The organism is Devosia sp. P2_G7, from assembly GCF_056403495.1.
In genome coordinates this window covers 333036-387384 of record NZ_JBFUFI010000001.1, presented here as the reverse complement: position 1 = coordinate 387384, position 54349 = coordinate 333036, and the positions used below count along the sequence as shown (strand labels likewise).

Annotated in this window: 58 protein-coding genes, 1 tRNA gene and 1 riboswitch (2 of these 60 only partly in view); of the genes, 34 read left to right on the top strand and 25 right to left on the bottom strand. The window is 65.6% G+C overall.

The features are described 5' to 3' along the window. Together iolD and AC1DWU_RS01970 are read right to left on the bottom strand one after the other, a co-directional pair. Positions 1–578: the beginning of a 3D-(3,5/4)-trihydroxycyclohexane-1,2-dione acylhydrolase (decyclizing) gene (gene iolD, locus AC1DWU_RS01975; protein ID WP_477148275.1), read on the bottom strand. It extends 1267 nt beyond the left edge of the window; the window shows 578 of its 1845 coding nt (coding positions 1–578); its start codon is at positions 576–578; its stop codon lies off the left edge, out of view. Beyond that, positions 578–2461, bottom strand: coding sequence for a bifunctional 5-dehydro-2-deoxygluconokinase/5-dehydro-2-deoxyphosphogluconate aldolase (locus tag AC1DWU_RS01970; RefSeq protein WP_477148274.1), 1884 nt, complete (start codon positions 2459–2461; stop codon positions 578–580). The genes iolD and AC1DWU_RS01970 overlap by 1 nt, the downstream gene beginning before the upstream one ends. Before the next feature lie 258 nt (positions 2462–2719). Between AC1DWU_RS01970 and iolG the strand changes: the two genes are divergently transcribed. Further along, positions 2720–3706, top strand: a complete 987-nt coding sequence (gene iolG / locus AC1DWU_RS01965; protein ID WP_477148273.1) for an inositol 2-dehydrogenase — start codon at positions 2720–2722, stop codon at positions 3704–3706. 255 nt (positions 3707–3961) lie between these two features. Then, positions 3962–4789 carry an SDR family oxidoreductase gene (locus AC1DWU_RS01960; RefSeq protein ID WP_477148272.1) on the top strand — a complete coding sequence of 276 codons (828 nt, stop codon included), beginning with the start codon at positions 3962–3964 and terminating at the stop codon, positions 4787–4789. A 58-nt stretch (positions 4790–4847) separates the two neighbouring features. Here AC1DWU_RS01960 and AC1DWU_RS01955 read toward each other — a convergent pair whose 3' ends face one another. Further along, on the bottom strand, positions 4848–5693 hold the full coding sequence (locus AC1DWU_RS01955) for a MurR/RpiR family transcriptional regulator (protein ID WP_477148271.1): 846 nt from the start codon (positions 5691–5693) through the stop codon (positions 4848–4850). A gap of 231 nt (positions 5694–5924) precedes the next feature. On the opposite strand from AC1DWU_RS01955, the gene AC1DWU_RS01950 reads away from it, so the two are divergent. From AC1DWU_RS01950 to AC1DWU_RS01935, 4 genes are all read left to right on the top strand, one after another. After that, a complete protein-coding gene (locus tag AC1DWU_RS01950) occupies positions 5925–6701 on the top strand; it encodes an ATP-binding cassette domain-containing protein (protein WP_477148270.1) in 777 nt (258 codons plus the stop codon). Positions 6702–6710: 9 nt separating this feature from the next. Beyond that, a complete protein-coding gene (locus tag AC1DWU_RS01945; RefSeq protein ID WP_477148269.1) occupies positions 6711–7724 on the top strand; it encodes an ABC transporter permease in 1014 nt (337 codons plus the stop codon). Between the two features lie 81 nt (positions 7725–7805). Beyond that, positions 7806–8714, top strand: a complete 909-nt coding sequence (locus AC1DWU_RS01940) for a sugar ABC transporter substrate-binding protein (RefSeq protein WP_477148268.1) — start codon at positions 7806–7808, stop codon at positions 8712–8714. Between the two features lie 215 nt (positions 8715–8929). Continuing rightward, the gene (locus AC1DWU_RS01935) at positions 8930–10045 is read left to right on the top strand and encodes a Gfo/Idh/MocA family protein (RefSeq protein WP_477148267.1); all 1116 of its coding nucleotides are present in this window, start codon (positions 8930–8932) and stop codon (positions 10043–10045) included. Between the two features lie 82 nt (positions 10046–10127). On the opposite strand, the gene AC1DWU_RS01930 is transcribed toward AC1DWU_RS01935, so the two are convergent. Next, on the bottom strand, positions 10128–11105 hold the full coding sequence (locus AC1DWU_RS01930; RefSeq protein WP_477148266.1) for a DMT family transporter: 978 nt from the start codon (positions 11103–11105) through the stop codon (positions 10128–10130). Positions 11106–11225: 120 nt separating this feature from the next. Continuing rightward, positions 11226–11374: riboswitch (FMN riboswitch) on the bottom strand. A gap of 204 nt (positions 11375–11578) precedes the next feature. Here AC1DWU_RS01930 and AC1DWU_RS01925 point away from each other — a divergent pair. Then, the gene (locus AC1DWU_RS01925; RefSeq protein ID WP_477148265.1) at positions 11579–12061 is read left to right on the top strand and encodes a VOC family protein; all 483 of its coding nucleotides are present in this window, start codon (positions 11579–11581) and stop codon (positions 12059–12061) included. 37 nt (positions 12062–12098) lie between these two features. Here the strand turns inward: AC1DWU_RS01925 and AC1DWU_RS01920 are convergent, their stop codons facing one another. The 4 genes from AC1DWU_RS01920 to AC1DWU_RS01905 are packed head-to-tail and all read right to left on the bottom strand — an operon-like array spanning position 12099 to position 16153. Beyond that, the gene (locus tag AC1DWU_RS01920; RefSeq protein ID WP_477148264.1) at positions 12099–12908 is read right to left on the bottom strand and encodes an ABC transporter permease subunit; all 810 of its coding nucleotides are present in this window, start codon (positions 12906–12908) and stop codon (positions 12099–12101) included. Continuing rightward, positions 12909–13865 carry an ABC transporter permease subunit gene (locus AC1DWU_RS01915; RefSeq protein WP_477148263.1) on the bottom strand — a complete coding sequence of 319 codons (957 nt, stop codon included), beginning with the start codon at positions 13863–13865 and terminating at the stop codon, positions 12909–12911. Next, positions 13862–15010: an ABC transporter ATP-binding protein gene (locus tag AC1DWU_RS01910; RefSeq protein ID WP_477148262.1), complete on the bottom strand. Its 1149-nt coding sequence runs from the start codon at positions 15008–15010 to the stop codon at positions 13862–13864. The genes AC1DWU_RS01915 and AC1DWU_RS01910 overlap by 4 nt, the downstream gene beginning before the upstream one ends. Positions 15011–15061: 51 nt before the next feature. After that, positions 15062–16153, bottom strand: a complete 1092-nt coding sequence (locus AC1DWU_RS01905; protein ID WP_477148261.1) for a polyamine ABC transporter substrate-binding protein — start codon at positions 16151–16153, stop codon at positions 15062–15064. A gap of 518 nt (positions 16154–16671) precedes the next feature. Here AC1DWU_RS01905 and AC1DWU_RS01900 point away from each other — a divergent pair. Further along, on the top strand, positions 16672–17595 hold the full coding sequence (locus AC1DWU_RS01900; protein WP_477148260.1) for a pseudouridine-5'-phosphate glycosidase: 924 nt from the start codon (positions 16672–16674) through the stop codon (positions 17593–17595). Beyond that, on the top strand, positions 17592–18485 hold the full coding sequence (locus AC1DWU_RS01895) for a carbohydrate kinase family protein (protein ID WP_477148259.1): 894 nt from the start codon (positions 17592–17594) through the stop codon (positions 18483–18485). The genes AC1DWU_RS01900 and AC1DWU_RS01895 overlap by 4 nt, the downstream gene beginning before the upstream one ends. Before the next feature lie 549 nt (positions 18486–19034). Here AC1DWU_RS01895 and AC1DWU_RS01890 read toward each other — a convergent pair. From AC1DWU_RS01890 to AC1DWU_RS01880, 3 genes are read right to left on the bottom strand one after another with little or no spacing between them, the layout of a single operon-like run. Continuing rightward, positions 19035–19643 (bottom strand): hypothetical protein, encoded by a 609-nt coding sequence (locus tag AC1DWU_RS01890; RefSeq protein WP_477148258.1) that lies wholly within the window; start codon positions 19641–19643, stop codon positions 19035–19037. Between the two features lie 31 nt (positions 19644–19674). After that, the gene (locus tag AC1DWU_RS01885) at positions 19675–22230 is read right to left on the bottom strand and encodes an ABC transporter permease (RefSeq protein ID WP_477148257.1); all 2556 of its coding nucleotides are present in this window, start codon (positions 22228–22230) and stop codon (positions 19675–19677) included. Further along, positions 22227–22922 (bottom strand): ABC transporter ATP-binding protein, encoded by a 696-nt coding sequence (locus AC1DWU_RS01880; RefSeq protein ID WP_477148256.1) that lies wholly within the window; start codon positions 22920–22922, stop codon positions 22227–22229. Before AC1DWU_RS01880 ends, AC1DWU_RS01885 begins: the two co-directional genes overlap by 4 nt. A gap of 219 nt (positions 22923–23141) precedes the next feature. Between AC1DWU_RS01880 and AC1DWU_RS01875 the strand changes: the two genes are divergently transcribed. Continuing rightward, entirely contained in the window at positions 23142–24197 is a 1056-nt protein-coding gene (locus tag AC1DWU_RS01875; protein WP_477148255.1) for an acyltransferase family protein, read from the top strand. 24 nt (positions 24198–24221) lie between these two features. Here the strand turns inward: AC1DWU_RS01875 and AC1DWU_RS01870 are convergent, their stop codons facing one another. From AC1DWU_RS01870 to AC1DWU_RS01840, 7 genes are all read right to left on the bottom strand, one after another. Continuing rightward, positions 24222–25949 (bottom strand): glycoside hydrolase family 9 protein, encoded by a 1728-nt coding sequence (locus AC1DWU_RS01870; protein ID WP_477148254.1) that lies wholly within the window; start codon positions 25947–25949, stop codon positions 24222–24224. A 14-nt stretch (positions 25950–25963) separates the two neighbouring features. Continuing rightward, positions 25964–26950 (bottom strand): ABC transporter ATP-binding protein, encoded by a 987-nt coding sequence (locus AC1DWU_RS01865; RefSeq protein WP_477148253.1) that lies wholly within the window; start codon positions 26948–26950, stop codon positions 25964–25966. Continuing rightward, positions 26932–27900 (bottom strand): ABC transporter ATP-binding protein, encoded by a 969-nt coding sequence (locus tag AC1DWU_RS01860; protein ID WP_477148252.1) that lies wholly within the window; start codon positions 27898–27900, stop codon positions 26932–26934. Before AC1DWU_RS01860 ends, AC1DWU_RS01865 begins: the two co-directional genes overlap by 19 nt. Further along, entirely contained in the window at positions 27893–28912 is a 1020-nt protein-coding gene (locus AC1DWU_RS01855; protein WP_477148251.1) for an ABC transporter permease, read from the bottom strand. Before AC1DWU_RS01855 ends, AC1DWU_RS01860 begins: the two co-directional genes overlap by 8 nt. Beyond that, positions 28912–29895, bottom strand: coding sequence for an ABC transporter permease (locus tag AC1DWU_RS01850; protein ID WP_477148250.1), 984 nt, complete (start codon positions 29893–29895; stop codon positions 28912–28914). The genes AC1DWU_RS01855 and AC1DWU_RS01850 overlap by 1 nt, the downstream gene beginning before the upstream one ends. A gap of 51 nt (positions 29896–29946) precedes the next feature. Next, entirely contained in the window at positions 29947–31623 is a 1677-nt protein-coding gene (locus tag AC1DWU_RS01845) for an ABC transporter substrate-binding protein (protein WP_477148249.1), read from the bottom strand. 138 nt (positions 31624–31761) lie between these two features. After that, on the bottom strand, positions 31762–32814 hold the full coding sequence (locus tag AC1DWU_RS01840; RefSeq protein WP_477148248.1) for a LacI family DNA-binding transcriptional regulator: 1053 nt from the start codon (positions 32812–32814) through the stop codon (positions 31762–31764). A gap of 568 nt (positions 32815–33382) precedes the next feature. Here AC1DWU_RS01840 and AC1DWU_RS01835 point away from each other — a divergent pair. Next, on the top strand, positions 33383–33958 hold the full coding sequence (locus AC1DWU_RS01835; protein WP_477148247.1) for a GNAT family N-acetyltransferase: 576 nt from the start codon (positions 33383–33385) through the stop codon (positions 33956–33958). A 136-nt stretch (positions 33959–34094) separates the two neighbouring features. Next, complete coding sequence (locus AC1DWU_RS01830; protein WP_477148246.1) at positions 34095–34484, top strand: c-type cytochrome; 390 nt, start codon at positions 34095–34097, stop codon at positions 34482–34484. 178 nt (positions 34485–34662) lie between these two features. On the opposite strand, the gene AC1DWU_RS01825 is transcribed toward AC1DWU_RS01830, so the two are convergent. Then, positions 34663–34738: transfer RNA gene (locus AC1DWU_RS01825), tRNA-Ala, on the bottom strand. A 53-nt stretch (positions 34739–34791) separates the two neighbouring features. Then, positions 34792–35814 carry an NAD-dependent epimerase/dehydratase family protein gene (locus AC1DWU_RS01820; RefSeq protein WP_477148245.1) on the bottom strand — a complete coding sequence of 341 codons (1023 nt, stop codon included), beginning with the start codon at positions 35812–35814 and terminating at the stop codon, positions 34792–34794. 77 nt (positions 35815–35891) lie between these two features. Between AC1DWU_RS01820 and AC1DWU_RS01815 the strand changes: the two genes are divergently transcribed. Continuing rightward, positions 35892–36440, top strand: a complete 549-nt coding sequence (locus AC1DWU_RS01815; RefSeq protein ID WP_477148244.1) for a TetR/AcrR family transcriptional regulator — start codon at positions 35892–35894, stop codon at positions 36438–36440. 249 nt (positions 36441–36689) lie between these two features. Here the strand turns inward: AC1DWU_RS01815 and AC1DWU_RS01810 are convergent, their stop codons facing one another. Then, on the bottom strand, positions 36690–37703 hold the full coding sequence (locus tag AC1DWU_RS01810) for a Gfo/Idh/MocA family protein (protein ID WP_477148243.1): 1014 nt from the start codon (positions 37701–37703) through the stop codon (positions 36690–36692). 238 nt (positions 37704–37941) lie between these two features. Between AC1DWU_RS01810 and AC1DWU_RS01805 the strand changes: the two genes are divergently transcribed. The 4 genes from AC1DWU_RS01805 to AC1DWU_RS01790 all read left to right on the top strand — a co-directional run bounded on the left by AC1DWU_RS01805 (position 37942) and on the right by AC1DWU_RS01790 (position 39975). After that, on the top strand, positions 37942–38334 hold the full coding sequence (locus tag AC1DWU_RS01805; RefSeq protein WP_477148242.1) for a DUF6152 family protein: 393 nt from the start codon (positions 37942–37944) through the stop codon (positions 38332–38334). A gap of 4 nt (positions 38335–38338) precedes the next feature. After that, entirely contained in the window at positions 38339–38809 is a 471-nt protein-coding gene (locus tag AC1DWU_RS01800; protein ID WP_477148241.1) for a DUF6644 family protein, read from the top strand. A gap of 39 nt (positions 38810–38848) precedes the next feature. After that, positions 38849–39229 (top strand): glyoxalase superfamily protein, encoded by a 381-nt coding sequence (locus tag AC1DWU_RS01795; protein WP_477148240.1) that lies wholly within the window; start codon positions 38849–38851, stop codon positions 39227–39229. A gap of 179 nt (positions 39230–39408) precedes the next feature. Further along, a complete protein-coding gene (locus AC1DWU_RS01790; protein WP_477148239.1) occupies positions 39409–39975 on the top strand; it encodes an acyloxyacyl hydrolase in 567 nt (188 codons plus the stop codon). Between the two features lie 102 nt (positions 39976–40077). Here AC1DWU_RS01790 and AC1DWU_RS01785 read toward each other — a convergent pair whose 3' ends face one another. Further along, a complete protein-coding gene (locus AC1DWU_RS01785) occupies positions 40078–41025 on the bottom strand; it encodes an AraC family transcriptional regulator (protein WP_477148238.1) in 948 nt (315 codons plus the stop codon). 78 nt (positions 41026–41103) lie between these two features. On the opposite strand from AC1DWU_RS01785, the gene AC1DWU_RS01780 reads away from it, so the two are divergent. Then, a complete protein-coding gene (locus AC1DWU_RS01780) occupies positions 41104–41955 on the top strand; it encodes an NAD(P)H-binding protein (protein WP_477148237.1) in 852 nt (283 codons plus the stop codon). A gap of 16 nt (positions 41956–41971) precedes the next feature. Here the strand turns inward: AC1DWU_RS01780 and AC1DWU_RS01775 are convergent, their stop codons facing one another. Next, positions 41972–43165, bottom strand: coding sequence for a BaiN/RdsA family NAD(P)/FAD-dependent oxidoreductase (locus AC1DWU_RS01775; protein ID WP_477148236.1), 1194 nt, complete (start codon positions 43163–43165; stop codon positions 41972–41974). Between the two features lie 421 nt (positions 43166–43586). Between AC1DWU_RS01775 and AC1DWU_RS01770 the strand changes: the two genes are divergently transcribed. From AC1DWU_RS01770 to AC1DWU_RS01760, 3 genes are all read left to right on the top strand, one after another. Further along, positions 43587–44627, top strand: coding sequence for an aspartate-semialdehyde dehydrogenase (locus AC1DWU_RS01770; protein WP_477148235.1), 1041 nt, complete (start codon positions 43587–43589; stop codon positions 44625–44627). A 227-nt stretch (positions 44628–44854) separates the two neighbouring features. Continuing rightward, positions 44855–45730: an EamA family transporter gene (locus AC1DWU_RS01765; protein ID WP_477148234.1), complete on the top strand. Its 876-nt coding sequence runs from the start codon at positions 44855–44857 to the stop codon at positions 45728–45730. Continuing rightward, positions 45727–46179 (top strand): N-acetyltransferase family protein, encoded by a 453-nt coding sequence (locus AC1DWU_RS01760; RefSeq protein WP_477148233.1) that lies wholly within the window; start codon positions 45727–45729, stop codon positions 46177–46179. The genes AC1DWU_RS01765 and AC1DWU_RS01760 overlap by 4 nt, the downstream gene beginning before the upstream one ends. Before the next feature lie 96 nt (positions 46180–46275). On the opposite strand, the gene AC1DWU_RS01755 is transcribed toward AC1DWU_RS01760, so the two are convergent. Further along, positions 46276–46911: a carbonic anhydrase gene (locus AC1DWU_RS01755; protein ID WP_477148503.1), complete on the bottom strand. Its 636-nt coding sequence runs from the start codon at positions 46909–46911 to the stop codon at positions 46276–46278. Positions 46912–46984: 73 nt separating this feature from the next. Between AC1DWU_RS01755 and AC1DWU_RS01750 the strand changes: the two genes are divergently transcribed. Together AC1DWU_RS01750 and AC1DWU_RS01745 are read left to right on the top strand one after the other, a co-directional pair. Next, a complete protein-coding gene (locus AC1DWU_RS01750) occupies positions 46985–47194 on the top strand; it encodes a DUF1737 domain-containing protein (RefSeq protein ID WP_477148232.1) in 210 nt (69 codons plus the stop codon). Positions 47195–47385: 191 nt separating this feature from the next. Continuing rightward, positions 47386–47628: a hypothetical protein gene (locus AC1DWU_RS01745; protein WP_477148231.1), complete on the top strand. Its 243-nt coding sequence runs from the start codon at positions 47386–47388 to the stop codon at positions 47626–47628. Positions 47629–47832: 204 nt separating this feature from the next. Here the strand turns inward: AC1DWU_RS01745 and AC1DWU_RS01740 are convergent, their stop codons facing one another. Continuing rightward, on the bottom strand, positions 47833–48408 hold the full coding sequence (locus tag AC1DWU_RS01740; RefSeq protein ID WP_477148230.1) for an NUDIX domain-containing protein: 576 nt from the start codon (positions 48406–48408) through the stop codon (positions 47833–47835). A 156-nt stretch (positions 48409–48564) separates the two neighbouring features. Between AC1DWU_RS01740 and AC1DWU_RS01735 the strand changes: the two genes are divergently transcribed. The 11 genes from AC1DWU_RS01735 to AC1DWU_RS01685 all read left to right on the top strand — a co-directional run. After that, positions 48565–48789, top strand: a complete 225-nt coding sequence (locus tag AC1DWU_RS01735; RefSeq protein ID WP_477148229.1) for a hypothetical protein — start codon at positions 48565–48567, stop codon at positions 48787–48789. 144 nt (positions 48790–48933) lie between these two features. Beyond that, complete coding sequence (sdhC, locus tag AC1DWU_RS01730) at positions 48934–49320, top strand: succinate dehydrogenase, cytochrome b556 subunit (protein ID WP_477148228.1); 387 nt, start codon at positions 48934–48936, stop codon at positions 49318–49320. Next, positions 49317–49709, top strand: a complete 393-nt coding sequence (gene sdhD / locus AC1DWU_RS01725) for a succinate dehydrogenase, hydrophobic membrane anchor protein (protein WP_477148227.1) — start codon at positions 49317–49319, stop codon at positions 49707–49709. The genes sdhC and sdhD overlap by 4 nt, the downstream gene beginning before the upstream one ends. Positions 49710–49713: 4 nt before the next feature. Then, the gene (sdhA, locus tag AC1DWU_RS01720; protein ID WP_477148226.1) at positions 49714–51522 is read left to right on the top strand and encodes a succinate dehydrogenase flavoprotein subunit; all 1809 of its coding nucleotides are present in this window, start codon (positions 49714–49716) and stop codon (positions 51520–51522) included. A 64-nt stretch (positions 51523–51586) separates the two neighbouring features. Next, positions 51587–51976, top strand: coding sequence for a hypothetical protein (locus AC1DWU_RS01715; protein WP_477148225.1), 390 nt, complete (start codon positions 51587–51589; stop codon positions 51974–51976). Beyond that, positions 51973–52401 (top strand): DUF3052 domain-containing protein, encoded by a 429-nt coding sequence (locus AC1DWU_RS01710; protein ID WP_477148224.1) that lies wholly within the window; start codon positions 51973–51975, stop codon positions 52399–52401. The genes AC1DWU_RS01715 and AC1DWU_RS01710 overlap by 4 nt, the downstream gene beginning before the upstream one ends. Positions 52402–52418: 17 nt before the next feature. After that, positions 52419–52706, top strand: coding sequence for a hypothetical protein (locus AC1DWU_RS01705; RefSeq protein ID WP_477148223.1), 288 nt, complete (start codon positions 52419–52421; stop codon positions 52704–52706). Positions 52707–52716: 10 nt separating this feature from the next. After that, positions 52717–53049 carry a hypothetical protein gene (locus AC1DWU_RS01700; RefSeq protein WP_477148222.1) on the top strand — a complete coding sequence of 111 codons (333 nt, stop codon included), beginning with the start codon at positions 52717–52719 and terminating at the stop codon, positions 53047–53049. A gap of 4 nt (positions 53050–53053) precedes the next feature. Next, on the top strand, positions 53054–53836 hold the full coding sequence (locus AC1DWU_RS01695) for a succinate dehydrogenase iron-sulfur subunit (protein WP_477148221.1): 783 nt from the start codon (positions 53054–53056) through the stop codon (positions 53834–53836). Between the two features lie 46 nt (positions 53837–53882). Beyond that, entirely contained in the window at positions 53883–54062 is a 180-nt protein-coding gene (locus AC1DWU_RS01690; RefSeq protein ID WP_477148220.1) for a hypothetical protein, read from the top strand. 209 nt (positions 54063–54271) lie between these two features. After that, positions 54272–54349: the start of an AprI/Inh family metalloprotease inhibitor gene (locus tag AC1DWU_RS01685; RefSeq protein WP_477148219.1), read on the top strand. It continues 528 nt past the right edge of the window; only the first 78 of its 606 coding nucleotides appear in the window; it begins with the start codon at positions 54272–54274; its stop codon lies beyond the right edge, outside the window.

Sequence of the window (54349 nt, the reverse complement as noted above, 5' to 3'; positions counted from 1 at the left end):
TGCACGTCCTGGCAGAGGCTCAGCGTCACCGGGCCGCATTCGGCCGGGTCGGTCAGCACCTGCATGGCGCGGTTCAGCGCCGGGATGATCTGCTCGGGCCGGGTGATGCGGTCGAAATAGCGGCTGACCGGGCGGAACACGTCATTGGCGCTCACCGTGCCGTCGCCCCAGTCCTCCACCTGCTGCAGCACCGGATCGGGCGCGCGGTTGGCGAACACGTCGCCAGGCAGCAGCAGCACCGGCAGCCGGTTCACATGCGCCAGCGCGGCGGCTGTCACCATGTTGGTGGCGCCCGGCCCGATCGACGAGGTCGCCGCCATGAAGCGCCGGCGGAAGCTGGCCTTGGCGAAGGCGATGGCGGCGTGCGCCATGCCCTGCTCGTTGTGAGCCCGGTAGGTCGGCAGCTCGTCGCGGACCTGGTACAGCGCCTCGCCGAAACCCGCGACATTGCCGTGGCCGAAAATGGCGAACACGCCGCCGAAGATCGGCACTTTCTTGCCGTCGATCACGGTCATCTGCCGCGTCATGAAACGCGCCACAGCCTGCGCCATGGTGAGGCGTACTGTCTTATCGGCCATCATTGAGCCTCCCAAATCCCCACCAGCGCCTTGAAGCGCGCAGTCATGTCCGCGACCGCTTCGGCGTCGGTCATCGTGCCAGCAAACCACGCCTTGGCCGCCTCGGCAAAGAGAGTACGACCGACGGCAAAGCCGCGCACCGTGCGCGAGCCGCGCGCGATGGCGAACCCCTGCGCCAGCTCGTCCTGCGGCGCCTCGAGCCCGAGCAGCACGACGCCGCGGCAGAGTGGATCGCGCGTTTCGATCACCGTGTCCACTGCTTCCCAGGCTGTGGCGTCCGGTTGCGACTCGAGCTTCCACCAGTCCGGCTTCAAGCCGGCGTCGTAGAGCTCCGCCAGCGCCCGCGCAGTGGTCTTCGAGTCCACCGAACCGGCTTTGCTCGCAATGATCTCGATCAGGATGTCGCGGCCGACTTTTCGCGCGGCCTCATAGGCGGAGCGCAGCTTTTCGATCTGCTCGGCCTTCAGCGCCGCCGGGTCGTCCGGATGATAGAAGCACAGCACCTTGATGCAATGATCGACTGGCCACTCGGTCAGCCGACTGCCGAGGTCCTGCGAGAACTCGAAGCGCAGCGGGCGGCTGCCGGGCAGCTCGATCGGCCGGGCGATCCAGAAGTTCTTCGGCGCTTCGAACAGTGCGTCGCGGCCATATTTGTCATCGAGCAGCATGCCGAAGCCGGGACGGCCTTTGGCCACCGCTGCAGCCGCCTTGACCGCCAGCACCTTGAAGGCGGGGATGCGGTCGGTGCGGGTGCCAGCGATATCCTCGATCTGCTTGCGGTGATCGATGGCGAAGGCGGTGAGCTTGGGCCAGGCCTGCCGGCGGGTCGTCGCCCAGTGCAGGTGGTTCAGCGCTTCGTCCTTGCGCAGCGCCTTTTCCTTGCTGCCGTGCTTCAGGAAATACTCGAGCTCGGTCCAGCTCGGATACTCCGGCGCGCAGAGCAGGCGGGATACCGCGAAGGCGCCGCAGGCATTGGCCCAGGTGGCGCTGGTTGCATGGCTCTCGCCCTTCAGCCAGCCACGCAGGAAGCCGCTCATGAAGGCGTCGCCGGCACCGAGCACATTGTAGACTTCGATAGGGAAACCCTGGCCGACGATGCCGTGCTCAAGGTCGTCGCCGATCGGGCCATCGTAGACGATGCAGCCCTTGGCGCCGCGCTTCAGCACCACGGTGGCATTGGTGACAGTGCGGATGGTCTTGAGGGCCTGCAGCAGGTCGCTCTCGCCCGCTGCCACCAGCACCTCTTCCTCGGTGCCGACGATCAGGTCGCAATCAGCGAGGACCGGCCGCATCTTGGCCGAGACGTAGTCCGATTTCACATAGCGCTCGAAGCCCGCGGCATGGCCGGCGAGGCCCCACAGGTTGGGCCTGTAGTCGATGTCGAACACCACCTTGCGACCCGCCGCCTTGGCGATGCGGATCGCCTTTAGCTGCGCGGCTTCCGCATTGGGGGTGGAGAAATGCGTGCCGGTCACCACGATGGCACTGGCCGACTGGATGAAGGCCTCGTCGATATCCGCTTCGTCGAGCGCCATGTCGGCGCAATCGGTGCGCACGAAGATCATCGGGGAGACACCTTCGGCCTCCACGGCCAGCAGCACCAGCGCAGTCAGGCGCTTGTCGTCGGTAGCGATGCCGGTGATGTCGACGCCTTCACGGGCCAGCTGCTCCTTGATGAAGCCGCCCATCTGCTCGCCACCGACGCGGGTGACCAGCGCCGATTTCAGCCCCAGCCGGGCAGTGCCGACGGCGATGTTGGCGGGGCAGCCGCCGACCGATTTGGCGAACGAGCCGATATCCTCGAGACGCGAGCCGATCTGTTGGCCGTAAAGATCGACCGATGAGCGCCCGATGGTGATGACATCGAGCTTTGGCTCCGCCATGATCTCCCCCGCATAGTCTGACTGGACAGCTTTCAGCGGCCGTTGTATCCCTCGCGCGAATGAAACGTCAATTCCGAAATGGAATATTTCCGGAATGGATGTTCCATTTTGTGGGCTGCTGAACCGGCGGGAGTGCGCCGGCAGAAGTTCATGATCCAAGCATGGACCATCGCGCAACTCAGCATGGTCGAATGCACAGATTTGCAGTTCAGGATGCGTGCAGCATCCGTTCATCTAGGTTGATCGGGGAGAATAGAATTGGTCAGGTTTGCTGTCCTGGGTGCGGGGCGTATCGGCAAGGTCCACGCGGGGACGATTAGCAACTCCAGCCGGGCCAGCGTCGCCTACGTCGCCGACGCCATTCCCGACGCTGCGGCATCGCTGGCCGCCTCGGTCGGCGCCAAGGTCGCGACGATCGACGAGATCCTCGCCTCCGACGTCGACGCGGTCCTGATCGCGACGCCCACCGATACGCATGCCGACCTGATCGAGCAGGCGGCGCGGGCGGGCAAGGCGATCCTCTGCGAGAAGCCGGTGTCGCTGTCGGTGGAGCGGATCGAGGCCTGCCTGCCGGTGGTTAAGGCGGCCGGCGTGCCGCTGATGATCGGCTTCAACCGCCGGTTCGATCCGAACTTCGCCGCGGTGCAGAAGCGCATCCAGAGCGGGGAGATCGGCGACGTCGAGATCGTCACCATCATCTCGCGCGACCCGGCGCCGCCGCCGGTCAGCTATATCGAGCGTTCCGGCGGGCTCTACCGCGACATGATGATCCACGATTTCGACATGGCGCGCTTCCTCGTCGGCGAGGAGTTCGTCTCGGTCCACGCGCTCGGTAGCGCGTTGGTCGACAAGGCCATCGGCGTCGCTGGCGACGTCGATACCGCCGCGGTGCAGATGCAGACCGCCTCTGGCAAGATCGCTGTCATCACCAACTCCCGCCGCGCCACCTATGGCTACGACCAGCGGGTCGAAGTGCACGGCTCGAAGGGCATGCTGCGTGCCGGCAACATCCACATGACGACGCTCGAGCGGGCCGACGGCGCCGGCTTCACGCAGGACGTGATCCAGAATTTCTTCATCGACCGGTACGTCGCGGCCTACGCGGCCGAGGTGAACACGTTCATCGACGCGATCGCCAACGGCACCACGCCGACGCCGTCCGGATACGATGGACTGCAGGCGCAGAAGCTGGCGGAAGCCGCGACGAAGAGCTCGCAGACTGGGCAGGCGGTTCGGGTGGGGTAACTGGCCCGCAGCCCTGGTGGCTGTGGACCCCCACCCCTGTCCCCTCCCCCTAAGAATGGGGAGGGAGACGAAAACGCCGGAATCAATGTGAGCGTCTCCCTCCCCATTCTTAGGGGGAGGGGACAGGGGTGGGGGTCGGAGAGCACCGGCGCGGCTGCCCAATGGGAAGCATCGTCATCGCACGATGGGGCTTGGCTTGCGTTGCCCAAATCCCTAGTCTCCGGCCGCTTTCCTTTACCCATTTGAGTCCCAGACATGACTGATAGTGCCTCCGCCCAATTTGCCGGCAAGATTGCCGTTGTCACCGGTGCCGCGCAGGGCATCGGCGAGGCGGCGGCGCGGCTGCTGGCGGCGCGCGGCGCGGCCGGCGTGGTGCTGGTCGATCGGCGCGCCGAGCAGGGCGAGGCCGTGGCGAAATCGCTGAACGCGGCCGGCACCAAGGCAATCTTCGTCGAGGCGGATCTGGCGGATCCCGAGGCGGTGGCGAAGGTCATCCCCGCGGCGGACAAGGCGTTCGGTCGGGTCGACGTTCTCGCCAACATCGCAGGACTGACCGATCGCGGCACCATTCTCGACACCGATCTCGCGCTCTACGACAAGATGTTCGCGGTCAACGTGCGGGCGCCGTTCTTCCTGATGCAGGACGCCATTAAGGTGATGCAGCGCGAGCGCACCGAGGGGACGATCGTCAACATCCTGTCGGTCAACGCCTATATCGGCTCGCCCAACCTCGCGGCGTACAGCGCGTCGAAGGGCGCGCTGATGACGCTGACCAAGAACACCGCAAACGCCGTCAACATGATGCGAATCCGCGTCAACGGCATCATCCTCGGCTGGGCCGATACGCCGGGCGAGCACGAGACACTGAAGAAGTTCCACGACGCATCGGACGACTGGCTGGAACAGGCCGAGCCGACGCGGCCGTTCGGCAAGCTGATCAAGCCGGAAGACGTAGCCCGGCTGATCGCCTTCCTCGGCGGCCCGGAATCGTCGCCGATGACAGGGTCTTGCGTGGAGTACGAGCAGACGGTGGTCGGGGCATATGCCGGAAGCGCGCTGGGCTATCCGCAAAAGAAGGCTTGAGGCTCTGGGGTGCAGCACCCCCTGCCTTCTCCCCTTGTGGGAGAAGGCAGGGGGTGTCCTACTTTTCGCCGCGTCGGCTTGCGACCGCGACGGTCAGTGTCATCGCCAGCGCCATGGTTGCGGCCATCGAGCGGAAGCCCTCGAAGTCCGCTTCGACAATCTCGAGCCAGGCGTCGGCGATCGGCGCGATGGGGCTAAAGATCGAGTCGGTGATCGAGACGACCTTGGCGTGCCGGGCTTTTGCCGCGTGGGCGAGGGTCACCGTCTCGCTGGCATAGGGTGTGAAGCTGATGGCCAGCACTGCGTCGCGGGGCGAGATGAAGCCGATCTGTTCGGCGCCGAGCCCGGCGATGCCGTCGACCAGCATATTGCGGATGCCGAGCTTGCCCATGGCGTAGGCCATGTAGCTGGTGATGGGGAACGAGCGGCGGAGGCCGACGAGGTAGACGGTCTCCGCCTTGGCGAGGATTTCGACAGCCGTATCAAGGGTTTCCGGGTCGAGCTTGAGCCGCAGGTCGGCGACCGAGCGCTCGGCGGCATCGGCAAAACCTTGCAGCAGCAGGCCGCTTTTTGATGCGCCGCCGTGCTCGCGCAGCTGCTTCAGGCGCTCTTCGTAGCTCGGGACGCGGTCGCGCAGGCGGGCGCGGAACACGTCCTGCAGGTCGGAAAAGCCTTGATAGCCAAGGGCCTGGCTGAAGCGCACCAGCGTTGATGGCTGCACGCCCGAGCGTTGCGCGACGCTGGCGGCGGTGCCGAAAGCGATGTCGTCGGGGTTGTCGAGCGCGAAGCTCGCCACCTGGGTGAGCCGGCGGGGCAGGGTGGGGGCGCGGGCAGCGATCAGCGCGCGCAGCGCGGGAAAGTCCCGCGGCACCGCGTCATCGAGCTTGATATCCCCGTCGTCCATACCGGCCTCAAATTGCATGCATTTGGCGATGCAGAGTCCAACAGAAGTGCAGGCCAAGTCCATGAACTTCTGCCAGCACCGTGCGGGTTATCCACGTTCCGAATTTGGAACACGTCCCGCTTGACGACACACCTTAGAATGGAATAAACATTCCATCAACAGGGAATGCGGTATCATTCGTTCCATTAAGCGAGAACGAGGCCGCAGCAAGGTCGGGGAGGACCGTGCGCAATGGCGGCAGTGCTGCTCGAAGCCAGGGGAATATCGAAGTATTTCGGCGCCATCACGGCGCTGCGCGACGTGAACTTCCACGTGGCGCCGGGCGAAGTGCTGGGCGTGGTCGGCGACAATGGCGCTGGCAAATCCACCCTGATGAAGATCCTGAGCGGGCTGTTCAAGCCGAGCGAGGGGGACCTGGTCTTCAACGGCGCGCCGGTGCACTTCTCGAGCCCCAAGGACGCCCAGAAGCTCGGCATCGAGATGGTCTACCAGGACTTTGCGCTGGCCGGGAACATGCCGATCTACGAGAACATCTATCTCGGCCGCGAGCCGGGAACGAAGTTCGGGCCGCTGACCATCGTCGACCATAAGCGGTCGCGGCAGATGGCGACCGACCACCTCGACCGGCTGCACATCCATGTCAAATCGGTGGAGCAAAACACCGAGGACCTGTCGGGCGGACAGCGGCAGGCGGTGGCGATCGCGCGGGCCACGGCGTTCGACGCGAAGCTCGTGATCATGGACGAGCCGACCGCGGCTCTCGCCATCAAGGAAGTCGGCAAGGTGCTCGACCTGGTGCGCTCGCTGAAGGAGCACGGGGTGGCGGTGATCATCATCTCGCACCGCATGGACGATATCTTCTACTGCTGCGACCGGGTGATGGCGCTCTACCAGGGCACCAATTTCGCCGAGTCGGAGCTGGGCAAGACCTCGCGCAACGAGGTTATCGGCTGGATCATGGGGACCAAGGGGCACACGACCGCCCTCGCCCATGACAACATGCATTGAGGGCGGGCCATGTCTGACACCCCCGCTACCAAATCCGGGTTCTCGCTTCGCGGCCCCGGCATGTCGAAATTCCTCGAGGTCTACGGCATCATCCTCGTCGTCGTGGTGATGATGGCGGTGCTGGCCGCGATCAAGCCGGACGTGTTCCTGTCGGCGCAGAACCTCACCAATATCCTGAAGCAAAACGCCTCGTTGGCGCTGCTGGCGCTCGGCATGTACGTGGTGATCGTCACCGCCGGCATCGACCTCAGCGTCGGGTCGATCATGGGACTCTCCATGGTCAGCCTTGCGATTGCGTCGAAGGCCGGGGTGCCGTGGCCGCTGGTGCTGCTGATCGGTCCGGCGATCGGGCTGATCGTCGGCTGGGTGAACGGCGTGGGTCTCACGGTGCTGAAGCTGCCGCATCCGTTCATCATGACGCTCGGCACGCTGAACGTAGCGCGCGGGCTCACCTATTTGATCTCGAACGGCGCGCCGATCTCGGGCCTGCAGCCTGAGGTGCGTTACATCGGGCAGGCCTATTTCGGCCTCGGGCTGCCGGCGCCAGCGGGCATCCCGGCGAGCCTGATCCTTGTCGGGGTGTGCGCCATCGGGCTGTGGTTCTTCCTCGAGAAGACCAATATGGGCCGGCACATCTTCGCCATCGGCGGCAATCCACATGCGGCGCGGGTGTCGGGTATCAATGTCGATCGCACCCTGGTGGTGGTCTACATGATCTCTGGCTTCATGGCGGGGCTCTCGGGCCTGCTGCTGGCGGGACGCACCGACTCGGGCTTCCCCAATGCCGGCATCGGTATCGAGCTCGATGCGATCGCGGCAGTGATCATTGGCGGCGCCTCGTTCTTCGGCGGGCGCGGCACGGTACTGGGCGTCCTGGCCGGCGTGCTGATCATGGGCATCCTGCGCAACGGCTTGAATATCAACAATGTCTCGGCGTTCTGGCAGCAGATCCTGATCGGTCTGGTGATCATCGTCGCCGTCTATATCGACGTGCTGCGCCGCCGCGCTGCGGTGCGCCGCTAGGAGGAATCGGGCCCGGCCGTGTCTCCCGGCCGGGGTCCTGAGGGAACGGAGACAACAAATGGTTCAGGGAGGACCATGACCATGAAGAAACTGCTTCTTACGGGCGTTGCGCTGAGTGCGCTGCTCGCCATGGCCGGTTCGGCCAACGCCGCGTTCGTCCTGGGCATGAAGGGCCCGGGCGCCGGCAATCCGTTCTGGGCGGCGGTCGAGGCCGGCGCCAAGGCCAAGGGCGCCGAACTCGGCGTCGAGGTGATCGTCGTCGCGCCGCCGTCCGAATCGGACGTGCAGGCACAGATCACCCAGATCGAAGACCTGATCGCACAGAAGGTGGACGGCATCGCACTGGCGCCGACCGACCCGAACGCGCTCGCCCCGGTGGTGGACGCGGCCAAGGCCGCCGGCATCCCGGTGGTGTTCGTCGATACCCGCGGCATCAATGAAGGCGTCACCTTCATCGGCACCAACAACGAAGTGGGCGCCGCACTTGCCGCCGACTTCATGTGCAAGAACCTGCCGTCGGGTTCGGACGTCGCGATCCTCCAGGGCCTGATTTCGCAGTCGACCGGGCAGGCCCGCGCCGATGGTTCGAAGAAGGGTCTCGAAGCCTGCGGCCTCAAGGTCGTCGCCGAGCAGACTGCCGAGTGGGATCGCGCCAAGGGCCTCGCCGTGACCGAGAACATCCTTGCCGGCAACCCGAACATCAAGGGCATCTTCGGCTCCAACGACAACATGGCGCTCGGCGCCGTGGAAGCGTTGAAGGCTGCGGCCAAGCTCCAGGACGTGATGGTTGTCGGGTTCGACGCCAACCCGGATGCGGCGGCCTCGATCCTCGCGGGCGAAATGACCGCTTCGGTGGCACAGGCGCCGGCCAATATGGGCGGCTTCGGCATCCAGGCGCTGGTCGACCTCAAGGCCGGCAAGACGCTCGAGCCGTGGATCGATACCGGTACCGTGCTGGTCACCAAGGATAACGCCGCGGATTACAAGTAAGCTCTCCTCCAAGGAGCTGACGCCCGGAGTCCGCAAGGGCTCCGGGTGTTCTTTTGATAGACGGCTTGTTCGGTGCGAGCCGATCCTCACCCCTGTCCCCTCCCCCTAAGAATGGGGAGGGAGACGCTGGCCTCGATTTTGGTGTGTGGTTCTCCCTCCCCAGTAGGGGGAGGGACAGGGGTGGGGTCCACAGCCACCGGCGGAAGGAAGAAAACATGACCACCATCGGCGTCGGCCTCATCGGCACGGGATATATGGGCAAGTGCCATGCGCTGGCCTGGAATGGGGTGAAGCCGGTGTTCGGGGATGGGCCGAAGCCGCGGCTGGTGCATCTCGCCGAGGTGTCGCCGGAGCTGGCAGCGCGGCGGGCCGACGAGTTCGGGTTCGAAAAGTCCACCTCGGACTGGCGCGAGCTGATTGCCGATCCGGCAGTGGAGGTCGTGTCGGTGACGACGCCGAACGCCTTCCATGCGGAGATGGCGATCGCGGCGCTGGAGGCGGGCAAGCACGTCTGGTGCGAGAAGCCGATGGCGGTGGGTTTTGCCGAAGCGCAGCGGATGGTTGCGGCGGCGAAGGCCTCGGGGAAGGTCACGGCGCTCGGCTATAACTACATCCAGAACCCGGTGATCCGGCACATCAAGCGGCTGCTCGACGAGGGAGCGATCGGGGCGGTGAACCATGTCCGGTTCGAGATGGACGAGGACTTCATGGCCGACCCCGAGGCCCTGTTCTACTGGAAGAGCGAGGCGTCGTCGGGCTACGGCGCGCTCGACGATTTCGGGGTGCATCCGCTGAGCCTGATGCAGTTCCTGTTCGGTGGCGCGAGCCGGGTGATGGCGCAGCTGGCGATGCCCTATGCCGACCGGCCGAGCCGGGACGGCGGGCGGCGGAAGGTCGAGACCTACGATATTGCTTCGGTGCTACTGGAGCTTACGAACGGTGCATCCGGGGTGATGGCGCTCGACCGCTCGGCCTGGGGGCGGAAGGGGCGGATTGCGCTGCAGGTGTTCGGCAGCAAGGGGACGATCGTTTATGACCAGGAGCGGATGAACGAGTTCCAGCTCTACACCGCCAGCGACCACGCGAGCGAGCAGGGGTTTCGGACGATCCTGACAGCTCCGGTGCATGCGCCGTATGAGCGGTTCATTCCGGCGCCGGGGCATGGCTTGGGCTTCAACGAGCTGAAGATCATCGAGTGCCACGAGTTGCTCAAGGCGATCGGTGGGGATGGGGCGGCGCAGATCGTCGATTTTGCGCGCGGGCTCGAGATCGAGCGGACGGTGCATGCGATGGCAGAGAGCCATCAGGAGCAGCGCTGGGTTTCCGTCTGACAAGCGGACGACGGCCAGAGGCCGTCGCCGCAGGGGGCCGCAGTCACGGCGGCCCCGGAGCGCCTGAGTTGGTGCAGTCAGCTCAGGCGGTAGCGAGGGTGCCGGTGCGGCCGCGGCTTTCGACCCAGTAGATGAACACCGAGGCCAGAACGATCAGCGCTGCGCCCGGCCAGAACCAGACCGACGGCACCTGGCCGAGGATGACCCAGCCGACGAGGCCGCTCAGTGGCACCTTGCTGTCGCCGAAGGGCTGCAGGTACGTCGCGTCGGCCACCTTGTAGGCATAGGCGAGCAGGTACTGCGCGGCGGCAGTGAGCGCACCGAGCAAAGCCAGCAGCCACAGGGCGTTGCCCGAGGGGAGCGCGAAGACGTTGTTGGCGATACCGGCCGGTAGCAGGCCGGGCGCGACGATGCTGAGGCCCCAGACGGCGAGCAGGATCAGCAGATGGTTCGGCGTCACGAGGACCAGCAGCGAGATGGTCAGCGTCTCGGGGCTCTCGCCCTTGAGTGCGAGGTACTTGGTGAGCACGTCGGTGGTGCCCCACAGGGCCGCGGCGACGATCGGCACGAGGGCCGTCCAGCCGAGGCTGTCGGTGCCGACGCCGGAGACGATGATGGCGCCGACGAAGCCCAGCAGCGCCGCAGTGATGCGGGCCGGGGAGGCGCGCTCGCCGAGGAAGATGGTGGAGCCGAGGATGATGAACAGCGGGCCGGTGGCGAGCAGGGTCACCATCTGCCAGATCGGCACCCCGGAGGCGAAGCCGTAGACGAAGACGTGGACCCCGAGCGCCGAGACGAAGGCGCGGATCTCGTGCGCCAGCGGATGGCTGGTGCGGAGCTTGCTGACGCCGATGCGGACGATCAGCGGCAGGCTGAGGATGGCGGCAATGACATATTGCCAGAAGGCCATGCCGGTAGAGCTCATGCCGAAGCCGCCATACTCCACCGGAGTCGGCAGCACGGACTGCAGCAGGTTGGAACCGGCAAAGGCGAAGGCAGCGACCAGCATGAATGCGGCGCCGGTGGCGGCAGAGTTGGTAGACGAGGAAATCTGGCTCATCGTGGATCCTTTCCGTAACCAGTTCCCTCAGGGAGTTACGGGGATCGGCGATGGAAAATGGCGTCCTGCCCGGATGGTGGGCAGCCCAAGATGGGCGGACGCCGGCAAGCCAGCGCGTGGTCCCGTTCTCTTTCATCCGGACTATACCGTCGGCTCCGGAATTACACCGGATCTGCTGACCCTCTGGATTGCTCCGGAGGCGCTCGCGGGCTTTGGGCTTTCACCCATTTACCGCCGGTGGGGAGTTGCACCCCGCCCTGAGAACTCGCCGGCCGATAGTTCGACCGACCGCGCTCACATAGACCTGTCGCGTTGGCTGCGCAAGCAGGCACAAAGACGAAACCGGGACGACGGCGCGTTCGGGATGAGCGAACGATGGGACGTTCGTGATCTGTTGTATTATCGCTAATACTGATGCAGAGTACAGCAGGCGCCGGGAGGGCGCGGCACAACATCATCACGAGGAGACGAGCATGGCGGCGTTCAACAGCCTGGGGCACATTGCGCTCAAGGTGCAGGATCTGGAGGCTTCGATCGCCTTCTACGAGAAGCTCGGATTCCCCGAGTTCCTGCGGCTGACCGAGGAGGATGGGCAGGCGTGGATCGCCTACCTGCGCTTCGACGACAACCTCTATCTCGAGCTGTTCCCGGGCGGGAAATCGCGCGTTGCGGGTCCGGAGGCGACGGGGACCAACCATCTGTGCCTGACGGTCGACGATATCGAGGTGGCGGAGCGGCACCTGCAGAGCGTCGGCATCGGGCTGATGCATCCACGCAGCGACAAGCGCGGGCTCGATCGCAATCGCGGCATGTGGATCGAGGATCCGGACGGCAACCGGATCGAGATCATGGAGATGTCGAAGAACTGCATCCAGTTCGAGGCGATCGCCAAGCTGAAGGCGGGCGGCGGGAAGACGAGCCTCGTGGCGCCGACGCGGCCGAAGCAGGTGGCTTAGCTGTTCATGCCCTGAAGTTGGGAAGCGGGTGCGCGGACTATGACGCCCGCTTTTCCTTGCCGGCGCGCAGCCCGATGATCGTGGCGCCTAGCACGCCGAGGGCGACGATGCCGATGATGATGGTGGCGAGGGCGTTGACGTCGGGGGAGACGCCGAGCTTGATCTTGGAAAAGATCACCATCGGCAGGGTGGACGAGCCCGGGCCGGAGACGAAGCTGGCGATCACCAGGTCGTCGAGCGACAGGGTGAAGCCGAGCAGCCAGCCGGAGACCAGGGCGGGCGCAATGATCGGCAGGGTGATGTCGAAGAACACCCGGAACGGGGTGGCGCCGAGGTCCATCGCGGCTTCCTCGAGGCTCAGGTCGAGGTCGGAGAGGCGCGACTGCACCACCACGGTGATGTAGGCCATGCAGAACGTGGTATGCGCGATGACGATGGTGAGCATGCCGCGGCCGGCGGGCCAACCGAGGGTCGATTCCATCCCGACGAACAAGAGCAGCAGCGCCAGGCCGGTGATCACGTCGGGCATCACCAGCGGGGCCGAGACGGTGCCGGCGAGGACGGTGCGGCCGCGGAAGCGCTTGAAGCGCACCAGCGCCACGGCGCAGAGCGTGCCGAGCACGAGAGCGAAGCTCGCGGAGAAGAAGGCGATGCGAAGGCTCAGCCAGGCAGCGCCCAGCATCTGCTCGTCGGCGAAGAGCTCGCCATACCATTTGGTGGAGAAGCCGGACCACACGGTGACCAGCTTGCTCTCGTTGAACGAGAACACCACCAGCGAGATGATCGGCAGATAGAGAAAGGCGAAGCCGAGCGTCGCCGTGATGGGGAGGAACCAGCCGCGCCGCATCTACTTGCCTTTCTCGACCACCGCATCCTGCGCCTTTTGCAGCAGCAGGATGGGGATGACGACGACGACCAGCATGGCGATGGCGACGGATGCGGCGCGCGGCCAGTTGGTGGCGCCGAAGAACTCGTCCCACAGCACGCGGCCGATCATCAGCGTCTCCGGCCCGCCGAGCAGTGAGGGGATGACGAACTCGCCGATCGCCGGGATGAACACCAACATCGAGCCGGCGACGATGCCGGGCAGCGACAGCGGCAGGGTGACCGAGATGAAGGTCTGCCAGGGGCGCGAGCCGAGGTCGGCGGAGGCCTCGAGCAGCGCCGAGTCGAGCTTCACGAGGTTGGTGTAGAGCGGCAGGATCATGAACGGCAGGTAGGTGTAGACGATGCCCACATAGACCGCGAAATCGGTCTGCATCATCACCAGCGGCTCGATGCCGAATACGGCGAGCACCTGGTTGATCACGCCGTTGCCGCGCATGAAACCACTGAGCGCGTAGACGCGCAGCAGGAACGAGGTCCAGAACGGCAGGATCACCAGCATCAGCAGGATGTTGCGCCACTTGTCCGGGGCGCGGGCGATGGCATAGGCCATCGGATACCCGATGAAGAGGGTGATCACCGTGGCGATCAGCGCGATGCGGATCGAGCTCAGGTAGGCCGCGACATAGAGCGGATCGGTGAAGAGCTTCAGATAGTTGGAGAGGTGCAGCGTCAGCTGCACGGTGCCGCCTTCGGTGGTGAGCAGCGGCGAGTAAGGCGGGCGGCCGAACTGCTTGGTGGCGAGCGAAATGCCGAAGACCACGGCGAGCGGGATGAGGAAGAAGACGGTCAGCCAGATGGCGGGCGCGGCAATCACCAGCGTGCGGCCGGAAATGCCGACGTCGCGCAGCCGGCGCTCCAGCCCACTCCAGGGGCGGAGGCGACGCGGCGGCGGCAACTGGTTGCCGGTGAGGGTCATACCGTCAGCACCGAGCCGGAGCTGTCGCCCCAGGTGACGTAGACCTGCTCTTCCCAGGTGATGGCGTCGGGGTTGCCACGGGCGGTGTTGGTCTGGCTGACGCGGATGCGTTTGCCGCTCTCGAGCACGACCTGGTAGACGCTCATGTCGCCCAGGTAGCCGATATCCTCCACCACGCCCTTGGTGACGTTGGCGCCATTGAGCGCTTCAGGCCTCTCGCGGCTCAGCTCCATCTTTTCGGGGCGGATGGCCCACCAGAGGAGCTGGTCCGGGGCGCAATCGACACCATGGCCGACATAGATGTCGCAGCCGAGCTCGGGCGAGCGGATGCGGACATGGTCCGGCTCATCCTCGGTGACGACGCCCTCGACCATGTTGGCCGAGCCGATGAAGCTCGCGACAAAGCGCGAGTTGGGGAACTCGTAGATGTCGTGCGGTTCGCCGATCATGGCGATCTCGCCCTGGTTCATCACGCCGATGCGGGTGGCGAGCGTCATCGCCTCTTCCTGGTCGTGGGTGACGACGATGAAGGTGACGCCGAGAGATTCCTGGATCTTGACCAGTTCGAACTGGGTCTCTTCGCGCAGCTTCTTGTCGAGCGCGCCGAGCGGTTCGTCGAGCAGCAGCAGTTTGGGGCGCTTCGCCAGCGAACGGGCGAGGGCGACGCGCTGGCGCTGGCCACCCGACAGCTGGTTGGGCTTCCGCTTGCCGTAGTCCTGGAGCTTCACGAGGCTCAGGAGCTCCGCGACCCGATCGGCGATCTCGCCGCGCGGCATGTTATCGCGCTTCAGCCCGTAGGCGATGTTCTGCTCGACGTTCATGTGCGGGAACAGCGCATAGGACTGGAACATCATGTTGACCGGCCGCTGGTAGGGCGGCACCTCGGTCATGTCCTGGCCGTCGATCTCGATGGTGCCCGAGGTCGGCTTTTCGAAGCCCGCGAGCATGCGCAGCAGGGTCGACTTGCCCGAACCCGAGCCGCCGAGCAGGCAGAACAGCTCGGACTTGTAGATGTCGAGCGACACTTCATGCACAGCCGAGACGTCGCCGAATTTCTTCGAGACGTTGCGAATGCGCACAAACGGCTTGGCCGACGGATCGCGCCAGGGGCGCGTGTCGATGGCGAGCTGCGGCTTCTTGGCCATTCGGCACCTGAGACTGGAAAAGGGGGCGGTGAGTACCGCCCCCTGAGGAGATTACAGACCGGTTTTGATGCGGGTCCAGGTCCGGGTCAAGACCTCTTCGAACTCAGGCGAGTGCGCCTTCATCACGAAGGCCTTGGCGATGGTCTCGGCCGGCGGGTAGATGCCCGGGTTCGACTTCACTTCCTCGTTCACGAACTCCAGCGCCGGCAGGTTCGGGTTGGCGTAGAACACGTAGTTGGTGATCGCGGCCACCACTTTGGGTTCGAGGATGTAGTTGATGAACTTCAGCGCGTTATCCGGATGCGGCGCGTCGACCGGGATGGCGAGGAAGTCGAACAGTGTCGCAGCGCCTTCCTTGGGGATCAGGTACTTGACCTCGTTGCCCTGGGCAGCCTGCGCGGCGGCATCGGCGGCGATGAAGATATCGCCCGAATAGCCGAGTGCGAGGCAGATCTCGCCGTTGCCCAGATCGTCGATGTACTGGCTCGAGTGGAAGTAGCGGAGCGACGGCTTGATGCTGGCCATCAGCGCCTCGGCTTTGGCCAGATCCTCTTCCTTTTCGGAGTTCGGATCGAGGCCGAGATAGTGGAGGGCAATGCCCATCACTTCGGACGGGCTATCGAGCACGGCGACGCCGCAATCCTTGAGCTTGGCCACCACTTCGGGCTTGAACAGCAGGTCCCAGCTGTCGAGCGGGGCGTCGGCGCCAAGCGCCGCGGTGACCTTGGCGACGTTGTAGCCGAGGCCGATGGTGTTGATCATGTAGGGCACGCCGTGGGCGTTGTCCGGGTCCTGAGAGGCGGCGGTGGCCATCACGGCGGGGTCGAGGTTGCCGAGGTTGGTCAGCTTCGACTTGTCGAGCGGCAGGATCAGGCCGGCCTTGATCTGGCGCTCGAGGAAATTGCCCGAGGGGACGACGATGTCGTAGCCCGAATTGCCGGCGAGCAGCTTGGCGTCGACGATCTCGTTATTGTCGTAGACGTCGTAGTTCACCTTGATGCCGGTCTGGGCTTCGAAGTTGGCGATGGTGTCTTCGGCGATGTAGTCGGACCAGTTGTAGACGTTGACCACATTGTCCTGCGCGAGCACCGGGGTAGCGACGAGCAGCGCTCCCAGAGCGGCGATGAGCATCGGCTTATGCATTTGTTGTGTCTCCTTGATTCAGAACCGCGGTTGGCCTGCGGTGCATGGCGGATGGCCCCGACGCCTCGCGCGCCGGATGGCAAAAGCCCGGCGGCGTGCCGGGCGAATTTCGAAGAAGCTGGGGTGCAGTTGGACCGGCTACGGAGATGTCGGTCGGCGGGTACGCGGGAGGGTAGGCCAAGCAGCGCGGGTCTTGCGCCGGGAGAATTCGGGTTCGCAATGTGCCCGGAGCCGGGCGCCCATCGATCCGGCGGAGGCTCCGGATCAACAATAACCGTAAGCAGTGACGTGCCCCTTCGCGACGAGCTTTCCAGCCGGCCGAAACGTAGTGGGAAATCCGACGTGGAGCAAGGGTTTTAGGGGCATTCCGGCCATGCCGGGAACCCGGCGAACACGGTGCTGCGACGCGCCGTCACAGGAGCTTTGGCCGGCCACGCGAACGAGGGGCGGGCGGGGAGTTGAACTGCCGCGGATTTCAGTTCAAGTGAGGGCAAAACCTCGTAGTGAAAGGCGCTCCAGTGAGCCTGAAGAAGCATCTGTCCATTTCCCCTGCGGTCAAGAAGGCCCTCGATGCCGGGCAGCCGGTGGTGGCGCTCGAATCCACCATCATCACCCATGGCATGCCCTATCCGCAGAACCTCGAGATGGCGCAGAACGTCGAGGCGGTGATCGAAAAGCACGGCGCGGTGGCGGCGACGATCGCCATCATGGACGGCAAGTTCAAGGTTGGCGTCACCGCCAAGGACCTCGAGCGGCTGGCGCAGACCGGCGGCAAGGCGGCGAAGGCCTCGCGGCGCGACGTCGCGGCATTGCTGGCTTCGGGTGAAGTGGCCGGCACCACAGTCGCGACGACGATGATGGCGGCGGAGGCGGCGGGCATTTCCGTATTCGCCACCGGCGGGATCGGCGGGGTGCATCGCGGGGCAGAGACGACGTTCGACATTTCCGCTGATCTGGAGGAACTCGGCCGCACCCAGGTCGCGGTGGTGTGCGCGGGGGCCAAGTCGATCCTTGATATTCCGAAGACGCTGGAAGTGCTGGAGAGCAAGGGCGTGCCGGTGCTGGGGTTCCAGACCGAGGATTTCCCGGCGTTCTGGGCGCGGCAGTCGGGCGGCAAGGTCGACCATCGGGTGGAGAGCGGCAAGGACGCCGCCAAGGTGATCGCGCTGCAATTCGCGCTGGGGCTGGGCGGCGTGCTGGTTGCCAACCCGATCCCCGAGAGCGCGGCGCTCGACAAGGATGAGATCGAGGGCCGGATCAACGAGGCGATCAAGGGTGCCGAGAAGGAAGGGGTGAGCCGCAAGGACCTGACGCCGTTCCTGTTGAAGCGCATCTTCGAGCTGACCGGAGGCAGGAGCCTCGTCGCCAATATTGCTCTCGTTGAGAACAACGCGCGGGTGGCGGCGGAGATCGCGGTGGCGCTGGCGAAGCTCAAGAAATGAGCGACAGCACCGGCCGGGTTATCGTCATCGGCGACGTGATGACCGACGTCATCGTGATCCCCGAAGGTCCGATCGTGCGCGGCTCGGACCGGCGCGCGCAGATCACGCAGCGGCCGGGCGGCTCGGGCGCCAACCAGGCGGTGTGGTTGGGCTCGATGGGGACGCCCGTCAGCTTCGTTGCCCGCGTTGGGGCGCGCGACAAGCCGCATCTCGAGGCGTATCTGCGCGGCTTCCATGTCGATCCGGTGCTGATCGCCGATCCGGTGAAGCCGTCGGGCATTCTCGTCATCATCGTCGATCCGGACGGAGAGCGGAGCTTCCTCACCGACCGCGGCGCGAACCTCGACCTGTCGCACTCGGACATGCCGGTGTGGCTGCTCGAGGAGACCCGCTACGTGCTGGTGTCGGGCTATTCGCTGTTCGCGGAAAAGCCGCGGCATGCGGCGCGCTGGATGGCGGAAGAGGCGCAGTCGCGCGGCATTCCGGTGGCCGTGGATGCGGCCTCGGTGGGGTTCGTCGAGGAGGTCGGGGCGGACAAGTTCCTCGAGTGGACCAAGGGGTTTTCGACGTTGTTCGCCAATGAGGACGAGGCAGTGGCGTTGGCCGGTACCGACGATGTCGAGGCGCAGATGCGGGTGCTCGGACCGAATTACGGGCGGGTGATTATCAAGCTCGGAGCGGGTGGAGCGGCGGCGGGCGATGCGTCGGGCGTGAAGCAGAGGCTGCCGGCGCCGGCGGTGAATGTGGTGGATACGACCGGGGCGGGCGATGCGTTCGCCGCGGCGTTCGTATCGGCGGAGCTGCGGGGGGCGGATGTCGAGACGTGCCTGCGGCGCGGGATCGAGGCCGGGTCTGCAGCGGTGACGAAGGTGGGCGGGCAGCCGGATTAGGGTTCGGCGCGTGGGGGCTCCACCAAGCGAAACTCACCACCCACAGGCCGTCATCCCGGCGAAAGCCGGGACCCACTGCTCGGACAGTCTGTCTGGGCACAGGCCGTGCCGGTCCATCTCGGCAAGGTCGGAGGGCTAAGGGCGAGTGGATGACCCAGTGCACTGGGTCCCGGCTTTCGCCGGGATGACGGCCGGCGTGCAACGTCAGCACCAAAGAAGATTTGCCCGACTTATCCCCCCGCCTTTCAGCAATGAGACACTGCCCCCGTCACCCACACGGGCGCGGTCGCGTACGGACGGTCGGTGGGGCGATTTCGGTGCTGGGGGAGCCGTCCCCTGGCGGCCGCGACTACGGGCACCCGTCCACCGTCCGTGCTTAGCGCACGGCGTGCGAACGCTTCCTCGTAGTCCCCGCAAAAACTCCGAACAGTTCCGGCGTGGCGACGGCCGTTTCATTGCGGACTACCCGCGTGGTCGAACCCACGCCGGAACCGCCCGTTCTTTGAATCTACCGAAGCCGAGAGGCTGTCGGGCGAACAGGTGCGCCCGCTATTCCGTCTCCATCCCGCACCAATCGAGCGGCTCGGCGGTGTATTTCCCGCGCGTGCCTTCGATGTCGCCGAGCTCCGAGATCATGTGGGAGCGGACGTCTTCGACGGTGGCGTGAGGGGCGGTTAGGCCGCAGCCGCGGGCGAGCTGGTATTGCTCGTTGTCGATGGGCGCGACTTCGTTGCCGGCTTCGGTGATGCGCTTCAACAGGCGCAGCAGGTGGCCGTCGGGGGCGAAGTAGAGGCGGCCTTCGCGGGTGATGGCGGGGCCATCGAAACCCACGGCCATGTTGGGCGAGGTCATCTCGGAGAAGATGAAGGCGAGGCTGCCGTCGGGGCGGTAGCAGGAGGTGTCGGTCTGCGTGGCGATGGCGTCGATCAGCCAGGTCTGGACCAGCACCGAAGAGGCGCCGTCGCCACCGTCGTGGAACTCGAAGTGGTCTGAATAGCCGCCGTCGAAGTTGCGGCGCCAGCCGGTCCAGTCGTTGGGGGCGGTTTCGAGCAGCTTGGTGCAAGCGTCCCAGGCGGCGCGGACTTCGTCGATCTGTGGTTCGGCGGCATGGGCCGCGGGGACCAGCAGCAGGCTCAGGGCGAAGAGCAGTCGGCGCATCGGGACCTCCGTTTGGCGGGACGCTAGCCGATCACTCCTCGCGCAGGAAGCTCGCCGGTCGGGTGGAAAGCGCCGACCAAGTGGTCAGCATGCCAACGACGATGGCGAGGGCGACGGTGCCGATGGCGACCCAGATGAGCAGGGCGGGATCGGCCCAGAAGTCGATCTCCAGCACGAACTCCACGAAGGCCCAGGTGCCGGCGAGGCCGAGGAGTGCCGCGAGGACCGCGGCGAGGAGGCCGAGCAGGCCGTACTCGACGAGATAGGCGCGGAGCACGTCACCGCGGGTGGCGCCGAGCACTTTCATCACTACGGCATCGGACTCGCGTTGCTTGCGGCCCGCGGCCATGGCGCCGGCGAGCACCAGTACGCCGCTGACAACGGCAAGGCCGCCGACGACTTCGACGGCGGTGGTGACGTTGGCGAGGATGGCGGCGAAGGTTTCTAGGGCTTCGCCGACGGGTAGGAACAGCAGGTCCGGGAACTCGGCGACGAGGCGTTGCTGCACCTCGACCTCCTGGCCGGGGACGGCCTTCAACAGGCCGAGATAGCTCAGCGGGAAATCGGCGAGGGCGTTGGGTGATAGCACGAAGCCGAAGTTCACGCTGCCGGAGCGCCAGGCGTAATCGCGGAAGCTGCCGATCTTCACCTTCACCTCATCGCCGAAGATGCGGAAGGTGAGGATGTCGCCGAGCTTCAGGCCGAGCGGTTCCTTGAGGCGCTGGAACACCGAGACTTCCGGCGGGCCGATGAAGTTGGGCGGCCACCAGCTGCCTTCGGTGATGGTGGACTGTTCCGGCAGGCCTTCGGAGGCGGTTAGCGGGATCTCGCCCTCGAGCACGAAGGCGAATTCGGGCGGTGGGACGCGGCCGAGTTCGGCGATGGGCACGTCGTTGATGGCCTCGATGGCGCCGGTGACCGCGGGCATGGAGGCGAAGGTCTCGACGGATTTGTCGCCGACCGAGAACTGCTTGAGGGAGTCCACCTCGTCCTCGAACAGATCCATGAAGACGAAGCTGGGGGCGTTGGGGATCGACTCGCGGGCGAGCTGATGACGGAGGTTCCCGTCGATCAGCGCGATGAGGAGCAGCAGCGCGAGGCCGAGGCCGAGCGACAGGATGACCACCGGGGCAGGGGCGCCGGGGCGCCAGATCGACTTGATAGCGTTGCGGATCGCCGCGTTGGAGATCGGGGGGATGAGCTTCAGCGTGCGCTGCAAGAGCCAGGCGGCGCCGCGGAGGATGAGGAACGCGACAAGGATGCCGATGGCGTACCACAGCACCAGCAGCGGGCGGCCGGTGGTGAGGGCGGCTAGAGCGTAGATGCCGGCGGCAGCGAGGCCGAGCGGCAGCCAGAGGCCAGGCTTCAGCATGTCACGCCAGTCGAGCCCGCCTTCGACAGCGGAGCCGGCCGAGCGGAACAGCAGCGCGGGCTTCAGTTTCTCGGCGCGGCGAAGCGGCAAATAGCCGAAGGCGAAGCCGGTGAGGGCGCCGAAACCGGCGGCAGTCCACAGCGTCACGGTGTCGACCACCGGCGGCAGCGACAGGCCGATGAGGCTGCCGAGGATCGGCAGCAGCACCAGCGTAAGCAGCGTGCCGAGCAGCAGGCCGAGGATGATGCCGGCGATGGTGAGCAGCATCACCTGGGTCAGGAAGTGGACGAGGATGCGCGGGCCGGTCGCGCCGAGCGCCTTCATGGTGGCGATGGAGCGCTGGCGTTCGGTGACATAGGCGGAGATGGCGTTGGAGACGCCGAGGCCGCCGACCAGCAGGGACGACAGGCCGACAATGGTGAGGAAGCGCGCGAACATATCGAAGAAGCGCGCCAGATCGGCGGTGGCATCCTTGGGACCCGCGAGCTTCCAGCCGGCCTCGGGGAAGGTGGTCTTGATGGCCGCCATGGCCGTATCGGGATCGGTCCCGTTCAAGAGGATCTTGTAGCGATAGCTGGCGAGGACGCCCGGGGCGAGGATGCCGGTGGCGTTGAGGGCATCGACCGACATCAGCACGGGCAGGCCGAACTGCATGCCGGCGGTGATGCGGTCGGGCTCGGTGCCGATGATGCCGGTTAGAGTGAAGGTGGCGTCGCTGATGGTGAGCGTGTCGCCGAGCTTCAGGCCCAGGCGATCGAGCAGCAGCTGGTCGGCGACGAGGCCGAAGTTGCCGTCGCTGCGTTTGGCGAGAAGGTCGGGCAGCGGAGCGTCGGCGCCTTCGACGGTGACCGTGCCGATCAGCGGGTAGTTGGCGTCGACGGCGCGGATGGCGAGGAAGCTGTTCGAGTCCCCGGCGTCGCCGCGGCCCATGACTTCGACGACTTCGCCGAGCTTGCCGAAGCTCGCGAATTCCTGCCGTTCCTCGGGGTTGGCGGCGCGATAGGAGAGCTGGGCCTCGATGTCGCCGCCGAGCAGGGTGCGGGCATCGCGCAGCAGGGCCGATTGCAGCGCCGCACCGACCGAGCCGACAATCGTGATGGTGCCGACGCCGAGCGCCAGGCAGGCGAGGAGGATGGTGAAGCGGCGGAGGTCGCCGCGCAGGTCTTTCAACGCGACGCGGAGCCAGCCGCGCAGCGTGGTGGCGACCGCATTCACGCGGGCACCCGCTCGCTCAGATGGCCCTCGTTCATGCGCAACTGGCGATCGGCTTTTCCGGCCAGCGACGAGTCGTGGGTAATGAGCAGGATGGCAGTGCCGCGCTCGCGGGCGAGGCCGAACATCAGCTCGATGACATGCGCGCCGGTCTCCTGGTCGAGGTTGCCGGTGGGCTCGTCGGCGAGCATGAGCTTGGGGTTGCCGACCATGGCGCGGGCGAGGCCGACGCGCTGCTGCTCGCCACCGGAGAGGGCGCTGGGCAGGTGGGTCAGGCGGTTGGCGAGGCCGACATCGGTGAGGGCGGCGGCGGCGCGATCGCGGATCGTCGTCCAGGGCAGCGACGGCTCGGCGATCTCGAGGGTGAGGGCGACGTTCTCAAGCGCGGTGAGCGAGGGGATGAGGTGGAAGTTCTGGAACAGGATGCCGAGCGCGTCGCGGCGGAAGATGGCGAGCTGGTCTTCGTTGAGCTTCGCGATGTCGGTGCCGGCAACGCTGATGGCGCCGGAGGTGGCCTGTTCGAGGCCGGAGAGCACCATCAGCAGGGAGGTCTTGCCGCTGCCCGAGGGGCCGACGATGGCGGTCACCTCGCCGGGCTGCAGGGTGAGGTCGACATCCTTGAGAATGTGCAGCGAAGTGGTGCCGCTCTTCAGATGCAGGTTGATGCCTTTGGCATCGACGACGGGAGCGGGCATGGGGTGGCCGGGTTAGCTGCGATCTCAAGGAGATAGGCGGTGGATGCGGCGGTTCAATGGAGGGATGAACACTGGCGGGGTTTTTCGGTTCCGGCAATGGGGGGTGGCATCACTCCTCGCTGCAGAGGTGCTGTCCCCCGTCTTAACCGTAGCGCGCGACGGAGGATTGGGCGCTGCGGTTGGAGTGCTATTGCAGAGGGTGAACGAAAGGTTACCCGGATGGCTGGAAAGCTCTACTCGGTGCAGTACCTGCGCGGCCTCGCGGCGCTGCTGGTGGTGGTCGCGCATGCCTCGGAGCATCCGTTGGCGGACCCGATCTACCTGCAGGCGCGGCTGGGAGAGTTCGGCGTCTATCTGTTCTTCGTGATCAGCGGCTTCATCATGGTGGCGATCTCGGGATCGGGGCCATTCTCGGCGCTGGAGTTCCTGAAGCGCCGGGCCATCCGTATCGTGCCGCTGTACTGGATCTTCACGACGCTCGCCGCGCTGCTGGCGCTGGCGCTGCCGGCGTTGTTCAAGAGCACGGTGTTCACCGTGCCGCATTATGCGCAGTCGATGCTGTTCATCCCGCACGAGGCGCCTGGTCGAGGCGGAACGAGCCCGCTGCTGAGCCTGGGCTGGACGCTGAACTATGAGGTGTTCTTCTACCTGGCGTTCGCGCTGCTGGCAGGGCTGGCGGCGGGCGGGCGGGTCGTGGCGCTGACGGTGGGGTTTGCGGCGCTCTATGTGGCGGGTGAGGTGCTGAAGCCGACCGATCCGCTGCTCGGTTTCTACATGCACCATGCGGTGCTGGCGTTCGTGGCCGGCGCGTGGGTGGGCCTGGGATATATTAGGGGCGTGTTCGCGCGGCCGCCGGCACTGGCGATGCCGGGGCTGGTTGGGCTCGCGGCAGTTGGCGCGATCGTGGCGTTTGGCCTCGACCGGACACCCTATGAAACGGCGCTGGCGTTCGTATCGCTGGTTGGGCTGGCAGTGGCGCTGCTGGTGATGGGGCTGGCTCGCGAGGCTGCGCTGCCGCGGAGCCCCTGGCTGGAGAAGCTGGGGGATGCCTCCTATGCGACCTACCTGGTGCATATGTTCGTGGTCGGCGCCGTAGTCGCGGTGGGGACGCGCGTGCTGCCGGAGGGGCTGGGGAGTTACTTCGGCATGGTGGCTGTGGCGATCGGGCTGGCGCTTGTGGCCGGAGTCATCGTGCACGAGCGGATTGAGAAGCCGCTGCTGCGCGTGTTGCACAAGCGGCCGAGAGCGGCGCGCGCGGCGGTGCCGGCGCAGTAGCTCAGCCGCCGGCCGCTCGAAAGCTCAATACTCCGTCATCGCCAGCAGGAACCAGGCCGCGTGGGGGAGCCATTGTTCGCTCCAGCGCCAGGACTGGAACGGGTCCTCGGTCTCGCAGAAGCCGATGTCGGTTTCGTCCGCGAGGGACGAGGTGATGCCGTTGCAGATGCCGCCGTCGGCGTTGGGGAATTTGGCGGGTCCATAGATGGCCCAGTTGCGGCCGAAACCCTGCAGCATGCATGAATGGTAGGGGTTGAGGCCGAGGATCCAGTCGATGGCGCGCTGCGACTGGATCCGTGCGAGTTCGGCGGTTTCGGGGTCGGTGTGCGGCATGGCGCGGCGGAGCGCGTAGGCGAGGCTGCCGAGGCGCGCGTTCTCGCCCTGCCACCAATAGCCGCTGTCATTGCCGTGCGGATAGAAGAACTGGGCGCCGATGTTGCCGTCGGTGCGCTTCACCAACTGGCGGGGGTAGGCGAAGGGGTTGGCGACTTCGGCGGTGATGGCGGCGAGGTGTTTCACCACTTTGCCGAGGGCGGCGGAGATTCGCACTTTGTCGGCCTCGGGGGCGATGGCGAGGTAGTCGACCAGGGCGGCGATCGGCAGGCCTTCGTCGGAGGCGTGGAAGAACGGGCGGGTGCCGTTGTCGGCGCGCCACCAGCCGTCATAGCCGTAGCCACCGGTGAGGCGGTCGAGCAGGCTGTTGGCGCGTTCGCCTGATTTCGCCAGGTATTCGGGCTTGCCGGTGGAGCGGCTGAGTTCGGTGGCGGCGAGCAGGGCGCAGTAGTCGTCGATGATGTTCTCTTCGCCGTTGTCGAGGTACTCGAGGTTGTGGTCTTCGAGATGGGCGAAGGCGCGTTCGGCTGTGGCGAGGTACTGCGCGGCGGTGAACTCGCCGTCCTGCTTGAGCCGGGAGGCGCGGGCGAGAGCGGCGATGGCCATGCCGCCGCCTTGGCGGTAGCCGGATTCCCAGGTGTCGTGCTTCAGGCCCTTCTGGGTGGAGTAGGAGCAGATTTCGCGCTGCGCGGTGTCGCCCGACCAGCGGTCGAAGACGGTCATGTAGAACATGCCGGCGGGGTCGCACATGCGGACGAGGAAATCGGCGCCCCACAGAGCTTCAGCGCGGAAGGCGGCATGGAGGTTGGCATCGATATGCGGGCAGACCGCGGCTTTGCTTAGGGCCCAGACGACGAGAGGCGTCTGCTGCGGGTTCATGAAGTTGGCGTAGCTTAGGTGGCTCAGGTATTTCGACACGTCGCCCGAGGCATCGTACCAGCCGCCATGCACGTCGGCGCGCGAGTTGCGCTTGTTGCCGATGAATGCGATTGCGCGGTCGGCGCTGTCATAGGGCTCGGCGGCGCGCTGGCTCTGGAAGTAGCCGAGGAGCGCGGCGGGGAAGCGCTCGGCGTAGAGGGTTTCGACGATCTCGAAGGGCTCGGAGGCGAGGTGGGCACCGGTGCTGTCGACCGCTTCGAGGATGAAGCGGCCGATGCTGGTGAAGGCCGTGAACTCGCCGGTCTGCCAGCGCTGAGCCTTCCAGCTTTCGACTTCGACGGCGGGACCGGGGGTGGCTTCGAAGACGACATCGCCGGTAGTGGCGTCGCGGAGGCGGAGCGCCGTGAAGGCGGGGCCTTCGCCGAGGGCGATTACGGCGAACTTCGGCCCTGCGGCCTCGTAGCCGACCTGGTTGGTGGCGATGGCGCGGCTGGAAAAGAGCGCAGGATATTGGGCGTTGATCGCCAGGAGCTGGTTCATCGTGGGTGATCCGGTCAGAGGTGGTGGCAGCGGGCCATGTGGCTGTCGCCGACGGTGGTGGGGCCGGGCATGACTTCGCGGCAGATGTCGGTGGCGCGCGGGCAGCGCGGGGCGAAGGGGCAGCCGCGGCTTTCGGCGGTCCAGAGCGGGATATCGGCGGCGCGGCGGACGGCGGCGCCGGTGATCTTGTTCTTGGGGTTGGGCACCGCGGCGATCAGGAGCTGGGTGTAGGGGTGGTGCGGGTTGTCGGTGATCGCTTCGCTCGGGCCCTGCTCGACGAGGTGGCCGGCATACATCACCGCGGTTTCCTCGGCGAAGTAGCGGGCCGTGGCGATGTCGTGGGTGATGTAGAGAGCGGCGAGGTTCTTCTCGCGCTTCAGGTCCTCGAGCAGGTTGAGGATCCCCAAGCGGACCGAGACGTCGAGCATCGAGGTGGGCTCGTCGGCGAGGAGTACCGTGGGCTCGACCGAGAGAGCGCGGGCGATGGCGACGCGCTGGCGCTGGCCGCCGGAGAGCTCATGCGGGCGGCGCTTCAGGAACTCAGCGGCGGGGACGAGGCCAACCTGGGTGAGGAGGGCTTCGCTTTGCTCGCGGACTTCCTTTTTCGTGAGGCCAGGGCGGTGGATGCGCAGCGGGCGCTCGAGGATGTAGGCCACCGACTGGGTAGGGTTCAGCGAGCCGAACGGATCCTGGAAGATCATCTGCACTTCGGCGCGGTAGTCGGTCAGCGCCTTGCCGGTGAGCTTGCCGACATCGGCGCCGTGGAAGGCGATCTGACCGGCGGCGGGCTCATAGACACGGGCCAGCATGCGTGCGCAGGTGGATTTGCCGGAGCCGGATTCGCCGACCAGCGCCAGAGCGCGGCCGGGGGTGAGCTTCAGCGAGATGCCTGAGAGCGCCCGCAGGGTGGTGCGCTTGCCGACGAGGCCACCGAGCGTAAAGCTCATGTCGACGTCGCGCATTTCGAGGATGGGATCGGCGGTCATGACAGGAGATGACATGCTGCTTCTCCTCCGGTGGCGGGCGTGGGGCGGAGTTCGGGGGCGAGGCGGGTGCAGAGCGGGATGGCTTCGCCGCAGCGCGGCGAGAAGCGGCAGCCTTCCGGCAAGGCGCTGAGGCTGGGCGGCGATCCGGCGATGCCGTCGAGGCGGACGCGCGGGCCGGTGAGCGGCGGGAAGGAGCGGCCGAGGGCGCGGGTGTACGGATGCTGCGGGGCGGTGAGGATGGAACTGGCGGGGGCCACTTCCACCAGTTCGCCGGCGTACATCACGCCGATGCGGTCGCAGAACTCGATCATCAGCCCGAGATCGTGGGTGATGAAGAGGACCGAGAAGCCGAAACGGGCCTTGAGCTCGCAGATCTGCTCGATGATGTCGCGCTGCACCACCACATCGAGTGCGGTGGTGGGCTCGTCCATGATGATGAGCTTGGGTTCCAGCGCCAGGGCCATGGCGATGCAGATGCGCTGGCGCATGCCGCCAGAGAACTGGTGCGGGTAATCGTCGAGGCGGCGCGGGCTGATGCCAACCAGCTCGAACAGCTCGGCGGCACGGGCCAGGGTTTCGGCGCGGCTGGCGCGTGGGCGGTGGGCGAGGATGGCGTCCTCGATCTGTTCGGAGACCTTGATCACCGGGTTGAGGGCGTTCATTGCCGACTGGAAAACGAAACTGACCTCGCTCCAGCGGTAGCGGCGGAGGCGCTCCGCGGTGAAGTTCAGCACGTCCTCGCCCATGAAGCGGACGGCGCCGCCGCTGACGAGCCCGGGGAGCCGGGTGAGGCGGGCCAGCGCGAAGGCGACGGTGGACTTGCCGCAGCCGCTTTCGCCGGCGAGCCCGAAGGCCTCGCCGGGGCGGATGTCGAAGTCGATGCCGTTGACGGCGCGCGACACGGTATTGGCGCCGACATAATCAACGGTGAGGTTGCGGACCTCGAGCAGGGGTGCGTTAGACAAAATCGGCACTCCGGTTGCGGCGCTTGAGGAACCGGCGGATGGGGCCGATGCGGCGGGTGGCGGCGAGTTGTGGATTGGTGATCTCGTCGACGGCGAAGTTGACCATGACGAGGGCCGCACCGGTCAGCATGATGGCGATGGCGGGCGGCCAGATTTCGTACCAGGCGCCGGTCTGCAGGGCCTGCGCGCGCATGGCCCAATAGAGCATGGTGCCCCAGGTGACGGAGTTGGGACTGCCGAGCCCGATGAACTCGAGTGCTGCCTCGGCGAGGATGCCGTAGATGGTGGCGAGGACGAACCCGCCGACCACGAACGAGCTCATGTTGGGCAGGATCTCGCGGACGATGATCCGCCATTTCTTCTCGCCCATCAGCTCGGCGGCCAAGACGAACTCGCGGCTCTTGAGCGCGAGGGTCTGGGTGCGGATGGTGCGCGCACTCCAGCCCCATCCGGTCAAGGCAAGGACGAGGCCGATAACGGTCGGCGACGCCTCCTCGATGAAACTGGCGAGGACGATGATCAGCGGCAGCGCGGGGAGGACGAGCGAGACGTTGACGAAGAAGGTGAGGATCTCGTCGGTCTTGCCGCCGAAATAACCGGCGGAGATGCCGACGGCGAGGCCGATCAGCGTGGCCGAGAAGCCGGCGATGAAGCCGACCGTGAGGCTGGAACGGCTGCCTTCGAGCAGCTGGCTGAAGTTGTCCTTGCCCTGGCGCGAGGTGCCGAGGAAGTGCTCGACGCCGGGCTGGACGTGCGGTTTGCCGGCGCGGCGATAGGGGTCGTAGGGCGTGATCAGCGGCGCCAGCACGGCGAGGATCACGAAGATCGCGAGGACGACCAGCCCGATGAGGCCCTTCTTGTTGGTGAGGAAGAGCTGGACCCAGCCGGGGAGTTTCGCGAGAAGGCGCGAGCGGGGGCGGACGCCGAGCTCGGCCATCAGCTCGCGCTGCGTGGGGGCGGTGAGCTCGGCACGCGGCGCGGCGGTGGTGAGGGCGGGGAGGATGTCGGTCATCAGGCTCTCCCGATCGAGCGCAGGCGGGGGTCGAGGATGACGTTGAGGACGTCGGAGGCGAGGTTGGCGATCAGGACGCTCATGGTGAGCAGGATCAGCTGGGCCTGGATGAAGGAATAGTCGCGCGTCTGGATGGCGTTGAGGGTGAACTTGCCGAGCCCTGGATAGTTGAACACCACCTCGGTGATGAAGGCGCCGCCCAGCACGTAGCCGATCGACAGCGCCAGCGAGGTGATCTGCGGCAGGATGGCGTTGCGCGCCACGTAGCGGTTGCGGATGCGGCGGTCGGACAGGCCCTTGGCCTTGGCTAGAATGACGAAGTCCTCGTTGAGGAGGTTGATCATCGTGTTGCGCATGCCCAGGTGCCAGGCGCCGAAGCTGACGATGACGATCGAGGCGACGGGCAGCACGGCGTGCCAGGCGACGCTGACGAAGGTCTCAAGATTGAAGCCGGGGGTGAGGTTCATCTCGTGGGCGCGGCCGAGCGGGAAGATCGCCCATTGCATAGTGAAGGCGTACCAGAGCAGCAGCGCGACGACGGCCGGGGTGAAGGCGTTGAGCATCACGTTGATGGGGGTGAAGAAGGTGTCGAAGAAGCCGCCGCGGCGCCAGGCCGACCAGATGCCCATCGTGATGCCGATGCCGAAGGAGAGCGCGGTGGCGGTGCCGACGAGGAGCAGGGTCCAGCCGGCGGCGTAGAAGAGGAGGCTCGCCGTCGGCTCGGGGAAGTTGACGGTCGAGATGCCGAAATCGAAGTGCGCGAGGCGCCAGAGATATTGCAGGTACTGGTCCCACATCGAACCCTCGAAGCCATAGGTCTTGCGGATGGCGTCGATCTGATCGGGGCGCAGCTTGCCGCGCAGTGACAGCAGGATGCGGGTTGCCGGATCGCCCGGCATCAGCCGCGGGATCAAGAAATTGAGGGTGATCGCGACGAAGAACGCCCCGAAATAGAACCCCAGTCTGCGGAGGAGGAAGGCCATCGCGTACCCCGAGCGTGATGGGGACGGGCGAACCCGTCCCCGAGGATCAGCTTACTTCGCCACCGGTGTCAGGCTCAGCAGAACCTTGACGCGTTCGTGGATGCCGGAGGGGTTGTTGGGACGGGCCCAGGCGTTGTCGGCGTCCGGCCAGCCGGTGAAGTTGCGGGTCGAATATTCGTACCAGGCGGGGTTGGAGAACAGGGTGATCACCGGCAGGTTCTCGGCTACCTGCTTCATCACAGAGGTGACTTTTTCCTTCTGTACGGCGACGTCGGCCGTGGCGCTGATGGCGGCGAGGTCGGCTTCGATGCCCGGGATCTTCATCTGGTGCATGGACTGCTCGTTGAGTTGCCCAGGGACCATGGTGCGCGGGTTGAACATCGAGTGATAGGTGAACCAGGGTGTCGAGCTGAGGTTCGTCCACATGATGTAGACGTCGAAATTGCCGGTCGGGATGTTGTCGAACCAGGCGCCTTCCTCGGGGGTCTCCATCTCACCGTTGATGCCGATGTCCTGGAGGTTCTCCGAGACGGTCTGCAGCGTATTCACCCAGTCGTCCCAGCCGGCCGGCACGGCCATCTTGAAGGCGATCGGCGTGCCGTCGGGATTGTCGCGCCAGCCGTCGCCGTCCTTGTCGACGAAGCCGGCGTCGTCGAGGACTTTCTTTGCCGCATCCGGGTCGTACTTCATCAGGTACTGGTAAGGCGCGAGCGCCGCGGTATCGATCCAGTCCTTGTAGAACATGCCTTCGCCGATAGGATATTCGGCGGGCGTCGTGAGCCCGAAGGTGGCGATATCGACCAGGGTGCCGCGGTCGATGGCCATCGACATGGCCTTCCTGAACTCGAGATTGTTGAACGGCGCCTTGGTGGTGTTGAGCTGCAGGTTGGTGCCGGCGTCGGGCGGCAGCCAGTAGTGGTTGTCGGGGCTCTTCGAAGCGTAGGTGATATCGGGGTCGGTGATGCCGTCGGTGGCCCAGTCGAGATCGCCATTGGTGATGGCGGCTATGACCTGGAGATTGTCCGACAGCTGCGGGTATTCGATGCAATCGATCTTCACGTCGGCCGCATCGCGGTAAAGCGGGTTCTTGCAGAGCTTGAAGGCGTTGCGCGAGAAGTCGCGCACCTCGGTGAACGGGCCCGTCGCCACCACCTTGGGGTTGGCGTAGTTCACCGGGTCGGCGACGTCCTTCCAGATGTGTTCGGGCAGCGGGAAGACCGGGCCGATATTGAGGCGGGCCAGCGAGTCGGCGGCTTTCAGCTCGAAGCGCACGGTGTGATCGTCGACCGCCACCACATCGACGATCGAGCCGGTGTCCTTTTCGGCATTGTAGATGTCGTAGCCGACGGGGAAATCGAGATGCGCCTTGGCGTAGTTGAAGGTGAAAACCACGTCGGCGGCGGTGAAGGGCTCGCCGTCGGACCACTTCACGCCTTCGCGCAGGTGGTAGGTCACGGTCTTCAGGTCGTCGCCGAGTTCATATGAGGTGGCGAGAGCCGGGAAGTCGTTGTCCGGGTGCCAGACATTGTCGATCCACAGCGGCTCATAAGCGAAATCCTGGACGTAGGCGTGCGGGCCGGTGAGGTTGTAGGGGTTGTAGTTCTCGACATGCGCGTCGGTGTGGACCGGGGCGATGCGGATGATCACCTCGGCTTGTGCCCCGGTGGCGAGAGCCGTGCCGGTAAGGGCGGTGGCGGCGAGAAGGGTCAGTAAACGCAGTCGGTGCATGGCTAGTCTCTCCCTGTGAGATCGATCCCATAATCGATAGGCCAGTGTGCAGTCGAAATAGGCTCCTGAGGCGTAGTCCTAGGTTTGTCGCGAGATCGAACCGGAAAAGTCTCAGAACTTTTCCTGATCTCGCTCTGGTCAGTTGGTCGTCAGCGCCGGCGCCGCAACGCGGGACGTCGGCGAAAGGCTTGGCACCGGACCGACGCTCTGGCGCATGATCAGCTCGGTGGGAATGGTGATGACCGGATCGGCCGGCGGCTCGCCATCGAGGATGGAGAGCAGCAGACGGGTGGCGACACGGCCGGCCTCATCGACCGGCTGGCGCACGGTGGTCAGCGCCGGGGTCAGGTGGCGGGCATGGAAATTGTCGTCGAAGCCGAGCAGCGAAATGTCCTCGGGGACGCGCTTGTTGGCTCGCTTCAAGGCCAGCAGCGACCCCGCCGCGACGTCGTCGTCGCCGGCAAAGATGGCGGTGGTCTCGGGCCGTTCGGCGATCAGCCGGGCCGTGGCTTCGTGGCCGAAGGTCTCGGAGAAGCTGCCGTGCTCGATGAAGATGTCGTCGCGGGTAAGGCCGAACTCGGCGAGCGCCGCATCGATGCCGCGCAGCCGCTCGTGGGTATCGTGGTAGATCGGGCCGCCGGAGAGGTAGATGATGTGGCGGTGGCCCTCGGCGAGGAGCAGGCGCATGCCGTCGAGGCCGCCGGTGAAATTATCGATGCCGACGCGGGCAAGGGCGGGCGGGCATTCGTTGCCGCCGACGCTGACCACCGGGATCCTGGAGCGGGTGAGGATCTCTAGCGCATCGTCGCGCAGGGCGTTTTCGAGGTAGAGGATCAGCCCGTCGCAGGCGCGATCGACCAGCTCGATGATGGCGCGGGCCTCCTCATCGCGGTCGGCATAGCCGGAGGCGACGATGATGCTCTTGCCCGCGTGGCGCGCCGTTTCCTGCATGCCGCCGATCATCTGGGCGTAGAACGGGCTCGAGACGTTGACGACGACGCCGCCGATGATATTGGAGCGATTGGAGCGGAGGCCCCGCGCCATGGTGTTGGGGCGATAGCCGAGCTCGAGGATGGCGGCTTCGACGGCCTTCCGGGCTTCCTCGGAGACATAGCCGTTGCCTGCGATCAGCCGTGAAACGGTGGATCGGGAAACGCCGGCCTTCTTCGAGACGTCGGTAATCGTCGCCATCGGGTACTCGACATGAGATCGATCCCACATATGAGCGTGACAATGGCAGGGTTGTCAACCGGATGCAGCGAGCTGACTGGAATCTGGTGGATACTCTCAGATTCCAATGCAGCCGGGAGCGCTCAGGATATCTGCCGCGCTGTGCCCGCTGGACCGGATCGCACGATCACTGCAAGCCTGCCGGCTGAGTGGACCTCATTGAAAATGAACGACGATTTGCACGACCTCGTCGCGAGGGTGCCGGCTTTTGAGGTGGAGATCGGGCGGTTGTCGGGCGTGCAAAGCCTCAACAACGAAATCTGGATCGTGACCCTGCCGGCGTCGGGCGAGCGGTATGTCCTCCGGGCGGCCAGCCCGGTCGCCCACACGCACCTGGGGGTGCGCCGAGACGAAAGCGATGTTCGCGAGCCTCGATCAGTAGCAGGAGGCGGAGGCAGCGGAGGTGAGGGTTGCCGCTGGTCAGGGCGAGAGACACCTGGTCGCCCGAACCTTGCCGTCAAGTCGTTCGGGTTGCATCGGGCCGCGGTTTGCTGCCTGATGCCCGCTCTACAGCATCGGCGAGAGAGCGATGGCCAGCTTCTCCACAAGACCGCTCGATCTCGGCACCTGGCCGGATTTCGCCGCCCTGGTGGAGCGCCACAACGGCGTCTGGGGCGGCTGCTGGTGCATGGCGTTCCACGCGGAGGGCGCGGGGCATGAGGGCGCCGCACAACACCGAGCCGACAAGGAGGCGCGGGTGCGCAACGGGACGACGCACGCCGCGCTGGTGTTCGATGGCGGCACTTGTGTCGGCTGGTGCCAGTTCGGGTCGCCGGCGGAACTGCCGAGGATCAAGGCGCGGCGGGCCTATGAGGCGGAGCCGCAGACACTGCCGGACTGGCGCATCACCTGCTTTTTCGTCGACAAGGCCTATCGCAAGCGCGGTGTCGCAGCGGCGGCGCTGGCCGGCGCGCTGACCGAAATCGGCCGCCTCGGGGGCGGCTCGGTGGAGAGTTTTCCGGAGGACGCGGAAGGCCGCGCGGTGTCGTCGTCGTTTCTCCACAACGGTACGTTGGGGATGTTCGAACGGGCGGGGTTCGAGCGCCGGCGCCGGCTGGGGAAGGACCGGTGGCTCGTGACGGCTGAGGTGCCCAGGCACGGCTAGAAATCGAAGTGTCGCGGTCGAGTGCTGCGGGCGACGCGGTCTAGGTGACGGCGCCGGGTTGCTCTATACTGCTCGGTGATGACCCGACGATCCGGGAGCTGATTTCGGTCGCGAGGCCAGTCAGGGAGGTCGTGAGATGGTTCGGACCGCGGTTGCGATTGCCGCCCTCATGATGAATGCCGGAGGCGCGTTGGCGCAGGGCGATGTGGCTCTGGGCGAGGAGATGTTCCAGTTCAGATGCGCCACCTGCCACGCGGTGGGTGAAGGCGCCAAGAACGGCCCTCCGCTCAACAACCTGATCGGGCGCCCCGCTGCCTCCGTCGAGGGTTTCAAGTACTCGGACGGCATGGTTGAGGCGGGGCAAGGCGGGGTGGTCTGGGATATCGAGACGCTTACCAAGTTCATCACCAAGCCACGCAGCGTGGTCAATGGCTCGAACATGTCCTTCACGGGGTTGCGCGACCCAGACGATGTTGCCAACGTCATCGCCTACCTCGCCACCTTCTCCTCGCCGCCGGCCCAATAGCCGGCGTAGCAGCAGCGAAGCGTCGTCGCGCCGCCTCACGGCCTGCGTGGACACCGCTCTGCGGGAGGCTATGGCGCGGATTCTATTCGGTCATCCGCAGAAAATGGCGTGCCACCGTGAAGCGCGCTTCTGCAGGTTAGCCAACGGAGTGCATTGAGCTAGATAGTGAAAATCGAAGTGGTGGAGCTGAGCGGAATCGAACCGCTGGCCTCATCATTGCGAACGATGCGCTCTCCCAACTGAGCTACAGCCCCGCTTCGATGGCGCGCTTATTAGCCAATCTCGCGCCGTTGGACCAGTCCTTTTTTCAGGCGAGGAGACGCTGGGCGATGAGGCTTTGCGCGGTGGCCACGGCGGCGTCGGGGCCGGGGATGGTCGGGCGGGCGAGCAGCAGGCGGCCGCTGTTGCCGTCGACGCGGCGGATATGGCCGAGTTCGGCGGTGTTGGAGCCGATCTGCGGGTCGAACAGGCCCATCAGGCGGACCACCCAGTTGGGCAGCTCGAAGCGCGGGGCGCGGGAAGAGGCCTGGGGCAGGGCGGCGCGGAGCGCGCTGGCGAGCTCGAACAGGGTCATCTCGCGGTCGGACAGGATGTGACGCTTGCCGCCGGCGTCCGGTGCGGTCATGGCGGCGACCTGGGCGGCGGCGACGTCGCGGACGTCGACGATGGAGAAGCTCATCTTGGGCGCGGCGGGCATCGAGCCGTTGAGCAGGCGAAGCACCAGCGCGCCGGAGGTGCCGACATCCTCGTCGAGCAGCGGGCCGAGGATGGCGCCGGGGTTGATGGTGGCGAGGCGGTCGCGGGCCTTGAACTGCTCGGCGATGCGCCACGCCTCGCGTTCGGCGCGGAGCTTCGATTCGGGATAGGCGCTGACCTTGGGGCTGTCGGTATTGGTCCAGTCAGCGGTGGTGAAGGTTCGGCTGTAGTCATCGTGGCCGTAGGCGATGGCGGCGATCGAGGAGGTGACGACGATGCGCTCGACGCCCGCGGCGAGCGCGGCGGTTACGGCGCGGCGGGTGCCCTCGACGGCCGGGCGGATCAGGTCGTTCTTGTCCTTGGGCATTTCGAGGACGAAGGGGGAGGCGACATGCTGCAGGTAGCGGACACCGGACATGGCCTCGGCCCAGCCCTTGTCGGAGAGCAGGTCGAGGGCGACGAACTCGAGGCGGGAGGTATCGGCGCCGTGGGCGGCGAGGGTTTTCCTCACCTTTTCGGCCTTGTCGAGGCTGCGCACCGAGCCGCGGACGGTGTAACCTTGCTGGAGGAGTTGCAGGGCGACGTGGCCGCCGAGGAAGCCGGAAATGCCGGTGAGCAGGACGCGGTCTGACATGGTATCTCTCCGTTGAATTGAACGATATGTACGAATATCGTTCAATTCGTTCAAGTGGTATGCGAAGGAAAATCGACGTGGCGGAAATCGACAAGCAGGAGCAGATCCTTTCGGCGGCGCGGCGGCTCATCCTGCGCCAGGGTTTGCGCGCGACCTCGATGGAGGCGATTGCGGCCGAGGCGCGGGTCGCGAAACCTACGCTCTACAAATACTACGGGGATAAGAACGTAGTGTTCGAGACGATTGTCTCCGAGCTGATGGTGGAGCTGCACGAGGGGTTCGTGCGGGCACTGCGGGGAGACGGTGACCTGGTGGCGCGGCTTAGTGCGGCGCTTTCAGCCAAGTACGAGGCGATCGGGCGGCTGCTGGGGGATTCACCGCACGCGGAAGAGCTCTATGACGAGCACGAGAAGGTGCGGCCTGAGGTGCGGGCGACCGAGGATGTGATCGACGCGATGGTGGCCGAGGAGCTTGGGAAGGCGGGGGCGAAGGAGCCTGAGGCGCTGGCCCGGCTGGTGCTCGATGCGGCTTATGGGATCAAGCGGAAGGCGCGGACGGCCGGGGATATCGGGCCGGGGATACGGTTGCTGGTGGAGCGGTTGGTGGGGCCGGAGGTGCGGGGGTAGGGGGGCACACTTAGGCCGGCGCCGCCTGACCTTAAGGGGAGGGAGACGTCGGCAGCGACAGCCGGAGCGGGAAACGGCCTCCCTCTTGCGATTTCTAGGACTTAGCGAAGGGCTAAGCCCAAGAAATCGCCTTCTCCCCCGCAAGAGGGGAGATGGCTGAGAGAGCGGTGCTGGCGGCCGCCCCCTCCACCACCCGGCGGGTGGTCCCCCTTCCCCGCCATGCGGGGGAGGATCATGGAGAGACCGAGTTTAGACTTGGGCCCAGGCGCCGGTTTTTTCGCTTTTGAAGACCGCGTCGATGACCTTCATCGATTTGATGGCGTCGTCGACACCCCAGGGGAGCGGCTTGTTGCCGAGGACGGCCTGGGCGAAGGCTTCGGCCTGTTCGGTGTACTGGTCGCAGGGGGCGATGATCTCGCGGCGGCTGAGGTGGCCATCGGGCGCGTAGCCCGGGTCGACGAGCAGCGCGGTGGCGGTGTCGGCGGGGGCGTTGAACGGGATGACCAGCTCGACGCGGCCCTTGGTGCCGAGCAGTTCGAGGGACTGGTGGTTCACGGTCTGGGTGGAGCAGACGAAGCTTGCCTGCCTGCCAGCGCCGAAATCCATGATCACCGAGGCGAGGCGGTCGGTCTTCATGACCGGATCGCGATCGACCAGCGAGACGACGCGCTGCGGCTCGGCTTCAAACAGGTAGCGCGAGCCGGTGATCGGGTAGCAGCCGATATCGTAGATGCCGCCGCCGCCGATATCGGCCTGGTTGCGGACGTTCGTGGGGTCGGTGAGGTAATAGGTGAAGACCCCGCGCACGGCGCGTAGTTCACCAAGCTCGCCGGAGCGGGCGATCTCGCGGGCGCGGGCCCATTGCGGGTGCCAGCGGACCATAAAGGCTTCGTAGAAGATGATGCCGGGCGGCAGCTGGCGCAGCTGCTCGGCTTCGCCGGCGTTGAGCGCAATGGGCTTTTCGCAGAGCACGTGCTTGCCGGCCCTCGCGGCGGCGAGCGTCATGGGGACGTGCAGGTGGTTGGGGAGCGGATTGTAGATGGCGTCGACATTGGGATCGGCGAACAGGGCTTCGTAGCTGCCATGGGCCACTGCCTTGCCGGTGAGGCCAAGCTCGGCGATGTACTCTTCGGCCTTGGACTGGTCGCGCGAGGCGACGGCGACGACTTCGCTCGAGGGCGACTTCATGATCGCCGGCGTGACCTTCTTGAGGCCGATATTGGCGGTGGACAGGATGCCCCAGCGAACTTTCTTTTCTGCCATCGTTCCCTCCTCGAAATAGCCGGGGAGTCGTAGCGGGGTGCGATGCGCCCGTCCACTGAGACAGTGCCGCTGCACTATCGACCTTCGGTGGATGATCGGAGATGAACGGGAGATAGACGAAGGCTGAACGCGGAATTGGAGAGGATCAGGCCAAAGTGATGGTCGGGGCTCGGTGAGCGGGTTGACGCTCGGGCGTCCCGGCCTAGGGTTGAGTGGATCGACGGGAAGGAGGCCTGAGATGAGTATTGGAGGACTTTCTGTTCGTGGACTGCTGGCCGGGGTGATGCTGGCTTGCGTTCTGCCGGCGATGCCGGCCTTCGCGCATCATGGCTGGGCGTGGACCGAGGAGGCGTTCTTCGAGCTCACGGGCATCATCAAGTCGGTGTATGTCGGCAACCCGCATGCGACGATGGATGTCGACGTGGACGGCGTGGTGTGGCGGGTGGAACTGGCGCCGCCGGGTCCGACCATGGCGGCCGGGTTCACCGAGGAGACCGCGAACCCCGGCGACGAGGTGGTGGCGCTCGGCAACCGGTCGCTCGACCCGAACGAGAAGCGGATGAAGGCGGTGCGGATCACGGTGGGCGGCAAGGCCTACGACATCTATCCGTCGCGCGTGCCGGCGAACTAGCCGGATGGAGGCGTGGCTGGAGGCGATCGAGCAACTCGCCTGGGTGCGGGTGCTGAAGAGTTCGTTCTTCGCCTATCCGATCGTCAACGCCGTGCATGTGCTGGCGGTGGGGGCGCTGGTGACCTCGGTGGCGTTGATGGATCTCAGGGTCATCGGCGTGGTGCGGAGCGTGCCCGAGGCGCCGTTCGTGCGGCTGCTGCGCCGGGTGGCGCTGGGGGCGTTCGCATTCGCGGTGGCGACCGGCGTGACGATGTTCGCGGTGCGGGCGAGGGAATATGCGGTGATGCCGCTGTTTCTCGTGAAGCTGGGGCTGATCGGGGTGGCGGGCCTGAATTTCCTGGTATTTTCGGCGATCGACCGGCGGCGGGCGACGGGTGAACCAGCGCCCATGGTGGCGCGAGTGGCGGCGGGGGCGTCGATCGGGCTGTGGGTGACGGTGGTGCTGGTGGGCCGGTTCCTCGGGTATGTGGAATAAGGGCCGCTGTTGGCGGATGAGAGAATATCGAGGGACGCCATGGGGTTGAACTATATCCGGACGGTGCCGATCCTGCGCTCGTTCGACGAGGCGAAGGCTCGGGAGTTCTACGTGGACTGGCTCGGCTTCACGGTCGACTGGGAGCACCGCTTCGAGCCGGGAATGCCGCTCTACATGCAGGTGAGCCGCGACGGGATCGTGCTGCACATCTCGGAACATCACGGGGATGGCTCGCCGGGGGGCCAGGTGCGGATCGATTGCACCGGCGTCGCGGCGCTACAGGCCGAGCTGATCGCCAAGAAGTACAAGAACAACCGACCGGGGCTGGAGCGGCCGGATTGGGGCGGGCTCGAGTGCACGGTGGTGGACCCGGTCGGCAACCGGAAAGCGAGTGAGCGGGTCGCCGACATCTATGAGTGACAAGTCGTGCCTGCGGCGGGTAGTGCGACTTTGCAGTTGCAGGGCGGCCACAACCCCGATGTGGAAAGAAGACGCGGGGCCAAGAACCGGGCCGGCACACGCGGATTCTTGACCAGCACGATTGACTTGGCACGGCGCCCGTGGCGTCTTGCGGGCATCGTCAAACGGGGGCGGTTGCGATGCGTCGGCTAGTGCAGGGACTGACCATATTGCTGACGCTTGGGTGCGTCGGCACGGCCATGGCCCAGGATACTGGCTTTGGGGTCGACGAGGTCCGGGGCGGACTGTATTTCCACGGCTTCGATAAGGGCGACAATGCCTGGTTGCCGTGGATCGACTCGCAGATCCAGGATGCCAATGTCGAGTTGCTGTTCACGCCGTTCGACCTGGGCAGCTTCAATTCGTGGGGAGAGCTTCGGCCGCATGTCGGCGCCACGGTGAATTTCGCTGGCCTCGAGAGCATGGTCTATGGCGGCCTGAGCTTTACGTCGCATCTTTTCGATACGCCGCTGTTCATCGAGGGCACGTTTGGCGGCGCGGTGCACAATGGAGCATCGAGCGGCGCGGTGGCCCCGGCTCGTAACCTCGGCTGCCCCGTGCTGTTCCATGAAAGTGTCTCGGTCGGCTACGACGTTACCCCCGACCTGAGCGTGATGATCACCGCCGACCACATTTCCAATGCCGGGTTGTGCGACTTCAACCGGGGCCTCAGCAATATCGGCGTGCGCGTCGGCTGGAAGTTCTGAGGCTTGCCGGTATCGGTGCTGACCCCGCCTCGTGCGCGTTAAGCCACCTACCCGACGGCCCACCTACTCGTCCTTACATTCGCAGCCCTGGCCCCAGCGGCGTCAGCCCGCCTGCCGGCGGCGGTGCTGGCCGGGCGCAACTCCGCGCACGCGTTTGAACGCCTTGGCGAAGGCGAACTCGTTGTCATAGCCGACGCGATGGGCGACGAGACCGATGCGCTCGCCGCGCGACAGCAGGTCGGCGGCAAGGCTCATGCGCCAGCGGGTGACATAGCTGAGTGGCGGTTCGCCGACGGCGGTATTGAAGCGGCGGGCGAAGGCGGCGCGCGAGAGGCCGGAACGCTGGGCAAGACTGTCGACTGTCCATGGGTGCGCCGGATCGTCGTGTACCGCCCAGACGGCAGGGCCGACGACGGGATCCTGCAAGGCGCCGAACCAGCTATGGGCGCTGTGGGTGGCCTGTGTCGCGATCCAGTCGCGGAGGCCGTAGACGAAGAGCAGGTCGACCAGCCTATCGATCAGCAGAGCCGAACCGGAGCCGGCGGCCTCGGCCTCGGCGGCAAGCAGGCCGATGGCCGCGGCGAGCGGGCTTTGCGGCTCAGGACGGACGTGCAGCAGCTGCGGCAGGTCGCGCAGCAGCGGGTTCATACCGTCGGCGGAAAAGGAATAGGAGCCGCAGAGCACTACGCTTGGTGCGCCCGAGCCGCCGGTGGGGAGCGCGGTGCGCTCGCCTGGGGCAAGAGGCCTGACGCGATCGTGGAACTCGACGCCGTGTCCATCCGCGGTGTCGCTCAGCACATGGCCGGCACCGTGCGGGAAGATCACCATGTCACCGGTGGCGAGCGCCACGGTCGCCGAGCCATCGTCGAGCCGGGCGTAGCAGTGGCCTGCGGTAACCACGTGGAAGCCGGCGAGCTGGCCGAGCGCCTTGCCGAAATGGAGTCCCCAGGGCCCACCGAGCTCGAGCCGCGAGGAGAGGGCGCTGCCCAGGTGTACCGCTTCGAGCACTTCGGTGAGGACATCAAAGCGGGAGTCGAGACGTTCGAACATAAAGTGGAGCGTTTCATGCATTCATTGGAGCGTCAATCGATCCTATCTCCCGACTGCTGACAACAACAGGAGCAGAGAATGGCTGGATCGGTGCTGGTTTTGGGGGCGACGGGAAAGAGCGGGCGGCGGCTAGTGCCCGAACTCAAGGCGCGCGGGGCCGGGGTAAGGGCGGCGAGCCGCACGCCGGGCGAGGGCCAAGTGGAGTTCGACTGGCAACGGCCGCAGACATATGCCCCGGCGCTTGCCGGGATGGAGGCGCTGTATCTGGTGACGCCGAACGGCGTCGAAGATCCGAGCGCGATGGTTGACGCCCTGCTGGCCGAGGCCAAGGCGGCGGGGGTGCGGCGCGTGGTGGCGGTGTCGTCGATGGGGGTGGAGTTTCCGGGCGAGCCGGTGGAGTCGGGGCGGCTAAAGGTCGAGCGGCTGGTCAGGGACTCGGGACTGGAGTGGACAATGCTGCGGCCCGGCGGATTCAACCAGAACTTCTCGGAGGATTTCCTCAGGCCCGGGATCGTCCACATGGACATGGTCGCGACGGCGACCGGGGACGGCAAGGTGGGGTTCGTCGATGCTGGTGACATCGCGGCGGTGGCGGCGGCGGCGCTGAGCGAGGACGGGCACGTGGGCGAAACCTACGCGATCACCGGACCGGAGGCGCTGAGCTTTGCCGAGGCGGCGGCGATCATCGGGGAGGTGGCGGGGCGGCCGATCGGTTATCGCGAGATCGCGCCGGAGGAGTTGATGAGCGTTCTCGTCGGGGCGGGGGTGTCAGAGGACGAGGGGGCAGTGGTGGTGCGCAACCAGATCTCGATCCGCGACGGACATGGGGCGCGGCTGACCGATGTGGTGGAGCGGGTCACTGGGCGGCCGGCAGTGGGATTCCGCGACTACGCGACGGGAGCGAAGGGGGCTTGGGTTCGGGTGGCCTGAAAGGGGGCGCGGCGGCTCAGGCCACTTGTCCGGCGGCCCAGCCGCTGGCCCAGGCCCACTGGAAGTTGTAGCCGCCGAGCCAGCCGGTGACGTCGACGGCTTCGCCGATGAAGTAGAGGTTGGGGACGGTGCGGGCCTGCATCGTCGTCGAGTCGAGGCCGTCGGTGTCGATGCCGCCGAGGGTGACTTCGGCGGTGCGGTAGCCTTCGGAGCCGGTGGGCTTGATGGTCCAGCGGCGGAGCGAGTCCTCGATCTTTGCGAACGATTTGTCGCTCATGTCGCCCATCATGGTGGTGATGCCGATCTCTTCGGCGAGCATCTGGGCGAGGCGCTTGGCGAGGTGCTGCGACAGCACGGTCTGCAGCTGCAGTTTGGGGCTGTTGCTGCGGGCTTCGCGGAGGATTTTGTCGAGGCCGCCGTTGGGGAACAGGTCGATGACGATGGCATCGCCTTCGCGCCAGTAGCTGGAGATTTGCAGGATCGCCGGGCCGGAAAGGCCACGATGGGTGAAGAGCATGGCTTCGTCGAAGCTCTTCTTTCTCACCGAGATGCGGGTGGGATCGACGGCGATGCCGCTAAGGGGAGCGAGGCGCTCGAGGATGCGGGGCTCGAAGGTCAATGGGACGAGGGCCGGGCGGGTTTCGGTGACCTTCAGGCCGAACTGGGTGGCGAGCTGGTAGGCGAGGCCGCTGGCACCCATCTTGGGGATCGACTTGCCGCCGGTGGCGACGACCAGCGATTTGCCGATCAGCGTTTCCTCGGCGGTCATCACGGTGAAGGTGCCGTCGGCGTGGGTGACGCTTTCGATCTCGGTGTCGAGCAGCAGGGTGCCCTGGGCCTTCTTCAGTTCGCTGACGAGCAAGTTGATGATCTGCTGGCTGGAGCCATCGCAGAACAGCTGTCCCAGGGTCTTCTCGTGGAACGGGATGGCGTACTGGTCGACCAGCGCGATGAAGTGTTCCGGCGTGTAGCGGGAGAGGGCCGAGAAGGCGTAGCGCGGGTTGTTCGAGAGGAACCGGTCGCGGCCGGCTTTCACCGTGGCGTTGATGTTGGTGAAGTTGCAGCGGCCGCCGCCGGAGATGCGGATCTTCTCGCCAGGGCTCTTGGCGTGGTCGACCACCAGAACCTTGCGGCCGCGCTTGCCGGCTTCGATGCCGGCCATGAGTCCGGCGGCGCCGGCGCCGAGGATGATGGTGTCGTAGGTTTGCATGGGGTGGGAAATACACGGAGTTCTGCGGCACGCATAGGGTAGGCGGAGTGGCTTCACCCCTCACCCTAGTTCGCTACGCTCGAAGCTACGCTTGCCCTCTCCCCTGAGGGGCGAGGGCGCGCGGGTGGCTCCTTCAGGTGATAGGCGATGTCCTATAGGTGATTGACTATTTGCGATTTCGGCGTAGAAACCCGGGGCCGGACAAGAGGATCGGGTTGCGGGATGCGCAAGACCCACCACATCACTGTGACGAAAGCGGAGGCCATGGGTCTTCGCCGTTTCGTCATGGCGGCGACAAAAACCACCAAAACCCCCTGAGCCGATCCCCGGGCAACTCCCGCCGGGGAGCGGCCGGATGCCATGTGCCGCGGACCGAACAAGGTCCAGCGCGGGGGAATGAAGGCAAAGAGGAAGTTTCCAAATGGGTTATCGCGTCGCCATCGTCGGGGCCACAGGCAATGTGGGCCGGGAAATGCTCAACATCCTCGCCGAGCGGAAGTTTCCCGCGTCCGAGGTGATCGCGCTCGCTTCGTCGCGTTCGCAGGGCCAGGAAATCAGCTTCGGCGACAAGCGGCTGAAGGTGCAGAACCTCGAGAATTTCGACTTCAAGGGCGTGGATTTTGCGCTGATGAGCGCCGGCTCGGCCATCGCCAAGGAATATGGCGAGAAGATCGGGGCGACCGGCTGCATCGTCGTCGATAACTCGAGCTTCTGGCGCTACCACGGCGACGTGCCGCTGATCGTGCCGGAGGTCAACGCGCATGTGCTCGACGAGTACATGGCGCGGAACGATCGCAAGAACATCATCGCCAACCCGAACTGCTCGACGGCGCAACTGGTGGTGGCGCTGAAGCCGCTGCACGATTTCGCGACGATCAAGCGCGTGGTGGTTGCGACCTACCAGTCCGTCTCCGGCGCCGGCAAGGAAGGCGTCGACGAGTTGTGGGACCAGACCAAGAGCGTGTTCGTCAACAACAAGCTCGAGCCGCGCAAGTTCACCAAGCAGATCGCCTTCAACGTCATCCCGCACATCGATGTGTTCATGGAGGACGGCTACACGAAGGAAGAGTGGAAGATGGTGGCCGAGACCAAGAAGATCCTCGACCCCAAGATCAAGCTGACCGCCACTTGCGTGCGCGTGCCGGTGTTCGTCGGCCACTCCGAGGCGGTCAACCTCGAGTTCGTCAATCCGATCTCGGCCGATGAGGCACGCGATATCCTGCGCGAAGCGCCGGGCATCTCGGTGATCGACAAGCGCGAGGCCGGTGGCTACTCGACGCCGGTGGAAGCGGCGGGTGAGTACGACACGTTCGTTTCGCGCATCCGCGAGGATGTGACGGTGGAGAACGGGCTCTCGATCTGGGTGGTGAGCGATAATTTGCGCAAGGGCGCGGCGCTGAACACGGTGCAAATCCTCGAGACGCTGATCGAGCGCAAGCTCGTGGAGAAGAAGGCGGCCTAAGGGCTGCTGACTGAGACTTTAGCCGCCCCCTCCACCACCCTTCGGGTGGTCCCCCTCCCCCGCCACGCGGGGGAGGATCACGGAGAGGCTGGCGTGAACCCGTCGCTCCTCGCTTTTTGCTCGGATCGCGCTGCACTGCGTGGCGCGGACCCCTCATCCGGCGCTCCGCGCCACCTTCTCCCACAAGGGGAGAAGGCAGAAGCCGATAGATCGAGGCTCGCTGCCCAATGCCCCCCCGCCACATCTTCCTCGCGCTGTCCGTCGCTCTGGTCTGGGGGCTGAGTTTCATTGCCATCCGGTGGGGCGTCGATGAGGTGCCGCCGCTGCTGCTGACGGCGTTGCGCTATGTGTTTGCGGCGCTGCCGGCGGTGTTTTTCGTCAAGCGCCCGGCGGTCGGGTGGCCGTTGCTGGTTGGCTATGGCTTCGCCATCGGGGTGGGCCAGTTCGGGTTGCTGTTCCTGGCGATCAAGCTCGGCATGCCGGCGGGGCTCAGCTCGCTGGTGATCCAGCTGCAGGTGTTCTTCACGATCTTCCTGGCGTTCGCGTTTTTCGGCGAGCGGCCGAGCCTCGCGCAGCTGGGTGGGGCGGCGGTGGCGCTGGTGGGGATCGGGGTGATCGCGGTGGAGCGGCTGGAAGGGGCAGCGCTGCTGCCGCTCTTGCTGACGATCGGCGCGGCCGGTTGCTGGGGCTTGGGCAATATGGTGGGGAAGGCCGCGGGGCGCATCGACATGCTGGGGTTCGTGGTGTGGTCGGCGCTGGTGCCGCCGATCCCGCTGTTCCTCGCCTCGCTGCTGCTCGATGGGCCGGGAGCGATCCCGCTGGCGCTGTCGCAGCTGACGATCAAGGGCGTGGGGTCGATCGCCTTCATGGCCTATATCGCAACGCTGTTCGGCTTCGGGGCATGGGCATGGCTGCTCAGCCGCTATAGCACGAGCCAGGTTGCGCCGTTTGCGCTGTTCGTGCCGGTAGCGGGGATCGCGGGCGCTGCGTTGTTCCTCGGCGAGGGCATCACCGGCGTTGAGATCGTGGGCAGCGCGCTGGTGTTTGCCGGGTTGTTGCTCAACGTGTTCGGCCCGCGGCTGTTCAGGCGGGCGCCGGCATGATCACGCTGCGGCTGGCGGTGGAGGCGGATGCGCCGGAGATTGCGGCGCTGTTCGCGACGTCGCGGCGGTTGCTGACGTTTTTGCCGGACCTCCATACCGTCGAGGAGGACCGGGTCTATGTGCGCGACAAAGTGCTGCGAGATTTCCGGGTGACGGTGGCGGAGCGGGACGGCTCGATCGTCGGGTTCATGGCCGAGCTCGAGGGCTGGATCGAGCATCTCTATATCGACGCGGCGCAGCTTCGTTCGGGTGTTGGATCGGTGCTGGTTGCCGACGCGCAATCGCGCAACGAGGACCTGCAGTTGTGGTGCTTCGCCAACAATCTGCGCGGGCGGGCGTTCTACGAGCGAATGGGGTTTGAGGCGGTGAAGTTCACCGACGGGGCCGCCAACGAGCAGAGGGCGCCGGATATCCTGTATCGGTGGGAGCGGGAGTTTGGGAGCGGGTGAGGGGTGCCGACTGGCTGCCCGGTGCGGGCCGACCCCCACCCCTGTCCCCTCCCCGCAAGGGGGAGGGAGACGCCAACACGAGCCGCGATGCGGAAACTACTCCGGACGATAGAAATCGCCGTCGGCGTTCATGACCCAGAGTTCGCCGGTGGAGATGTCGAACCAGGCGCCGTGGACGGCCAGCTTGCCTTCTTCCTCGAGCTTCTTGACGTAGGGGAAGGTCCGCAGGTTGTTGATCGAGTGGCGGATCGAGAAGCGCTCGAGCATGGTCTGGCGCTCCTTGTCGGTCAGCAGGGTGTACTTGGACACGGCGTCCGACACCGGGGCCAGCATGCTCATCCACTTGCCGATGAAATCGCCCTGGGCCAACGGGCCGGTATCGGGGGCGAGGGCGGCCTTTATGCCGCCGCAGCGGCCGTGGCCCATCACCACGATATTGCTGATTTCGAGCGCGTTGACGGCGAATTCGATGGCCGCCGAGGTGCCGTGCTGGCCGCCGTCGGGTTGGAAGGTGGGCACCAGGTTCGCGACGTTGCGGAGCACGAACAGCTCGCCCGGACCGGCGTTGAAGATGGTCTCGGGCGCCGCGCGACTGTCGCAACAGGCGATGATCATGGTGGTAGGGGATTGGCCCCGATCGGCCAATTGCCGGTAACGACCCTGCTCAGGGTCGTAGCGGTCGGACATGAACGACTTGTAGCCGTCGAGCAAAAATGCTGGAAACCGATCCATGCCGCAGCGATTAGCGGTTACTGAAGGCAATTTCAATCGCCCGGGGCAAAGAGGGCGAGCAAAGGAGTAGTGCATGTTGATCTATCGCTTCCTCTCGGGGGAGGACGATTCAGCCTTCTGCCACAAGGTGACCAAGGCGCTCAGCGAAGGCTGGGTGCTGCACGGTTCTGCCAGCTATGCGTACGACGCAATGAACAAGAAGATGAAATGCGGGCAGGCGGTGACCAAGGTGGTCAGCGACCAGCCCTATGACGCAGACAAGAAGCTGGTCGACTACGTCTAGGCTTTGGTTTGGTCGCCCAGGTGGATGCGTCGCAGCGCGTCCATCTGGGCGACAACTGCTCCCGGCCCGCCGCGTCCCATGAGCGGCGCGCTAAACCGATTATGAACGGTGGGTTCAAGGCAGGTTCGGACGGGTGGAGCTAGAAGGGGACAACAAACGCGCAGGGATGCGCCAGGTTTTGAGGCCCCGAAATGCAGATCAAGTTTGTCGTCGCCGCTATCGGACTTGTCGCCCTGGCGTTGCCGCTCGCGGTGTTTGCCAGCCAGCCGAAGCTCGAAGCGCTGAAGCCGGCGCCATCGCTGGCCAAGGCGCAGGTGCTGTCGATGCTGCTGCTCGATCCGCGTGAGAGCGGCGCCGAGTTCAGCGTGAAGCTGCCCCAGGGGTATGCGACGCTGGATGTGGATGCGGATCCGTTTGGGGTGGTTGCCAACTAATATCGGGGCTCCACTCACCCCCTCCCATCCTCCCGTCTAGGGGAGGTGCCGTTTTGTGGGCGGGCTTGATCGAGCTCCAAGCACTGACGTCATCCCCGCGTAGGCGGGGACCCAGTGCGGTCTCTCCACTTCGCTGTGCGTCGAAACCTCCAACGGGGTTCCCGCCTTAGCGGGAATGACGCCGGAGGGGTGGAGGGGCGCGCCTTAGAGGATCCCCTTCAGCCTGACATGCTGCAGCAGCATGATGGTTTTGGCGTCGGCGATTTCGCCGGAGGCGATCATGCCCAGCGCCTCGTCGATGCCGAGTTCCAGCACTTCGATGTCTTCGCCTTCGTGTTCGATGCCGCCGCCGGCCGAGACTTTCGAGTCGGCGTCGTATTCGGCGAGGAACAGCGAGAGCTTTTCGGTGACCGAGCCGGGGCTCATGTAGGCGCTCAGCGCCAGCTCGACGTCGTGGACGCGGTAGCCGGATTCCTCTTCGGCTTCTTTCTTTGCCGTGGTCACCGGGTGGTCGCCGTCTAGCTTGCCGGCGACGACCTCGATGAGCCAGCCCGGCTCGCCGTGGGCGAAGACCGGGAAGCGGAACTGGCGGGTGAGGATGACGGTGCGCTGGGTGCGGTTGTAGAGCAGGATGCCGGCACCGTCGCCGCGGTCGTAGGTTTCGCGGACCTGGCGCTGCCATTCGCCGTTGCGGCGCTTGAGCTCGATGGTGGTCTTCTTGACCAGCCCCCAGTTGTTCGAGAGCACCTCTTCGCCGAGCACTCGTACTTTCTCGTTCACGTCTTCAATCCTCAATGGAACCCGCACAAACACCATGCGTTGGTGAACCGATTGTGAATAGCGGCTTCAGCGCAGAGCCATTCGCGGCACGTTAGAAGTCTCATCAAGCAGCGGAAATCTCGAACACAGGGATCGCCCGCAACAAGGACGAAAGAGATGGGCAGACTTGCAGCGGGAACGGTCATTGCACTCGCGATCCTCGCGATGAATGGCAACCTGGTGCGGGATGTCCTGGCGGAGGACAGCCAGCGGCTGATCGCCTCGACCACGCTTTCGTCCGCCACCCCGGTGGCGTCCGGACCCAGCAGCGAGCGGGTGTTGAGCTTGTTGCTCACACTCGAAGCGCTGCGGGCCGCGCCGGAGGTGCTCGTCCGTCGGTAATGCACTCAACGCATAGCGGGACGAAAGTGCAATGCTTGGCATAAGCAGAGCCTTTGACCTCAGCGCAAACCGCCGCTAGAAGTCTCGAACCATTCCAAACTGGGGCGCCCGGCCTTCTCCCGGCGGGCGAGGCGCGAGACTAGCATGGCTCCTTCTTCACGGCCGCTTTCGCCGCATCTTTCGATCTACCGCTTTACGCTCACCATGACGATGTCGATCGTGCACCGCGCGACCGGCATTGCGCTTTATGGCGGCACGCTGCTGCTGGCGCTGTGGCTGGTGGGAGCGGCGATCGGCGGCGGGTTCTTCGATTTCGTCACCTGGCTGTTCGGCATGTGGCTCGGGCAGCTGGTGCTGTTCGGCTACACCTGGGTGCTGTTCCACCACATGTTCGGCGGCATCCGGCACTTCGTCTGGGATGCGACCAAGGCGATGGACGCGGCCGGGCGAGAGCTGATCGTCCGCATCCAGCTCGGTGCTTCGATCCTACTGACGCTGATCGTCTGGGCAATCTTCGTGTGGTTCAAATGAGTTCGGCCAAGCCCACGCGGGCACAGATCCAGACGCCCTCGACGCATTACGGCCGGGCCAAGGCGTCGACCCGGCACTTCATCACGCAGCGCATCACCGGCGCGATCAACATCCTGTTCGCGCTGTTCATCATCTGGTTCGTCGTCAGCCTCGCGGGCAGGGCGCCGGCCGAGATGATCGCGCTGGCGCGCAACCCGTTCGTCGCGATCGGGCTGGCGCTGCTCATCGTCAATGTCGCCGTGCACATGCGGATCGGCATGCGCGAGGTGATCGAGGACTATATGGACGGCGAGCCCAACCGCCTGGCGCTTGCCGCCAACAACATCTTTGCCGTCTTCATCGTGGTGGTGGTGCTCGGCGCCATCGCCAAGCTCGTCTTCTGGGGTTAGCCGCATGGCCGCTTACGAGATCATCGACCACGAATTCGACGTGGTCATCGTCGGTGCTGGCGGCGCCGGGCTGCGCGCGACGCTGGGCATGGCTGAGCAGGGGCTGAACACCGCCTGCATCACCAAGGTGTTCCCGACCCGCTCGCATACCGTGGCGGCGCAGGGCGGCATCGCCGCTTCGCTGGGCAATATGGGGCCGGACAGCTGGCAGTGGCACATGTACGACACCGTGAAGGGGTCGGACTGGCTGGGCGACAACGACGCCATGGAGTATCTGGCGCGCGAGGCCCCGGCGGCGATCTACGAGCTCGAGCACTATGGCGTGCCGTTCTCGCGCACCGACAAGGGCACGATCTACCAGCGGCCGTTCGGCGGCCATATGACCGAATTCGGCGACGGCCCGCCGGTGCAGCGCACCTGCGCCGCGGCCGACCGCACCGGGCATGCGATCCTCCACACGCTCTATGGGCAGTCGCTCAGGAACAACGCGCAGTTCTTCATCGAGTATTTCGCGCTCGACCTGATCATGGGCGCCGATGGCAGCTGCCAGGGCGTGATGGCGTGGAAGCTCGATGACGGGACGCTCCACCGGTTCCGCGCCAAGCTCGTGGTGCTGGCGACAGGCGGCTATGGCCGGACGTATTTCTCGGCGACATCGGCGCATACCTGCACCGGCGACGGCAACGGCATGGTGGCCCGGGCGGGGCTGCCGCTGCAGGACATGGAGTTCGTGCAGTTCCACCCGACGGGTGTTTATGGCGCCGGCGTGCTGATCACCGAAGGGGCGCGCGGCGAGGGCGGCTATCTCACCAATTCGGAGGGCGAGCGGTTCATGGAGCGCTATGCGCCGAACGCCAAGGATCTGGCGAGCCGCGATGTGGTGAGCCGCTGCATGACGATCGAAATCCGCGAGGGGCGGGGCGTGGGGCCGAAGAAGGACCACATCTTCCTGCATCTCGACCATCTCGACCCTAAGGTGCTGCACGAGCGGCTCCCCGGGATCACCGAGAGCGCCAAGATCTTTGCCGGCGTCGACCTGACGCGCGAGCCAATCCCGGTGCTGCCGACGGTGCACTACAATATGGGCGGCATCCCCGCGAACTATCACGGCGAGGTGCTGAACCCGACCGAAGGCGATCCCGACCGCGTGGTGCCGGGGCTGATGGCGGCGGGCGAAGCGGCCTGCGCTTCCGTGCACGGGGCGAACCGGCTGGGCTCGAACTCGCTGACCGACCTCGTGGTGTTCGGACGCGCGGCGGCGCTGCGGGCGGCGAAGGTGGTGGACAAGGGCTCGATGGTGCCTGCGGCGGTGGCCTCGGAGGACGAGCGCATTCTCGCCCGTTTCGACCGGCTGCGGCATGCCAATGGCTCGTCGCCGACCGCGCAGGTGCGCGACAAGATGCAGCGCATCATGCAGGAAGACGCCGCGGTGTTCCGCACGTCGGAGTCGCTGAAGTCGGGCGTCGAGCGCATCACCGCGCTCTATGGCGAGCTGGGTGATCTCAAGGTTTCGGATCGCTCGATGATCTGGAACTCGGACCTGGTGGAGACACTGGAACTCGAGAACCTGATGGCGTGCGCCGCGACGACAGTGGTTTCCGCCGAGGCGCGCCACGAAAGCCGCGGCGCCCATGCGCATGAGGACTTCCCGAGCCGCGACGATGTGAACTGGCGGAAGCACACGCTGAGCTGGATCGACGACGCGGGCAAGGTGGAGCTGGGGTATCGGCCGGTGCATGTCGACCCGCTGACGCCGGAGAGCGAGGGCGGGATCAGCCTGAAGAAGATCGCGCCGAAGGCGCGGGTGTATTGAGGTGAGGGGGCCGGCGCGCGCGATAGCTCTGCTGGCTGCGCCGCCGCTACTGGCAATCTTGTCGATGGCCGTTCAGGCTGACGACCGAGCGGCCACCGATGGTGAGATGAAGGCGCTGTTGCAGGGGTGTTGGCACAAGGGCAACTCCCTGCTTTGCTTCGAGCGCACGGGGCGATTCACCGAACGGGTCTCTGGTGATGGTGAGGGGGGCTGGGTCTATCTGGGCTCCTACAGGGTTGCAGCAGGAAAGCTGCGCCTCAACAACATGCGAGGCGACGGTCCGATAACTGCCAATCGCCAGATGATTTGCGATGTCCTGATGCGTCCGAAGGTTTCATTTCGACTTATGAACTGCGCCAGGTCCGATAGGGGTGATCGCGCGGTCGATGACCCCAACAGTTATCTTCCTGCGCAGTTCGGTTATCTCTTTCTGTCGGAGGCGATATCCGAATGACCGCCGCCGCCGGCTATTCCGGCACTCCGCTGCCGCAGAAACTTGGGCTCAAGGACGGGCAGCGGGTGTTGTTTCTGGGGTTGCCTGTTGAGCTGGTGGAGCTGAAGTCGGCAAGGGAATTCGCGGAGGTGCGCGACGCGCAGTGGGATGCGTGGCGCGGCAGCAAGGGCTGGGACTTCGTGCACGGCTTCACGGCGTCGCGCGGGGTGCTTGAGGACAACGCGCGGCCGTTGATGGAGGCCATCACTCGCGATGGGGCGATCTGGATCTCATGGCCGAAGAAGGCGGCGAAGGTTCAACCCGACATCACGGAAGATGTGATACGCGAAGTGGTGCTGCCGATCGGGTTGGTCGATATCAAGGTGGCGGCGGTCAGCGAGATCTGGTCGGGTTTGAAACTGATGATCCGCAAAGAATTGCGGTGAGACAAACGGGGCGAATGATGAAGCGGGTTTTGGTGGCGCTGCTGGCGCTGGGGATGCTGGGCGGCGTGGCACAGGCGGCGCCGAGCGAGGCGCAGAAGGCCGATTTCTACAAGACCTGCATGGGCATCGCTTCGGACGATGCGCTGTGCAGCTGTAAAGCCGATGCGGCGATGACGCTGATCGACGAGGAATTCATGGCGATGGTGATCGCCTCGATGAAGGGCAAAGCGCCGCCGGCAGGCCAGTACTCGGCCTATAACACCTACGTCGCCAAATCGAACCAGATCTGCAAGCCGAACTACTGAGGAAAGCCCTGTGTCGCTGAAGCATACGAGAGCCATTGGACTGATTACCGGCGCGTTCGCGACGTTGTGGCTTGCGGGGTGCGGCGGGCTGTCGGCGGATGCGCAGGCGGTTGCCGATTCCTGTTCGAAGGTGCCGGGCGCGACCGCGGAAAGCTGCCAGTGCTACGCCAAGGAACTGTCGGCCAAGCTGAAGCCGGAGCTGATGAAGCTCGCGACCTACGCGCAGACCGACCCCGGAAAACTGTTCGATCCGGCAGTGATCGGCAATTTGAGCGCCAATGACGTGATGGCGGTGACCAACACGTCGGCCGCGGCGCTCAAGACGTGCAAAGTTGTAGGATAGGGCCATGGCTGAATTCACGCTCCCCAAGAACTCGCGGATCATGCCGGGCAAGACCTGGGCGAAGCCGGCAGGGGCGACGCGGCTCAAGGAATATCGGGTGTACCGGTACGATCCGGACTCGGGCGAGAACCCGCGGCTCGACACGTATTTCGTCGATCTCGACGATTGCGGTCCGATGGTGCTCGACGGGCTGCTGTGGATCAAGAACAAGGTCGATCCGACGCTGACGCTGCGCCGCTCGTGCCGGGAGGGCATCTGCGGTTCGTGCTCGATGAATATCGGCGGCGCCAACACGCTTGCCTGCACCAAGGGCATGGACGATTTCGCCGGGCATATCAGCGTCTACCCGCTGCCGCACATGCCTGTCATCAAGGACCTGGTGCCGGACCTCACCACCTTCTACGACCAGCACCGCTCGATCGAGCCGTGGCTGAAGACCACGACGCCGACGCCCGAGAAGGAATGGCTGCAGACGCGCGACGACCGCGCCAAGCTCGACGGGCTCTACGAGTGCATCCTCTGCGCCTGCTGCTCGACTTCATGCCCGAGCTACTGGTGGAACGGCGAGAAGTATCTCGGCCCAGCAGTGCTGCTGCAGGCCTATCGCTGGCTGATCGACAGCCGCGACGAGGCGACCGAGGAACGGCTCGACAACCTCGAGGATCCATTCAAGCTCTATCGCTGCCACACCATCATGAACTGCGCCAAGGTCTGCCCCAAGGGGCTCAATCCGGCCAAGGCAATCGCCGAGATCAAGCAGATGATGGTGACACGGGAGTTCGCATAAGCTGTTTGAGACCATCGCCGAGATCGAGGATCCGTCTGTCGCCCGCGTGCTGATCGCGGCGCTGAAGGCGCATGGGTTCCATCCCAAGGAAGGCGGGGACAGCGGCTTGCCGGGGCTGCCGGGGGTGTATGGGCCGAAGGGCATTGCGATCGAGTTGCCGGAGGAAGAGGCGGGCGACGGCAAGCTGCTCGCCGATGCGCTGGTGGCGGAGATGCTGAGGCGGTAGGGGGGCGATCCGTCCGAGCGTGTTGCGCCCCCACCCTTGATCCCTCCCCGCAAGGGGGAGGGAGACGCAGCGGCGGCTGCGGCGACGACTCCCTAACTCTGCCACATTGATCGTCGCATAGGGGAAGCGGGGCTTTGGCGGTTGACGGCGTTGCCGTTCAGGCTGTATCGCCGGTCACCAATTCTTAACCATCTGGCGGAGCAGGGCCGATGATGAGTTCGAGACGCGCAAGCGTTTCCATGGTGGTGATTGCCGGTTTGGCGCTTGCGCTGAGCGGCTGCGCCTCG

Bases quoted from the DNA above. Each gene is read 5' to 3' on its own strand.
- AC1DWU_RS01775 (WP_477148236.1), bottom strand. From the start codon at position 43,165: ATGCAAACCTACGACACCATCATCCTCGGCGCCGGCGCCGCCGGACTC.
- AC1DWU_RS01830 (WP_477148246.1), top strand. From the start codon at position 34,095: ATGGTTCGGACCGCGGTTGCGATTGCCGCCCTCATGATGAATGCCGGA.
- AC1DWU_RS01875 (WP_477148255.1), top strand. From the start codon at position 23,142: ATGGCTGGAAAGCTCTACTCGGTGCAGTACCTGCGCGGCCTCGCGGCG.
- sdhD (WP_477148227.1), top strand. From the start codon at position 49,317: ATGAGTTCGGCCAAGCCCACGCGGGCACAGATCCAGACGCCCTCGACG.
- sdhA (WP_477148226.1), top strand. From the start codon at position 49,714: ATGGCCGCTTACGAGATCATCGACCACGAATTCGACGTGGTCATCGTC.
- AC1DWU_RS01810 (WP_477148243.1), bottom strand. From the start codon at position 37,703: ATGGCAGAAAAGAAAGTTCGCTGGGGCATCCTGTCCACCGCCAATATC.
- AC1DWU_RS01695 (WP_477148221.1), top strand. From the start codon at position 53,054: ATGGCTGAATTCACGCTCCCCAAGAACTCGCGGATCATGCCGGGCAAG.
- AC1DWU_RS01745 (WP_477148231.1), top strand. From the start codon at position 47,386: ATGCAGATCAAGTTTGTCGTCGCCGCTATCGGACTTGTCGCCCTGGCG.
- AC1DWU_RS01865 (WP_477148253.1), bottom strand. From the start codon at position 26,950: ATGTCATCTCCTGTCATGACCGCCGATCCCATCCTCGAAATGCGCGAC.
- AC1DWU_RS01805 (WP_477148242.1), top strand. From the start codon at position 37,942: ATGAGTATTGGAGGACTTTCTGTTCGTGGACTGCTGGCCGGGGTGATG.
- AC1DWU_RS01790 (WP_477148239.1), top strand. From the start codon at position 39,409: ATGCGTCGGCTAGTGCAGGGACTGACCATATTGCTGACGCTTGGGTGC.
- sdhC (WP_477148228.1), top strand. From the start codon at position 48,934: ATGGCTCCTTCTTCACGGCCGCTTTCGCCGCATCTTTCGATCTACCGC.
- AC1DWU_RS01795 (WP_477148240.1), top strand. From the start codon at position 38,849: ATGGGGTTGAACTATATCCGGACGGTGCCGATCCTGCGCTCGTTCGAC.
- AC1DWU_RS01945 (WP_477148269.1), top strand. From the start codon at position 6,711: ATGTCTGACACCCCCGCTACCAAATCCGGGTTCTCGCTTCGCGGCCCC.
- AC1DWU_RS01940 (WP_477148268.1), top strand. From the start codon at position 7,806: ATGAAGAAACTGCTTCTTACGGGCGTTGCGCTGAGTGCGCTGCTCGCC.
- AC1DWU_RS01895 (WP_477148259.1), top strand. From the start codon at position 17,592: ATGAGCGACAGCACCGGCCGGGTTATCGTCATCGGCGACGTGATGACC.
- AC1DWU_RS01890 (WP_477148258.1), bottom strand. From the start codon at position 19,643: ATGCGCCGACTGCTCTTCGCCCTGAGCCTGCTGCTGGTCCCCGCGGCC.
- AC1DWU_RS01905 (WP_477148261.1), bottom strand. From the start codon at position 16,153: ATGCATAAGCCGATGCTCATCGCCGCTCTGGGAGCGCTGCTCGTCGCT.
- AC1DWU_RS01925 (WP_477148265.1), top strand. From the start codon at position 11,579: ATGGCGGCGTTCAACAGCCTGGGGCACATTGCGCTCAAGGTGCAGGAT.
- AC1DWU_RS01915 (WP_477148263.1), bottom strand. From the start codon at position 13,865: ATGACCCTCACCGGCAACCAGTTGCCGCCGCCGCGTCGCCTCCGCCCC.
- AC1DWU_RS01955 (WP_477148271.1), bottom strand. From the start codon at position 5,693: ATGGACGACGGGGATATCAAGCTCGATGACGCGGTGCCGCGGGACTTT.
- AC1DWU_RS01715 (WP_477148225.1), top strand. From the start codon at position 51,587: ATGGCCGTTCAGGCTGACGACCGAGCGGCCACCGATGGTGAGATGAAG.
- AC1DWU_RS01770 (WP_477148235.1), top strand. From the start codon at position 43,587: ATGGGTTATCGCGTCGCCATCGTCGGGGCCACAGGCAATGTGGGCCGG.
- AC1DWU_RS01705 (WP_477148223.1), top strand. From the start codon at position 52,419: ATGAAGCGGGTTTTGGTGGCGCTGCTGGCGCTGGGGATGCTGGGCGGC.
- AC1DWU_RS01760 (WP_477148233.1), top strand. From the start codon at position 45,727: ATGATCACGCTGCGGCTGGCGGTGGAGGCGGATGCGCCGGAGATTGCG.
- AC1DWU_RS01960 (WP_477148272.1), top strand. From the start codon at position 3,962: ATGACTGATAGTGCCTCCGCCCAATTTGCCGGCAAGATTGCCGTTGTC.
- AC1DWU_RS01765 (WP_477148234.1), top strand. From the start codon at position 44,855: ATGCCCCCCCGCCACATCTTCCTCGCGCTGTCCGTCGCTCTGGTCTGG.
- AC1DWU_RS01735 (WP_477148229.1), top strand. From the start codon at position 48,565: ATGGGCAGACTTGCAGCGGGAACGGTCATTGCACTCGCGATCCTCGCG.
- AC1DWU_RS01870 (WP_477148254.1), bottom strand. From the start codon at position 25,949: ATGAACCAGCTCCTGGCGATCAACGCCCAATATCCTGCGCTCTTTTCC.
- AC1DWU_RS01850 (WP_477148250.1), bottom strand. From the start codon at position 29,895: ATGGCCTTCCTCCTCCGCAGACTGGGGTTCTATTTCGGGGCGTTCTTC.
- AC1DWU_RS01920 (WP_477148264.1), bottom strand. From the start codon at position 12,908: ATGCGGCGCGGCTGGTTCCTCCCCATCACGGCGACGCTCGGCTTCGCC.
- AC1DWU_RS01755 (WP_477148503.1), bottom strand. From the start codon at position 46,911: ATGGATCGGTTTCCAGCATTTTTGCTCGACGGCTACAAGTCGTTCATG.
- AC1DWU_RS01710 (WP_477148224.1), top strand. From the start codon at position 51,973: ATGACCGCCGCCGCCGGCTATTCCGGCACTCCGCTGCCGCAGAAACTT.
- AC1DWU_RS01935 (WP_477148267.1), top strand. From the start codon at position 8,930: ATGACCACCATCGGCGTCGGCCTCATCGGCACGGGATATATGGGCAAG.
- AC1DWU_RS01855 (WP_477148251.1), bottom strand. From the start codon at position 28,912: ATGACCGACATCCTCCCCGCCCTCACCACCGCCGCGCCGCGTGCCGAG.
- AC1DWU_RS01930 (WP_477148266.1), bottom strand. From the start codon at position 11,105: ATGAGCCAGATTTCCTCGTCTACCAACTCTGCCGCCACCGGCGCCGCA.
- AC1DWU_RS01910 (WP_477148262.1), bottom strand. From the start codon at position 15,010: ATGGCCAAGAAGCCGCAGCTCGCCATCGACACGCGCCCCTGGCGCGAT.
- AC1DWU_RS01800 (WP_477148241.1), top strand. From the start codon at position 38,339: ATGGAGGCGTGGCTGGAGGCGATCGAGCAACTCGCCTGGGTGCGGGTG.
- AC1DWU_RS01780 (WP_477148237.1), top strand. From the start codon at position 41,104: ATGGCTGGATCGGTGCTGGTTTTGGGGGCGACGGGAAAGAGCGGGCGG.
- AC1DWU_RS01785 (WP_477148238.1), bottom strand. From the start codon at position 41,025: ATGTTCGAACGTCTCGACTCCCGCTTTGATGTCCTCACCGAAGTGCTC.
- AC1DWU_RS01820 (WP_477148245.1), bottom strand. From the start codon at position 35,814: ATGTCAGACCGCGTCCTGCTCACCGGCATTTCCGGCTTCCTCGGCGGC.
- AC1DWU_RS01840 (WP_477148248.1), bottom strand. From the start codon at position 32,814: ATGGCGACGATTACCGACGTCTCGAAGAAGGCCGGCGTTTCCCGATCC.
- AC1DWU_RS01835 (WP_477148247.1), top strand. From the start codon at position 33,383: ATGGCCAGCTTCTCCACAAGACCGCTCGATCTCGGCACCTGGCCGGAT.
- AC1DWU_RS01750 (WP_477148232.1), top strand. From the start codon at position 46,985: ATGTTGATCTATCGCTTCCTCTCGGGGGAGGACGATTCAGCCTTCTGC.
- AC1DWU_RS01845 (WP_477148249.1), bottom strand. From the start codon at position 31,623: ATGCACCGACTGCGTTTACTGACCCTTCTCGCCGCCACCGCCCTTACC.
- AC1DWU_RS01970 (WP_477148274.1), bottom strand. From the start codon at position 2,461: ATGGCGGAGCCAAAGCTCGATGTCATCACCATCGGGCGCTCATCGGTC.
- AC1DWU_RS01880 (WP_477148256.1), bottom strand. From the start codon at position 22,922: ATGCCCGCTCCCGTCGTCGATGCCAAAGGCATCAACCTGCATCTGAAG.
- AC1DWU_RS01950 (WP_477148270.1), top strand. From the start codon at position 5,925: ATGGCGGCAGTGCTGCTCGAAGCCAGGGGAATATCGAAGTATTTCGGC.